At 51.0% G+C, this 57,671-nt stretch carries 47 protein-coding genes and 1 tRNA gene (2 of these 48 cut by a window edge); 28 read left to right on the top strand and 20 right to left on the bottom strand.

What is annotated here, in order from left to right; all coding sequences use genetic code 11:
• Together gyrA and rcsC are read left to right on the top strand one after the other, a co-directional pair.
• A protein-coding gene (gyrA, locus tag IP581_RS15435; RefSeq protein ID WP_020454500.1) for a DNA topoisomerase (ATP-hydrolyzing) subunit A crosses the window boundary here: on the top strand, positions 1 to 209 show its 3' end. The gene continues 2,434 nt to the left of window position 1, outside the view; 209 of the gene's 2,643 nt are visible here — the last part of the coding sequence; the start codon falls outside the window, past its left edge; the stop codon is at positions 207 to 209.
• 114 nt (positions 210 to 323) lie between these two features.
• Positions 324 to 3,170, top strand: a complete 2,847-nt coding sequence (rcsC, locus tag IP581_RS15430; RefSeq protein ID WP_086868104.1) for a two-component system sensor histidine kinase RcsC — start codon at positions 324 to 326, stop codon at positions 3,168 to 3,170.
• Positions 3,171 to 3,202: 32 nt separating this feature from the next.
• Here the strand turns inward: rcsC and rcsB are convergent, their stop codons facing one another.
• Both rcsB and rcsD read right to left on the bottom strand, forming a co-directional pair.
• Entirely contained in the window at positions 3,203 to 3,853 is a 651-nt protein-coding gene (rcsB, locus tag IP581_RS15425; protein WP_017458563.1) for a response regulator transcription factor RcsB, read from the bottom strand.
• Between the two features lie 16 nt (positions 3,854 to 3,869).
• Positions 3,870 to 6,539 (bottom strand): phosphotransferase RcsD, encoded by a 2,670-nt coding sequence (rcsD, locus tag IP581_RS15420; protein ID WP_193820792.1) that lies wholly within the window; start codon positions 6,537 to 6,539, stop codon positions 3,870 to 3,872.
• An 839-nt stretch (positions 6,540 to 7,378) separates the two neighbouring features.
• Between rcsD and IP581_RS15415 the strand changes: the two genes are divergently transcribed.
• The 6 genes from IP581_RS15415 (at position 7,379) to mgtE (ending at position 14,749) form a co-directional block, all read left to right on the top strand.
• A complete protein-coding gene (locus tag IP581_RS15415; RefSeq protein WP_193820791.1) occupies positions 7,379 to 8,521 on the top strand; it encodes a porin OmpC in 1,143 nt (380 codons plus the stop codon).
• A 115-nt stretch (positions 8,522 to 8,636) separates the two neighbouring features.
• The gene (gene apbE, locus IP581_RS15410; RefSeq protein WP_193820790.1) at positions 8,637 to 9,668 is read left to right on the top strand and encodes an FAD:protein FMN transferase ApbE; all 1,032 of its coding nucleotides are present in this window, start codon (positions 8,637 to 8,639) and stop codon (positions 9,666 to 9,668) included.
• Positions 9,669 to 9,740: 72 nt separating this feature from the next.
• Positions 9,741 to 10,802, top strand: a complete 1,062-nt coding sequence (gene ada, locus IP581_RS15405; protein WP_193820789.1) for a bifunctional DNA-binding transcriptional regulator/O6-methylguanine-DNA methyltransferase Ada — start codon at positions 9,741 to 9,743, stop codon at positions 10,800 to 10,802.
• On the top strand, positions 10,802 to 11,452 hold the full coding sequence (alkB, locus tag IP581_RS15400) for a DNA oxidative demethylase AlkB (RefSeq protein WP_193820788.1): 651 nt from the start codon (positions 10,802 to 10,804) through the stop codon (positions 11,450 to 11,452). Before ada ends, alkB begins: the two co-directional genes overlap by 1 nt.
• Before the next feature lie 73 nt (positions 11,453 to 11,525).
• Positions 11,526 to 13,169 (top strand): multidrug ABC transporter permease/ATP-binding protein, encoded by a 1,644-nt coding sequence (locus IP581_RS15395; protein ID WP_193820787.1) that lies wholly within the window; start codon positions 11,526 to 11,528, stop codon positions 13,167 to 13,169.
• Positions 13,170 to 13,312: 143 nt separating this feature from the next.
• Positions 13,313 to 14,749, top strand: coding sequence for a magnesium transporter (gene mgtE, locus IP581_RS15390; protein ID WP_193820786.1), 1,437 nt, complete (start codon positions 13,313 to 13,315; stop codon positions 14,747 to 14,749).
• Here the strand turns inward: mgtE and IP581_RS15385 are convergent.
• Positions 14,712 to 15,947 (bottom strand): SulP family inorganic anion transporter, encoded by a 1,236-nt coding sequence (locus tag IP581_RS15385; protein WP_193820785.1) that lies wholly within the window; start codon positions 15,945 to 15,947, stop codon positions 14,712 to 14,714. The genes mgtE and IP581_RS15385 overlap by 38 nt on opposite strands.
• A gap of 277 nt (positions 15,948 to 16,224) precedes the next feature.
• On the opposite strand from IP581_RS15385, the gene mqo reads away from it, so the two are divergent.
• Positions 16,225 to 17,880 carry a malate dehydrogenase (quinone) gene (mqo, locus tag IP581_RS15380; RefSeq protein WP_193820784.1) on the top strand — a complete coding sequence of 552 codons (1,656 nt, stop codon included), beginning with the start codon at positions 16,225 to 16,227 and terminating at the stop codon, positions 17,878 to 17,880.
• 239 nt (positions 17,881 to 18,119) lie between these two features.
• On the opposite strand, the gene IP581_RS15375 is transcribed toward mqo, so the two are convergent.
• Positions 18,120 to 18,503 (bottom strand): hypothetical protein, encoded by a 384-nt coding sequence (locus IP581_RS15375; RefSeq protein ID WP_193820783.1) that lies wholly within the window; start codon positions 18,501 to 18,503, stop codon positions 18,120 to 18,122.
• A gap of 434 nt (positions 18,504 to 18,937) precedes the next feature.
• Here IP581_RS15375 and IP581_RS15370 point away from each other — a divergent pair, with 434 nt between their 5' ends.
• The 10 genes from IP581_RS15370 to IP581_RS15325 all read left to right on the top strand — a co-directional run bounded on the left by IP581_RS15370 (position 18,938) and on the right by IP581_RS15325 (position 29,716).
• The gene (locus IP581_RS15370; protein ID WP_176519671.1) at positions 18,938 to 19,108 is read left to right on the top strand and encodes a hypothetical protein; all 171 of its coding nucleotides are present in this window, start codon (positions 18,938 to 18,940) and stop codon (positions 19,106 to 19,108) included.
• A 71-nt stretch (positions 19,109 to 19,179) separates the two neighbouring features.
• On the top strand, positions 19,180 to 20,325 hold the full coding sequence (locus IP581_RS15365) for an efflux RND transporter periplasmic adaptor subunit (protein WP_193820782.1): 1,146 nt from the start codon (positions 19,180 to 19,182) through the stop codon (positions 20,323 to 20,325).
• A complete protein-coding gene (locus IP581_RS15360; RefSeq protein ID WP_193820781.1) occupies positions 20,326 to 22,266 on the top strand; it encodes an ATP-binding cassette domain-containing protein in 1,941 nt (646 codons plus the stop codon).
• Positions 22,182 to 23,651, top strand: a complete 1,470-nt coding sequence (locus IP581_RS15355) for a TolC family protein (protein WP_322627856.1) — start codon at positions 22,182 to 22,184, stop codon at positions 23,649 to 23,651. Before IP581_RS15360 ends, IP581_RS15355 begins: the two co-directional genes overlap by 85 nt.
• 1 nt (position 23,652) lies before the next feature.
• Positions 23,653 to 24,894, top strand: coding sequence for a beta-ketoacyl-[acyl-carrier-protein] synthase family protein (locus IP581_RS15350; protein ID WP_193820779.1), 1,242 nt, complete (start codon positions 23,653 to 23,655; stop codon positions 24,892 to 24,894).
• Complete coding sequence (locus tag IP581_RS15345; protein ID WP_193820778.1) at positions 24,891 to 25,676, top strand: MaoC/PaaZ C-terminal domain-containing protein; 786 nt, start codon at positions 24,891 to 24,893, stop codon at positions 25,674 to 25,676. Before IP581_RS15350 ends, IP581_RS15345 begins: the two co-directional genes overlap by 4 nt.
• A 14-nt stretch (positions 25,677 to 25,690) precedes the next feature.
• A complete protein-coding gene (locus IP581_RS15340; RefSeq protein ID WP_407659110.1) occupies positions 25,691 to 25,927 on the top strand; it encodes an acyl carrier protein in 237 nt (78 codons plus the stop codon).
• 18 nt (positions 25,928 to 25,945) lie between these two features.
• Positions 25,946 to 26,671, top strand: a complete 726-nt coding sequence (locus tag IP581_RS15335) for an SDR family oxidoreductase (protein WP_193820777.1) — start codon at positions 25,946 to 25,948, stop codon at positions 26,669 to 26,671.
• A gap of 42 nt (positions 26,672 to 26,713) precedes the next feature.
• Entirely contained in the window at positions 26,714 to 27,655 is a 942-nt protein-coding gene (locus IP581_RS15330) for a hypothetical protein (protein ID WP_193820776.1), read from the top strand.
• Between the two features lie 15 nt (positions 27,656 to 27,670).
• Entirely contained in the window at positions 27,671 to 29,716 is a 2,046-nt protein-coding gene (locus IP581_RS15325) for a peptidase domain-containing ABC transporter (RefSeq protein ID WP_193820775.1), read from the top strand.
• Between the two features lie 650 nt (positions 29,717 to 30,366).
• On the opposite strand, the gene IP581_RS15320 is transcribed toward IP581_RS15325, so the two are convergent.
• The 3 genes from IP581_RS15320 to IP581_RS15310 all read right to left on the bottom strand — a co-directional run bounded on the left by IP581_RS15320 (position 30,367) and on the right by IP581_RS15310 (position 32,526).
• A tRNA-Pro gene (locus IP581_RS15320) sits at positions 30,367 to 30,443 on the bottom strand.
• A gap of 76 nt (positions 30,444 to 30,519) precedes the next feature.
• Positions 30,520 to 32,280, bottom strand: a complete 1,761-nt coding sequence (gene yejM / locus IP581_RS15315) for an LPS biosynthesis-modulating metalloenzyme YejM (RefSeq protein WP_193820774.1) — start codon at positions 32,278 to 32,280, stop codon at positions 30,520 to 30,522.
• Positions 32,281 to 32,298: 18 nt separating this feature from the next.
• Entirely contained in the window at positions 32,299 to 32,526 is a 228-nt protein-coding gene (locus IP581_RS15310; protein ID WP_086868140.1) for a YejL family protein, read from the bottom strand.
• A 133-nt stretch (positions 32,527 to 32,659) separates the two neighbouring features.
• Between IP581_RS15310 and yejK the strand changes: the two genes are divergently transcribed.
• Positions 32,660 to 33,667: a nucleoid-associated protein YejK gene (yejK, locus tag IP581_RS15305; RefSeq protein WP_193820773.1), complete on the top strand. Its 1,008-nt coding sequence runs from the start codon at positions 32,660 to 32,662 to the stop codon at positions 33,665 to 33,667.
• Positions 33,668 to 33,715: 48 nt separating this feature from the next.
• Here the strand turns inward: yejK and rplY are convergent, their stop codons facing one another.
• Positions 33,716 to 34,000 (bottom strand): 50S ribosomal protein L25, encoded by a 285-nt coding sequence (gene rplY, locus IP581_RS15300; protein ID WP_017458549.1) that lies wholly within the window; start codon positions 33,998 to 34,000, stop codon positions 33,716 to 33,718.
• A 123-nt stretch (positions 34,001 to 34,123) separates the two neighbouring features.
• Positions 34,124 to 35,884 carry a DEAD/DEAH box helicase gene (locus IP581_RS15295; RefSeq protein ID WP_193820772.1) on the bottom strand — a complete coding sequence of 587 codons (1,761 nt, stop codon included), beginning with the start codon at positions 35,882 to 35,884 and terminating at the stop codon, positions 34,124 to 34,126.
• Between the two features lie 149 nt (positions 35,885 to 36,033).
• On the opposite strand from IP581_RS15295, the gene rsuA reads away from it, so the two are divergent.
• The 3 genes from rsuA to IP581_RS15280 all read left to right on the top strand — a co-directional run bounded on the left by rsuA (position 36,034) and on the right by IP581_RS15280 (position 38,629).
• Complete coding sequence (gene rsuA, locus IP581_RS15290) at positions 36,034 to 36,741, top strand: 16S rRNA pseudouridine(516) synthase RsuA (RefSeq protein ID WP_086868147.1); 708 nt, start codon at positions 36,034 to 36,036, stop codon at positions 36,739 to 36,741.
• 14 nt (positions 36,742 to 36,755) lie between these two features.
• The gene (locus IP581_RS15285; RefSeq protein ID WP_097400420.1) at positions 36,756 to 37,949 is read left to right on the top strand and encodes a Bcr/CflA family multidrug efflux MFS transporter; all 1,194 of its coding nucleotides are present in this window, start codon (positions 36,756 to 36,758) and stop codon (positions 37,947 to 37,949) included.
• Positions 37,950 to 38,284: 335 nt separating this feature from the next.
• On the top strand, positions 38,285 to 38,629 hold the full coding sequence (locus IP581_RS15280; protein WP_086868153.1) for a YejG family protein: 345 nt from the start codon (positions 38,285 to 38,287) through the stop codon (positions 38,627 to 38,629).
• A gap of 1 nt (position 38,630) precedes the next feature.
• On the opposite strand, the gene yejF is transcribed toward IP581_RS15280, so the two are convergent.
• The 9 genes from yejF to IP581_RS15235 all read right to left on the bottom strand — a co-directional run bounded on the left by yejF (position 38,631) and on the right by IP581_RS15235 (position 50,271).
• Positions 38,631 to 40,220 (bottom strand): microcin C ABC transporter ATP-binding protein YejF, encoded by a 1,590-nt coding sequence (yejF, locus tag IP581_RS15275; RefSeq protein ID WP_193820771.1) that lies wholly within the window; start codon positions 40,218 to 40,220, stop codon positions 38,631 to 38,633.
• A gap of 1 nt (position 40,221) precedes the next feature.
• Positions 40,222 to 41,247: a microcin C ABC transporter permease gene (locus IP581_RS15270; RefSeq protein WP_193820770.1), complete on the bottom strand. Its 1,026-nt coding sequence runs from the start codon at positions 41,245 to 41,247 to the stop codon at positions 40,222 to 40,224.
• The gene (locus IP581_RS15265; RefSeq protein ID WP_097400424.1) at positions 41,247 to 42,347 is read right to left on the bottom strand and encodes a microcin C ABC transporter permease YejB; all 1,101 of its coding nucleotides are present in this window, start codon (positions 42,345 to 42,347) and stop codon (positions 41,247 to 41,249) included. Before IP581_RS15265 ends, IP581_RS15270 begins: the two co-directional genes overlap by 1 nt.
• A gap of 9 nt (positions 42,348 to 42,356) precedes the next feature.
• Positions 42,357 to 44,165 carry an extracellular solute-binding protein gene (locus tag IP581_RS15260; RefSeq protein WP_193820769.1) on the bottom strand — a complete coding sequence of 603 codons (1,809 nt, stop codon included), beginning with the start codon at positions 44,163 to 44,165 and terminating at the stop codon, positions 42,357 to 42,359.
• Positions 44,166 to 44,259: 94 nt separating this feature from the next.
• Positions 44,260 to 45,816, bottom strand: coding sequence for a cyclic di-GMP phosphodiesterase (locus IP581_RS15255; protein WP_193820768.1), 1,557 nt, complete (start codon positions 45,814 to 45,816; stop codon positions 44,260 to 44,262).
• A 158-nt stretch (positions 45,817 to 45,974) separates the two neighbouring features.
• Positions 45,975 to 46,538, bottom strand: a complete 564-nt coding sequence (gene mepS / locus IP581_RS15250; protein WP_017458539.1) for a bifunctional murein DD-endopeptidase/murein LD-carboxypeptidase — start codon at positions 46,536 to 46,538, stop codon at positions 45,975 to 45,977.
• A gap of 423 nt (positions 46,539 to 46,961) precedes the next feature.
• Positions 46,962 to 47,663, bottom strand: coding sequence for a phosphatase PAP2 family protein (locus tag IP581_RS15245; protein WP_193820767.1), 702 nt, complete (start codon positions 47,661 to 47,663; stop codon positions 46,962 to 46,964).
• Positions 47,664 to 47,703: 40 nt separating this feature from the next.
• Positions 47,704 to 48,684: a CobW family GTP-binding protein gene (locus IP581_RS15240; RefSeq protein ID WP_086868163.1), complete on the bottom strand. Its 981-nt coding sequence runs from the start codon at positions 48,682 to 48,684 to the stop codon at positions 47,704 to 47,706.
• 120 nt (positions 48,685 to 48,804) lie between these two features.
• Positions 48,805 to 50,271 carry a mannitol dehydrogenase family protein gene (locus IP581_RS15235; RefSeq protein WP_193820766.1) on the bottom strand — a complete coding sequence of 489 codons (1,467 nt, stop codon included), beginning with the start codon at positions 50,269 to 50,271 and terminating at the stop codon, positions 48,805 to 48,807.
• A gap of 206 nt (positions 50,272 to 50,477) precedes the next feature.
• Here IP581_RS15235 and uxuA point away from each other — a divergent pair, with 206 nt between their 5' ends.
• Positions 50,478 to 51,668, top strand: coding sequence for a mannonate dehydratase (gene uxuA, locus IP581_RS15230; RefSeq protein WP_193820765.1), 1,191 nt, complete (start codon positions 50,478 to 50,480; stop codon positions 51,666 to 51,668).
• Between the two features lie 66 nt (positions 51,669 to 51,734).
• On the opposite strand, the gene yeiP is transcribed toward uxuA, so the two are convergent.
• On the bottom strand, positions 51,735 to 52,307 hold the full coding sequence (gene yeiP, locus IP581_RS15225) for an elongation factor P-like protein YeiP (RefSeq protein ID WP_017458534.1): 573 nt from the start codon (positions 52,305 to 52,307) through the stop codon (positions 51,735 to 51,737).
• Positions 52,308 to 52,471: 164 nt separating this feature from the next.
• On the opposite strand from yeiP, the gene IP581_RS15220 reads away from it, so the two are divergent.
• Positions 52,472 to 52,726 carry a YkgJ family cysteine cluster protein gene (locus tag IP581_RS15220; RefSeq protein WP_017458533.1) on the top strand — a complete coding sequence of 85 codons (255 nt, stop codon included), beginning with the start codon at positions 52,472 to 52,474 and terminating at the stop codon, positions 52,724 to 52,726.
• On the opposite strand, the gene setB is transcribed toward IP581_RS15220, so the two are convergent.
• Positions 52,723 to 53,904 (bottom strand): sugar efflux transporter SetB, encoded by a 1,182-nt coding sequence (setB, locus tag IP581_RS15215; protein ID WP_193820764.1) that lies wholly within the window; start codon positions 53,902 to 53,904, stop codon positions 52,723 to 52,725. The genes IP581_RS15220 and setB overlap by 4 nt on opposite strands.
• Before the next feature lie 362 nt (positions 53,905 to 54,266).
• Between setB and fruB the strand changes: the two genes are divergently transcribed.
• The 3 genes in view from fruB to fruA are tightly spaced (at most 16 nt apart) and all read left to right on the top strand, a layout consistent with a single transcriptional unit that may run on beyond the window.
• Positions 54,267 to 55,397 (top strand): fused PTS fructose transporter subunit IIA/HPr protein, encoded by a 1,131-nt coding sequence (fruB, locus tag IP581_RS15210; RefSeq protein WP_097400444.1) that lies wholly within the window; start codon positions 54,267 to 54,269, stop codon positions 55,395 to 55,397.
• Complete coding sequence (gene fruK / locus IP581_RS15205; protein ID WP_086868169.1) at positions 55,398 to 56,336, top strand: 1-phosphofructokinase; 939 nt, start codon at positions 55,398 to 55,400, stop codon at positions 56,334 to 56,336.
• Between the two features lie 16 nt (positions 56,337 to 56,352).
• On the top strand, positions 56,353 to 57,671 hold the 5' portion of the coding sequence (fruA, locus tag IP581_RS15200; RefSeq protein ID WP_193820763.1) for a PTS fructose transporter subunit IIBC. 373 nt of this gene lie beyond the right edge of the window; only the first 1,319 of its 1,692 coding nucleotides appear in the window; it begins with the start codon at positions 56,353 to 56,355; its stop codon lies off the right edge, out of view.

The raw sequence follows: 57,671 nt of genomic DNA, 5'->3' as shown, positions 1-57,671 counted from the left end.
TCAGCGTGGTCGGGCGTAACACCCAGGGCGTTATTCTGATCCGCACCGCGGAAGATGAAAACGTAGTGGGTCTGCAGCGTGTTGCTGAGCCGGTAGATGATGAAGAGTTAGATTCCATCGACGGTAGCGTGGCGGAAGGCGATGATGATATCGCGCCGGAAGTTGATACCGATACCGACGACGACGCGGCGGACGACGACGCCGAGTAATGCGTTATAAGGGGCCGGTTTCCGGCCCTTTTTCATTGCCGTTGCGGCCTTTGCGATTTATCGCTACCTTAAACACACTCTTTTTTAACTTCCTTGTGGCGGAGTTTCCTCAGGTTGAAATACCTCGTCTCTTTTCGCAGTACCCTGAAAGTTTCCCGCTATCTCTTCAGGGCGCTGGCGCTATTGCTTTGGCTGTTGATTGCCTTTTTTTCTGTCTTTTATATTGTTAACGCCTTGCATGACAAAGAGTCGGAAATTCGTCAGGAATTTAACCTCAGTTCCGATCAGGCGCAGCGTTACATTCAGCGCACGTCTGACGTAATGAAAGAGCTGAAGTACATCGCCGAAAACCGCCTGACGGCGGAAAACGGTATTCTGACTTCGCGCAACCGCGACGACAAAACCGATGTCCCGACATTTTTACCGCTGTTCCCGGACTCTGACTGCTCCGCCATGGGCAACTCCTGGCGCGGCTCGCTGGAGTCGCTGGCGTGGTTTATGCGCTACTGGCGCGATAATTTCTCCGCCGCTTACGATCTCAACCGCGTGTTTTTGATCGGTAGCGACAATCTCTGTATGGCCGATTTTGGCCTGCGCGATCTCCCCGTTGAACGCGATGACACGCTGAAAAGTCTGCATGAACGCATCGTTAAATATCGCAATGCCCCGCAGGATGAGCGCAGCAACAATGTCTACTGGATGAGCCAGGGGCCGCGTCCGGGGATCGGTTACTTCTATGCGCTGACGCCGGTTTACCTCGGTAACCGCCTGCAAGCGCTGCTGGGTACAGAACAGTCCATTCGCATGGAAAACTTCTTTACGCCGGGCAGCTTGCCAATGGGTGTGACCATTCTGGACGACAACGGGCATGCGCTGATTTCACTTACCGGCCAGGATAGCGGCATTGTTGTCGATCCGCGCTGGATGCAAGAACGTTCGTGGTTTGGTTATACCTCGGGTTTTCGCGAACTGATCCTGAAAAAGAGCCTGCCGCCGTCATCGCTGAGCGTGGTCTACTCCGTACCGGTAGACATGGTGCTGGAACGCATTCGTATGCTGATCCTTAACGCGGTATTGCTGAATGTGCTGGTCGGTGTGGCGCTCTTTACCCTTGCGCGCATGTACGAGCGGCGGATTTTTATTCCGGCGGAAAATGATGCCCAGCGGCTGGAAGAACATGAGCAGTTCAACCGTAAAATTGTCGCCTCCGCACCGGTAGGGATCTGTATTTTGCGTACTCAGGACGGCACGAACATCCTGAGTAACGAGCTGGCGCACAACTATCTGAATATGCTGACGCATGAAGACAGGCAGCGGCTTACACAAATTATCTGTGGTCAGCAGGTCAATTTCGTTGATGTGCTGACCAGCAATAATACCAATTTGCAAATCAGCTTTGTTCATTCACGTTATCGCAATGAAAACGTGGCGATTTGCGTACTGGTGGATGTTTCCGCCCGCGTGAAGATGGAAGAGTCGTTGCAGGAGATGGCGCAAGCAGCGGAGCAGGCGAGCCAGTCGAAATCGATGTTTCTTGCGACAGTCAGCCATGAGCTGCGCACACCGCTGTACGGTATTATCGGCAACCTCGATCTGTTGCAAACGAAAGAGCTGCCGAAAGGGGTCGACAGGCTGGTCACCGCAATGAATAACTCGTCGAGCCTGCTGCTGAAAATTATCAGCGATATCCTTGATTTCTCGAAAATTGAATCGGAACAGTTGAAAATCGAGCCGCGCGAGTTCTCCCCGCGCGAAGTGATGAGCCATATCACCGCCAACTATTTACCGCTGGTGGTGCGTAAACAACTGGGGCTGTACTGCTTTATTGAACCGGATGTGCCGATGGCGCTCAACGGTGACCCGATGCGTTTACAGCAGGTGATTTCCAACCTGCTCAGCAACGCGATTAAGTTCACTGATATGGGTTGTATCGTGCTGCATGTGCATCGCGACGCCGATTATCTCAGCATCCGCGTACGTGATACCGGTGTGGGAATTCCGGGTAAAGAAGTGGTGCGTCTGTTCGATCCCTTCTTCCAGGTGGGAACGGGCGTGCAGCGTAACTTCCAGGGAACCGGACTGGGGCTGGCGATTTGCGAAAAATTGATCAGCATGATGGATGGCGATATTTCCGTTGATACCGAGCCGGGCATGGGTAGCCAGTTTACCATCCGTATTCCCCTGTACGGCGCCGTACCGCCGGTGCGCGCAGATGTGGATGGCCTGGCGGAAACCTGCTGTTGGCTGGCGGTGCGTAATGCCTGGCTGTCGGGTTATTTGCAGACATTACTGCAATGGAACGGTATTCAGGTTAAGCAGTACGACGGGCGCACGCTGGGCAACCAGGATACGTTGATCACCGATGATGAACTCTCCGCATCGTGGACCGGACGCGCGGCCATTATTTTCTGCCGCCGCCATATCGGTATTCCGGTCGAGCGCGCGCCGGGCGAATGGTTGCACAGCGTTGCGTCACCACACGATCTGCTGGCGCTGCTGGGGCGCATTTACCGGGTTCAGGTTATCGAGCCGCAGGCGAGCAATGCGCTACCGGCTGAGACCCGGGAAGCGGCGCGTAACGATGACATGATGATCCTGGTGGTGGACGATCATCCGATTAACCGCCGCCTGCTGGCCGATCAGCTGGGATCGCTGGGATATCAGTGTAAAACGGCTAATGACGGCGTGGATGCGCTGAATGTTCTGAGTAAAAACTCTATCGATATTGTGCTTAGCGACGTCAACATGCCGAATATGGACGGTTATCGCCTGACACAACGTATTCGTCAGTTAGGGCTAACGCTGCCGGTGATTGGTGTGACGGCTAACGCGCTGGCGGAAGAGAAGCAACGCTGTCTGGAATCGGGTATGGATAGCTGCCTGTCGAAGCCGGTAACGCTGGATATTCTCAAGCAAACGCTGGCGGCGTATGCCGCGCGGGTACGAAACAGCAGGGTATAAAAAGAACCCCGGCGAGTGCCGGGGTTACAGGATTACTCTTTTTCTGTCTGCGTCAGGGTGACGGAGGAGAGATAGTTCAGCAGCGCGATATCGTTATCGACACCCAGTTTCATCATTGCTGATTTCTTCTGGCTACTGATGGTTTTGATACTGCGGTTCAGCTTCTTGGCGATTTCCGTTACCAGAAAACCTTCGGCAAACAGACGCAGCACTTCGCTCTCTTTCGGTGACAGACGCTTGTCGCCGTAACCGCCAGCGCTGATTTTTTCCAGCAGGCGGGAGACGCTTTCCGGGGTGAATTTCTTCCCTTTTTGCAATGCCGCCAGCGCTTTTGGCAGGTCTGTCGGCGCGCCCTGTTTCAGCACGATACCTTCAATATCCAGATCCAGCACTGCGCTCAGGATTGCCGGGTTATTGTTCATGGTAAGCACAATAATCGACAGCGTCGGGAAGTGACGTTTAATGTATTTGATAAGCGTGATGCCATCGCCGTATTTATCGCCCGGCATTGACAGGTCGGTTATCAATACGTTTGCCTCAAGTTTCGGCAGGTTGTTAATCAGCGCTGTAGAGTCTTCAAATTCACCGACAACGTTTACCCATTCGATTTGTTCGAGTGACTTGCGAATACCGAACAGTACAATCGGATGGTCATCGGCAATAATTACGTTCATATTGTTCATGTATTAGGCTACCTTGCTACAGCAAGCTCTTGACGTAAGCGTCAATGTCGCTGATGTAATTTTCTATGCCTGGAACATCGCTCTCGCGAATTAATTGCTCCAGCGTTTCGCACAACTGCTTACCAGGTACCAGATTAAGCATGGCAAACACGCCTTTCAGGCGGTGTGCCGTCTGCGCCAGCGCCGCGAAATCGCGCAACGCCGACTCAGTATACAACCTCTTAACATCATCGGGTACTGTGTCAACAAACAGCGCGTAATAGCCGCTGGCGTGGAGCTCGGCGTTTTCGTCACCCCCCAAAGGCGACTCCGGTACATCCTCCTGCGCCAGTTGCTCTTCAATGAGTTGCAATATTGCTCCCTGCATTGCATTGCTCATATTAAAGTTCACGCGCAATTGGCCAGGGCCAATTTTCCGCACGCCTGCCTCATCATCGCTTAAAAGCAAGCCTGAGGCAGTAAGATTAGACGGATTATCTGTCAAAAATAGATCATATTCTTGACTTGATAACCGCTCATCCGGGGAAATACAACTCGCCCCCCAGTTTTCCAACTGGCGAACCACAATATTACGGATTTCGTTAGAGGTAATATCAATCATCGCCACAACGTCATCGAGTAATTTTTCTTCGCTCTCTGCCTGTTGCGGACGGGCCGCCATTTTCACATGCAGTGAGTAGCGGGTGCCCAGATCCTCACGCGCTTTAATATTCAGATGTCCGCCAAGTTTACGTGCCAGCTGATCGCACAGCCAGAAGGTGAGGGCGTTCGCTTTCCCGTACTGGTCACCCTGCGTATCGTTAAGGAACGGGAAATGCAGATTATCGATTTCACTGGCGTTCACACCCACGCCGGTGTCGAGGATCCGGAAAGTCAGGCGATCCTCAGCCGATTCGTCCACATTCACTTCAAGCGTGATTTTCCCCATCTGCGTGGTCGTGACCGCGTACTGGATCAATAGCAGCAGGATCCGACGCAGCGCGTCGCGATCGCCGTGACGCTCTTCATTGGCCGGAAGCGGGTTATTAATTAAGAGTTGTAGACCCTTACGTTTGATAACCGGCAGGACTTCCGGCACCACTTCGTCAATCAAATCCTGAATCGAGAACAGTGTCGGGGAGCCTTTCCAGCTGTCGCTCTCCAGCATATGCGCCAACTGGATTTCATCGACCAGTTGAACCAGTCTGTCGGCGTGATCCGCGACAAGATTGCCTTCCTGAGTCTGCAAGGCGGCCGCTTCGCCAGCCAGCGCTTTCACCGGCTGTTTGAGCGACTCGGCAAGGTTACTCATAAAGCTGGCGCGGCCCTGCTGGTTTTTCTCATAAAGTCGTTGCGCCTGCTTCAGCTTTTTATTGACCAGCACTTCTCTGTCCTGGTCGCGAATAATAAAGATCTGCGTACGCGACGCGACCTGGCTGCGAAACTGACGGATTTCGTACAGTTCGTTATTGATGGTGGCCTGAATCACGCCCTGATGCTGATCGGCCATGGCCGTAATATTCTGCAGATTCAGATGCGGCAGTAAGTGATCGGCGATTTTATTGCTCAGAACGGTGCGGTTCGCTTCCTGATCGTGCACCAGCAGCCCCAGCGGCAGCAGTGAAACAATCTCTTCATTAAAGGCGCGCAGCACACGCAGTTCGTTACTCGCCCCCGGCGTTGCCAGACCGTCGGTTTTACGTCCTGGCATCTGGCGAAAGGTGGTGTAACCGAACAACGCCAGCGCCAGCAGGCCGATATTCAGCAGTAACGGCAACAGAATGTTTTGCAGCGTATCCAGCAGCAGTGTTCCGAATGGCACCTGCCAGACCAGACGCAGCCCGGTACCATTCAACGCCGAGGAGATCTCGATGCGCGAACTATTAAAGTTGACGGCAACGCTGTCGGTGGTTTCCTTATCCTGCCCGCGCGAGCTGGTCTGCGTGGTATCCGGATCGAGACGGAAGCTATCCAGCGTCATGCCGGGTGGGATCAGATCATTAATTGGCAAATCGAATGCGACCACCGTGGCCAGGTGGCCCGGCTGGTTGAATGTCGTACGCAGCGTGAAGTAATGGCCGTTTTGCCAGGCCAGATGGCGCAGAGATGAAAAACTCTCGCGTTCATCAAGGGCATTCGCCTGCTGCAGCATTTCCGCACGGCGGGAATCGACAATATTACTGATCGTGGTGTCTTTGAAACCGGAAGAAAGATCTTTTAGCGGTAACGTCGATACCAGGATCATGCTGTTATCCTGGCCGTTAAGATAGTACATCGACCAGGGCACGGTTTCCGCGCCCCAGAGCGTATCGAGGTAAGTGGAGATCCGCTGCGTCATCTCCAGCGTTGAGCTGTCATGAGAACCAAAAATCAACGCTTCTGTTTTACGCCGCGGTTTTTCCAGATAGTAAACATCTTGCTTTAAGCGCGTTTCTTGCAGGCCTTCACCAGACGTAGCGGCAGGCGCAGCTGCAATGTTGTCGTAGATTTGCCAGGTAGCGTAGCGCCAGGTGTCGATACGCTTATGAATAGCGTGGGTGATATCGACAATCTGATAACTTTTATCTTTTAACCAGGCGTTGACCGCACTTTGGATCATCACGCCCATTGTTACCAACAGGACGATAATCAACAAAAGAAAGTAACGGGTGATGTTGCCCGGTATCAGGGAAAATTTGCCAGGGATCATTGTGTCCGATCGACTCATTCTTGTGTGGAACCCGTTATGACAACACTGCTGTTAACACTCAGCGCTCGCTGAGACAATGTTGCTGCCATGCCGTAATAGCCGCCTATAACACGCGGCGAACGTATAGATGTTGTGTTGCAGAGCAGTGTACAGCAGGCAGTATATCGGTTAATGAGTGAATTTCCAGACTCACTTTCCCGTTTCAGTCTCGAAAACATGGAGATAGACATATTGACTACATATTGTGGCAAATATGTACAGCCAGGAAAATTTGTACATATATTTACCGTTTGGTTGCAAAAAGAACGCGATAAATAACAAGCTATTAATTTCATGAATACGGCAATCAGAAATATCTGGCATGACAATTGATTAATTAATAGTCGTTACAAATCGTTATTATATCTAAATAATTATTCAACTTGCGTAAAGAAGGGTAAAAAAAAACCGAATGCGACGCATCCGGTTATTAAGAGGGGTAAACAGACATTCAGATTCGAATGACGGTAATAAATAAAGTTAATGATGATAGCGTTAGATATTTTAGTTGCGATTGAAGGTTATGGTTTTGCATTCAGTGCTATGATTTTTATTTAGTTTAATTCATTGTTTTTAAATGAATTTTTATTTGTTTTTGATTAATTGTGCTCATTTGTTTAGCTATTTGTGCGGAAAAAAGTTCCCTGATATTTACAAAGTGAAACATCTATCATTATGTATGAAACATCTTCAAAGTTTTCGTATCATATTCTCGTTGGATTATTTTTCTTTTTTAAGCACAATGACTTTGCCAGCCGGTTAGAGGGTTAATCGGCAAGCAGTGGCAATAAAAATGCATATAACAGAGGGTTAATAAAATGAAAGTTAAAGTTCTGTCCCTCCTGGTACCGGCTCTGCTGGTGGCAGGCGCAGCAAATGCGGCTGAAGTTTACAATAAAGATGGCAACAAATTAGATCTGTACGGCAAAGTAGACGGTCTGCACTATTTTTCTGACGACAACGGTTCTGATGGCGATAAGAGCTATGTCCGTTTTGGCTTCAAAGGCGAAACGCAGGTTAACGATCAGGTAACCGGCTACGGCCAGTGGGAATACAACGTACAGGCGAACAGTGAAGAAGGCGCAAGCGATCAAGCATGGACTCGTTTGGCCTTTGCTGGTATCCGCGTTGCTGATGCAGGTTCTTTCGACTACGGTCGTAACTATGGCGTTATCTACGACGTCACTTCCTGGACCGACGTTCTGCCGGAATTCGGCGGCGATACCTACGGTGCAGATAACTTCATGCAGTCCCGTGCTAACGGCGTTGCAACCTATCGTAACACTGACTTCTTCGGTCTGGTTGATGGTCTGAACTTTGCTCTGCAATACCAGGGTAAAAACGGTAGCGTAAGCGGTGAGAACACCGACGGTCGCAGCCTGCTTAACCAGAATGGTGATGGTTATGGCGCGTCTCTGACTTACGATCTGGGCGCAGGCTTCAGCGTGGGCGGCGCGATGTCCTCTTCTAAACGTACTGCTGACCAGAACGCGACCAACAATGATGCGCTGTTCGGTGAAGGCGATCACGCAGAAGTGTACAGCGGCGGTCTGAAATACGACGCTAACAACATCTACCTGGCGGCACAGTACTCTCAGACTTATAACGCTACCCGTTTTGGTACTTCTAATGGTTCTTCCCCGACCACTGCATTCGGTTTTGCCAACAAAGCGCAGAACTTTGAAGTGGTTGCCCAGTACCAGTTCGACTTCGGTCTGCGTCCGTCCATCGCTTACCTGCAATCTAAAGGTAAGGACATTAGCAACAACACCGGTACTGTTAACTTCGGTGACCAGGATATCCTGAAATACATCGATGTTGGCGCGACCTACTACTTCAACAAAAACATGTCCACCTATGTTGATTACAAAATCAACCTGCTGGACGACAACGACTTCACCAAAGCCGCTGGTATTTCCACCGACAACGTTGTTGCGCTGGGCCTGGTTTACCAGTTCTAAGTTAACAACCGTGATGATTAAGGGGCCGAAAGGCCCCTTTTTTATGGCTCGCGTCGGTTAAAACGCACGTTTTAGTGTAGGCTTGCCGCGGGTTAACAAATAACGAGAGACAGAGATGATTTTTCTTCGTGCCGGGGTTGTCGCGGCGTTGTTATTACTGGCCGGGTGCGACACCGGTAGCAAGGCGCAGCCCATCGTGCTGGAAGGCAAAACCATGGGCACTTTCTGGCGCGTGAGTGTGGTGGATATCAGCCCACAACAGGCGCAGAACCTGCAACAAAAAATTCAGACGCAACTGGATGCTGACGATCATCTGATGTCGACCTGGAAGGACGACTCCGCGCTGATGCGCTTTAACCATTCGACCAGCACGGCTCCGTGGCCTGTCAACGCCGCGATGGCTGACATTGTCACCACTGCGTTGCGTGTCGGCGAAAAAACAGATGGCGCGATGGATATCACCATCGGGCCGCTGGTTAATTTGTGGGGGTTTGGCCCGGATAAACAGCCGGTAAAAACGCCAGGCCAGGCACAAATCGATGCGGCGAAAGCGCGTACCGGTTTAGCGCATTTAACCGTGATCAACCGCGCCGGGGAGCAATTTCTGCAAAAAGATCTGCCGGATCTGTTTGTTGACCTTTCGACGGTAGGCGAGGGATACGCGGCGGATCACCTTGCAAGGTTAATGGAACAGGAAGGGATCGCGCGTTATCTGGTTTCTGTTGGCGGCGCGTTAGCCAGCCGGGGTATGAACGCGCAAGGCCAGCCGTGGCGCGTAGCAATTCAGAAACCGACCGATCGTGAGAATGTTGCCCAGGCGGTTGTCGATATTAATGGGCATGGCATTAGCACCTCCGGCAGCTACCGTAATTATTACGAACTGGACGGCAAACGTATTTCACACATCATCGATCCGCGCAACGGACGACCAATCCAGCATGCGCTGGTGTCGGTTACGGTTATCGCGCCCACAGCGCTGGAAGCCGATGCGTGGGACACCGGTTTAATGGTGCTCGGCACCGAACAGGCAAAAGAGGTGGTGAAGCGGGAAGGGCTGGCGGTCTTTATGATTATCAAAGACGGCGATGGTTTTCGCACCTGGATGTCGCCGCAGTTTTCCGCGTTTCTGCTAAGCGAAAAAAATTAAACCGCAAGATTGCGGGTGTCTGGATCTGCGCATACGGGCACAGTAAGGCTAAGCTTACATGAGGAGCCTGACATGAACGACACCACATTATCAGATGAACAGCGCTGGCAAGCGGTGCTGGCCCGTAACGCGCAGGTTGATGGTCAGTTTGTCTTTGCCGTGCTGACAACCGGCATTTTTTGCCGTCCCTCTTGCACGGCGCGTCACGCCCTGCGCCAGAATGTCCGTTTCTATCCCGATGCGCAGAGCGCCCAGGCCGCCGGATTTCGCCCCTGTAAGCGCTGCCAGCCGGATAAAACCCATCCGCAGCAACAGCGGCTGGATAAAGTGGCTAAAGCCTGCCGTTTACTGGAGCAGGATACGCCCATTACGCTGGAGCAACTGGCCGCCGAAGTGGCGCTTAGCCCTTATCATTTTCACCGTTTATTTAAATCCGTTACCGGCATGACGCCAAAAGCCTGGCAACTGGCTTTTCGCGCTCGTCGCTTGCGCACTACCCTTGCCGTGAGCGAAACCGTTACCGACGCCGTACTGGCCGCGGGCTTCCCGGATAGCAGCAGTTATTACCGCCAGGCCGATGCATCGCTCGGGATGACGGCACAGCAGTTTCGCCGCGGTGGCGATGCAACGGATGTCTGGTACACCTTCAGCGACTGCGCGCTGGGCCGCTGCCTGGTGGCAGAGAGCGAGCGTGGAATTTGCGCCATTTTACTGGCCGACAGTGACGAACAGCTTCTTGCTCAGTTGCAGGCGATCTTCCCCCGCGCCCAGCGTGCGCAGGCGAATGACGCGTTCAGCTCACGGGTGGAGGAGGTTATCAAGCGGCTCGACAACGCCAATGCCCCCTTTACATTGCCGCTGGATCTGCGCGGCACCGCGTTCCAGTTACAGGTATGGCAAGCATTGCGCGACATCCCTGCAGGTGAGACGGTAAGTTACCAGGCTCTGGCGCAAAAACTGGGTAAACCGCAAGCGGTGCGGGCGGTAGCCAGCGCCTGCGGTGCGAACAAACTGGCGATTGTGATCCCGTGTCATCGGGTGGTGCGTAGCGATGGTGCGCTTTCTGGTTATCGCTGGGGAGTGGCGCGTAAAGCCCAATTACTTCAGCGAGAACGTAACAAAGAGGAGACGTGATGCTCGATCTGTTTTCCGGAGAACAACCCTGGCAGGAGCCGCTGGCATCGGGCGCTGTCGTGCTGCGGCGCCTTGCATTAGCATCAGCCGACCAACTATTACGCGGTATTGCGCAAGTGGTCAGCCAGTCGCCGCTGCGCCATATGGTCACGCCTGGCGGTTATACCATGTCAGTGGCAATGACCAACTGTGGCAAACTTGGCTGGACCACCGACAAGCGTGGTTATCTTTACGCGCCAGTCGATCCGTTAACTCAACAGCCGTGGCCGCCGTTGCCTGCGGCGTTTTCCGCGTTGTGCCAGCAGGCGAGCGAGGCGGCAGGTTACCCGGATTTTCGCCCTGATGCCTGTCTTATCAACCGTTATGTACCCGGTGCGAAATTGTCTTTGCATCAGGATAAAGATGAACCCGATCTGCGTGCGCCGATTGTGTCGGTGTCGCTCGGATTACCGGCTGTTTTCCAGTTTGGCGGCCTTAAACGTAGCGATCCGCTACAACGGTTAATGCTTGAACACGGCGATGTTGTCGTCTGGGGCGGCGAGTCGCGGCTCTTTTACCACGGCATTGCGCCGCTGAAAGGCGGTTATCATCCGGCTACCGGCGAGTGTCGCTACAACCTGACATTTCGCCAGGCAGGCAATGGCGAATAAAAATAAGAATTATTCTTGATGTAACCCGGTAGCCGTTTAAACTGCTGGCTGATTTTGTTGACCGGGTTTTGTTATGGAACTTCTCCTTCTTGTCTGGCGTCAGTACCGCTGGCCTTTTGTCGGTGTGCTCGCGCTTACCCTCGTGAGCGCCGCGTTTGGTATCGGCCTGATTGCTTTTATTAACCAGCGGCTGATTGAAACAGTGGATATGTCGCTGACTGTATTACCGGAGTTTCTCGGTTTACTGCTGCTATTGATGGCGGTGACGCTGGGGTCGCAACTGGCGCTGACCACCCTCGGTCACCATTTTGTCTTCCGTCTGCGCAGTGAATTTATCAAACGTATTCTCGATACTCCGGTCGAACGCATTGAACAACTCGGTAGCGCCACACTGTTGGCCGGTCTGACCAGCGACGTGCGTAATATCACCATCGCCTTTGTGCGCCTGCCGGAACTGGTGCAGGGCATAATCCTGACCGTCGGTTCCTGTCTCTATCTGGCGATGCTCTCCGGCAAGATGCTGCTGATCACCATGCTGTGGATGGCGCTGACCATCTGGGGCGGGTTTGTGCTGGTGTCGCGTGTGTACAAACATATGGCGAGGCTGCGTGAAACAGAAGACAAGCTGTACAACGATTTCCAGACTGTACTGGAAGGGCGCAAAGAGCTGAACCTCAACCGCGAGCGCGCGGAACACATTTTCAACCAGATGTATCTGCCGGATGCGCGTGAATATCGCCATCATATTATTCGCGCCGATACGTTCCATTTAAGCGCGGTGAACTGGTCGAACATTATGATGCTGGGGGCTATCGGCCTGGTGTTCTGGATGGCAAACAGCCTCGGCTGGGCGGATACCAATGTCGCCGCAACCTATTCCCTGACGCTGCTGTTTTTGCGCACGCCGCTGCTGTCAGCGGTGGGGGCCTTGCCCACGCTGCTTAGTGCGCAGGTGGCCTTTAAAAAGCTAAAACAATTTGCGCTGACGCCCTATAAAGCCGGGTTTCCTCGCCCGCAGGCTTTCCCGAACTGGCAAACGCTGGAACTGCGCGATGTTACCTTTAAATATCAGGACAACGACTTCGCGATTGGCCCCGTCAATATGACGCTGAATCGCGGCGAGCTAGTGTTTTTGATTGGGGGCAACGGCAGCGGTAAGTCGACGCTGGCGATGCTGTTAACCGGGCTGTATCAGCCGGTTTCTGGCGAGATCCTGCTGGATGGTAAACCGATGGCGCAGGATAAACCGGAAGATTACCGCAAATTATTCTCGGCGGTCTTTACCGACGTCTGGCTGTTTGACGATCTGCTGGGGCCGGAAGGCAAGCAGGCGGATCCGGCGCTGGTGGAAAAGTGGCTTGAGCAACTGAAAATGTCGCATAAGCTGGAACTGAGCAACGGCAAAATCCTCAATCTGAAGCTGTCGAAAGGGCAGAAAAAACGCGTCGCGTTGCTGCTGGCGCTGGCGGAAGAGCGCGATATCCTGCTGCTGGATGAATGGGCGGCCGATCAGGACCCGCATTTCCGCCGCGATTTTTACCAGGTATTACTCCCGTTAATGCAGCAGATGGGCAAAACCATTTTTGCCATCAGCCATGACGATCATTACTTCGTGCATGCCGATCGCCTGCTTGAAATGCGTAACGGACAGCTCACCGAGTTGGTAGGTGAAGAGCGTGCGCACGCTTCCCGCGACGCAGTGGCGCGTACCGCCTGACAGAAGCGCCCCTTTTTCCGGGGGCGTTTGCTGGTTTTTTATCCAAACGCCTGCGCGGTTTATTATTTTTTACAAAACCTGCCGCTATGCTTAAGGCTACTCCGCTCTGCCTTCGGAGCGCTTTGCCACTCAGGGACCGGCCAATGTCAGTTATCAAAAAAAACAGCGTCAAACTGCGTGACGAAGAGCGTGCGCGGTTGATTTGGCTGCTCACCACCCATAAACCGCTCACCGCCGCGCTGCTTGGCGAAATCACGCTGGTCGAGCAGGTTGATAGTGCCGAGCTTGAGCACGATCTCGCCGAAGTAAAGGTGCTGGTTTCGCACCTTCCGCCACCGGATTTGGCGGACGCCCTTGAAGCGCTGCCGGTGGTTGAACGCCACGCGTTATGGCGGCTCATCGATGATGATAAGCGCGGAAAAGTGCTGCTTGAAGCGTCCGAAAACGTCTGGGATGACCTGATCGATGAGATGAGCGACCGTGCGCTGCTCGATGCGCTTGAGACGCTGGATATCGATGAGCAAATCTGGCTGGTGCAGCATCTGCCGCGTAACCTCACCGGACGGCTGATGGCGACGTTGCCACCGACAGATCGCGCCCGTATGCGGCAGGTTATGCGCTATGGCAAAAATTGCGTTGGCGCAATTATGGCGTTTGACGTCATCACCGTTCGCTCAGAGGTGACGCTGGCGGCCGTTCAGCGCTATCTTCGCCGTCTCGGTAAAATGCCGGAGAACACCGACAAACTGTTTGTTATCGGGCGTGATAACCGACTGATGGGGGAGCTTGGGCTGCAAACTATCCTGCTTAACGCCGCCGGACGGCGGGTGAGTGAGGTAATGGATGCCGATCCGGTCACCTTCTCACCCGAAGATGAAGCGGAAAAAGTGGCGCGCACCTTTGAGCGCGACAACTTGCTGAGCGCGGCGGTGGTGGATGAAAACGGCATGCTGATGGGGCGTTTGACCATCGATGAAATCGTTGATGTGGTGTACGAAGAGACCGACAACGACATGCGTCAGATGGGCGGGCTAAGTACCGAGGAAGATGTTTTCGCGCCGGTAGGTAAAGCGGTGAAAAACCGCTGGGTGTGGCTGGCAACTAACCTGTGTACCGCCTTTATCGCATCACGCGTGATTGATGGGTTTGAACACACCATCTCGCAACTGGTGGCGCTGGCGTCGCTGATGCCAATTGTCGCCGGTATCGGCGGCAATACCGGTAATCAAACCATTACCATGATTGTTCGCGCACTGGCTTTACAGAACATTCAGCCGGGGAACTTTACCTTTCTTATTTTGCGTGAAATGGGCGTGGCGCTGATTAATGGTCTGGTGTGGGGCGGGATTATGGGCGGCGTCACCTGGTGGCTGTATGACGATGCGTCGCTGGGCGGCGTGATGACGCTGGCAATGGTGCTGAACCTGCTGATGGCGGCGCTAATGGGGGTATTAATCCCGATGGTGATGACCCGGCTGGGGCGCGACCCGGCGGTCGGCTCCAGCGTGATGATCACCGCCATTACCGATACCGGCGGTTTCTTTATTTTTCTTGGGCTGGCGACGATTTTTTTGCTGTAAACAGGCGCTTTTTTCGCAGCGCCGATGGCGTAATCGCCAGCGTAACCAGCCCGGCAACAACGCCGATTGCCAGATTACCGGTGCTGACGGTGGCAACCACGGTGACCAGCATCACCAGCGTTTCGACAACGGGCGCACGTGTCAGCGTGGTGGGTTGCAAACTGCCCCAGTTAAACGTTTTGAACGCGACAATCGCCATGATTCCGGCCAGTACCACCATCGGGATTTTCGCCATCACCTCACTCAATGCCGTTACCAGCAGCAACAGCACCAGCGCAGCAGCAACGGTTGAGAGACGCGTGCGGCCTTTGCCCATCTCCACGTTAACAATCGTCTGACCGATCATGGCGCACCCGGCAATCCCGCCGTAGAAGCCCGCCAGAATGTTCGCGATCCCAAGCCCGGTGCTTTCCCGGCTTTTATTCGATGGCGTATGTGTCAGATCGTCCACCAATTTTGCGGTCAGCAGAGACTCCATCAACCCGACAAACGCGATACTCAGCGCGCACGGCCAGACAATGCTCAGCGTATGCAAATTCAATGGCACCAGCCATTGCGTCAGGCCAGGCAAACCGCCCTGCATCGAACCTTCATCCCCCACGGTGGGCAGCAACTGACCGGTAAAAACGGTGAATGCGGTGAGCAGCACAATCGCTACCAGCGGCGCGGGAATGCTTTTTACCCAGCGCGGAAGCCAAAGCACAATCAGAATGGTCAGGGCGAACAGCGCCAGAATCAGGGGATTGCTATGCCAGAAATGCGGCACCTGAGCGAAGAAAATCAATATCCCCAGTGCATTAACAAAACCGGTCATCACAGCGTGCGGGATAAAGCGCATCAGCCGGGACATTCCGCTCAGCCCGAAAACTATCTGGATCACACCCGCGAGTAAAACTGCCGGCAAGATGTATTCCACCCCGTTTTGATGAACCATCGGACCAATAACCAACGCGACTGACCCCGCCGCCGCTGTGACCATTGCCGGACGCCCGCCGAGCAACGACATGCTAAAACACAGCACTACTGAGGCTATCAGGCTCACTTTCGGGTCTACGCCTGCGATAACAGAAAATGAGATAACTTCCGGGATCAGTGCCAGTGCGGTGATAACGCCTGCCAGCACTTCTCGGGTGAAAAGCTGCGGTGAGCGCAGAAGGTGGCTTACGCGGAGTGCAGAATGCGTTGATTTTTCAGTCATAAAGAATCGCAGGTGAGAGTTGCCAGAAAAACAGTGACACAACGGTATCCCTGCGTTCGGCAAAGCGGGGGATGATAGCAGATTTCCAGCCGAAGTGACCAGCAATAAGTGTTAAATATAATGCAAAAAATCAACTTATTAGTAACATTAATACAATGAATATTTAATGTTTAAACATTATTTAAATCTCACTTTTTAAGTGCTACGTTAGGGGTGCTAACTACTTTACCCTCAATAAATGCGAATAAAGCAGCACTAAAAGTAAGGCAATATCATCATGAAAAAAATGACTGCCAGGCTGTTTTCGATGGCTGTCGGGCTTAATGCTGTCTCAAAAGCAGCAAAAACGTCCGCATCGAAAGAGCAGGAAACAGATGTGCTTTTAATCGGTGGTGGGATCATGAGCGCCACGTTGGGAACCTGGTTGCAGGATCTCGAACCCACCTGGTCGATTACCATGGTGGAACGGCTGGATGCCCTGGCACAGGAAAGTTCAAACGGCTGGAATAATGCCGGTACCGGGCATGCCGCCTTAATGGAACTGAATTACACCCCACGCAGCGCGGACGGCTCTGTCAGTATTAAAAAAGCGATTGAAATCAACGAAGCATTTCGTATTTCTCGCCAGTTCTGGGCGCATCAGGTGAAAACCGGCGTATTGCGCGAACCTCGTTCATTTATTAATACCGTGCCGCATATGAGCCTCGTCTGGGGCGACGATAACGTGAACTTCCTGCGTGCGCGCTACAAAGCGTTGCAGCAGTGCTCCTTGTTCCGCGGTATGCGTTATTCCGAAGATGCCGAACAGATCAAACAGTGGGCGCCGCTGGTGATGGAAGGGCGTGATGCCGGGCAAAAAATTGCCGCCACGCGTACCGAAATCGGCACCGATGTGAACTTTGGTGAACTGACGCGCCAGATGATTGGTTCATTACAGAAAAAAGAGAACTTCGCTTTGCAACTGGGCACGGAAGTCCGTGGCCTCAAACGCAATGCCGACAACAGCTGGAATGTGACGCTGCATAACCTGCAAAGCGGCGCGGAGCAGATTATCAAGGCGAAGTTTATTTTTATTGGTGCCGGTGGCGCAGCGCTGAAATTGCTGCAGGCATCCGGTATTCCGGAAGCGGCAGACTATGCGGGTTTCCCGGTTGGCGGGCAATTCCTCGTGGCGGAAAACCCGGCGGTGGTCAATCACCATCTGGCGAAAGTTTACGGCCAGGCAACCGTGGGCGCGCCGCCCATGTCAGTACCGCATATTGATACGCGCATTATTGATGGCAAACGCGTGCTGCTGTTTGGGCCGTTCGCCACGTTTTCGACGCGGTTTCTGAAAAACGGTTCGCTGTGGGATCTGCTGCGCTCGACTAACTCGTCGAACATTCTGCCGATGCTGACCGTGGGGATGACCAATTTCAGCCTGGTGAAATACCTGGTTAACCAGGTACTGCAAAATGAGGATGACCGCTTTGACGCGCTGCGTGAATACTATCCGCTGGCGCAGAAAGAAGACTGGCGTTTGTGGCAGGCGGGTCAGCGCGTGCAGATTATCAAGCGCGAAACGGGCAAGGGCGGCGTGTTGCGCCTGGGAACCGAAGTCGTCAGCGATAAAGAGGGCACCATTGCCGCGTTGCTTGGCGCGTCACCGGGAGCCTCGACCGCAGCGCCAATCATGCTGGAGTTGATGGAGAGAGTCTTCGCGGAGCGTTTCGCTTCTGCTGCCTGGCAGGCAAAACTGAAAGAGATCATTCCCTCTTTTGGCACCGAGCTGAATGGCAATATTGAAGCCGCCGACCAGGAGTTGCGCTACACCAGTGAGATCCTCGGCCTGAAATGCGACGAGTCGCTGGTCGCAGATATCACGCCACCGGTGCAAAAACCGACAACGCAGCCGCATAACGACGGCGAACAGATTGCGGATATCGCGTTGTAACCCTTTTTACTGCAACATAAAAACCGTGACGAATACGTCACGGTTTTTATAACTCTCCCCCGCTGATGGATTAATGAATTTTTCGTTGGACGCAGTATTACCAGCGATGGGGGAGGGTATTTATCTTGGTTTGCTCGTTCTCATTCACATAGCGCAGACCTAAAAAAATCAACCGCAATGGATTGGTTTCTTTGGGAGTATTGGGGCGGCACGAGGGGAGTCAATAAATTATCATAACGTTATGATTTATATGATTTCATTAAAGCTGTGAGCCTCAACATTTCCAGACGCTTTACTGGAAACCCCTTTATTACCACAGTTTTCATCACGGATACCGCATCCGGTAAATCATTTATACAGACGTAATCTCGTTTGAATGTCTTAACGAACGATTCTGCTATACCGTGACTTCCCGGCGGCGTACAGGCGTTGTTCACACTATTAACCCCCAGTGAACTGGCGAATGTGCGTGTTGCATCGGCTATGTAGCAACTACCCTTATCGGTCAGCCATTCAATATGATGCAGTGTCTTCAGCGCGTTACCGTACCTCTTCCCCGGATTTTCTGCATTGATGACGTGCCCGATTTTAAATGGCGGCTGCGGCAAAACCTTTATCGTCATCGTCTGCACCTCATTATCTGCTGCCTCGCATCGTTGCTACAGTTAAAATGACGGGCAAATAGCTGTTTAAAAACGCACTTATATCTTTCAAAAACGCTTTAAAATTTTCAAGAAGCGCTTTAAAACCTTCAAAGGTGCCTTAAAGCTTTCGAAAGCGCTTTTAAAAGTTCAAATAAACGCATTAAAACGTCAGGGAAGGCTTTAAAAAGTTCAAATAAATGCATTAAAACTTCAAGAAGCGCTTTAAAAAGTTCAAATAAATACATTAAACCTCAAGAAACGCTTTAGAAAAGTTCAAAAAAACCTAAAAGCCTCAAAAAAGCGATTTAATATTTTATTGATTAAAAGTTCTTTTGGTGATGCGATATATTTCTTCCCGTTCTGAAAGGAACAATTGGTAATTAACTGAAGTACTATTACACAAGGGAATTAAAATGTTTAAAGCTACAGTATTAGAGTCCAAAGAAAGTAAAGCAGTTGTTGGTGGAATGATGGGGCCATACGGCGAATGTTATTTCGTTGATAACCGTGCTAATGGCGTATATGGCTGGTTCCGTGACGAATCAGATAAAAACGGCATGGCAAAACGTTGTGACGAGAAGTAATTCACAACATTAAGTAAGCAGTAAAATTAAAACAAAGGCCAGTTTCTGGCCTTTTTATAATGGTCATGCACGTGAGAATAAAACCTTTTTTTCTGAGTTTATTAGTAGCTATAGTGCCTGCTGTATATGCAGTTAATAGCGTATTTCTTTCTGAAGGTGACGTTACTGAAAATACGAAGAAAGAAAGTTCTCACGTCACCTACTCTGATATTGACCGACTGATTACCACTACCGGTGTTCTAAAACCTAACGAGCAAGTTAGTGTCGGAGCGCAGGTTAATGGACGACTTAATAAGCTGCATGTGAAGGAAGGTGACACAGTCAAAAAAGGCCAGTTGCTGGCTGAGATCGATCCTACGCTTGCACAAAACGATGTCGATAGCGCTAAATCTGAACTGGATAATGCGTTAGTGCAAAAAAAGATCACCTCACTGTCGCTTAAACAGTCGAAGCGGGATTATAACCGACAACAGAAAATGTCGAAGGATGACGCCACAACGCTGAGCGACCTCGAGGCGGCGAAAACGAAATATGAAAGTGATAAAGAACAGCTGGATATAAATGAAATTCAAATTGCACAGGCCAGAGTTAAGTTAAACACTGCCCTGGCAAACTTAGAATACACGCGCATTACCTCACCCATAGATGGCGTCGTCCTGGGTATATTAACTCAGGAAGGGCAGACAATTGTTTCATCACAGAGTGCGCCGACAATTCTGGTTGTGGCCAATCTGGATATCATGACTGTAAATATCAAAATATCAGAAATGGATATTTTGAAAACCAGGACTGGCATGCCTTTATGGTTTACTGTCACGGCTTCTCCTGAAACCCGTTATAAAGGGATGTTAAAAAGCATACAACAAATACCAGAAGAAATGCTTTACGATATGAAAAGCAGCTCAGGTGACTCTGCCGCGAGTAAGAAAACGGCTACCTATTACAATGGAAGCTTTGACGTAATAAATGATCAGCATGTTTTAAAACCTGCCATGTCGGTACAGGTTTATTTAGTGGTTGAAGAGAAAAAAAACGTTAAAACTATTCCGACAAACTTCCTGGGCGAAATGATTAGCAAAGACCATTATATCGTCAACGTACTTCATAACGATAAAATAGAAAAAAGAGAGGTACAAACAGGGATTAAGAACGCAAAAAATACTGAGGTTGTGAAAGGATTAGAAATAGGTGATGTGATAACAAAGGGTAGCGACTAAATGAGCCGCACCGATGAATACATAACCTTATCCGATGTTTATAAACGGTATGAGAGTGGCGGCGAAATTGTTTCTGCACTGAAAGGTATATCTTTAACCATAAAAAAAGGTGAGTTCATCGCAATTGTCGGACCATCAGGCTCCGGTAAAACCACGCTGATGAATACCATTGGTTGTTTAGATAATATCAGCTCGGGGCAGATGTCTTTCTACGGCATTGACGTATCGGTATTAAACGAAGATGACGTTGCGGAGTTACGAAACAAATATATTGGTTTTGTGTTTCAGAAGTACAATCTTTTGCCTTACTTAACCGCGAAAGAGAATGTCGCTTTACCCGCGCAGTACACCGCAAAAAACTATAAAAATAGAAATGAACGTGCGGAAAAAATACTTGAATCGGTCGGCTTAAGCGATCGCGTTGATTTTAACCCAAACCAACTTTCTGGCGGGCAGCAGCAGCGCGTCAGTATTGCCAGAGCGCTAATGAATGATGCCGACATCATTTTGGCAGATGAACCCACGGGGGCTCTGGATAGCGTTACGGGTAGCCAGGTTATGAGCCTTTTCAAGGCGCTTAATCGAAAAGGTAAAACAATTATCCTTGTCACGCATGATAACAGTATTGCGTCACAGGCTGACCGAATCATATCCATGAATGATGGTCGGATCGCTAAAGACGAAAGCAGCGTATCAAGCAGTGGCTTCCAGGCAGCACGCACCAGGGCATTTGAAAAGGATCCGCTTGGTATGATGTTTGGGGTAGTCGAAGCATTCAGAACCGCATTTAGAGCACTGAACGGCCACAGGATACGAGCGTTTCTGTCAATGCTGGGTGTCATTATTGGGGTTTTTGCAGTCCTTATGTCTATTGCCATAAGCGAAGGCGCACACCATCGTATTATGAAAGAAATGAATTTATTAGACACCAACACCATTGAAATCAGGCCTGGCACCAGCTGGAAGTCAATGCCAGATCCCAGCAATAAGCTTCTTGAAAAAGATGATGTTGATATGCTTACCGAGCTATTACCAGAAAGTAAAATTTCACCGGTGATGACATCAACGGCGACGGTAAATAGCGGTGATGGTGATATTGACGCTGCGCTTTCAGGTATCAGTAAGGAGTACTTCAATACGGATAAAGTGTTAGCCGGTCATTTGTTTGAAACCGACAATATAAACGCCAGTGATGCCGTTGTCGTTATTGACTCAAGGCTTGCCGAAACCGCATTCGGTTCATCGAATGAAGCGGTAGGAAAATATTTGCAGATTTCCGGCTACCCATTTGAGGTGATCGGCGTGATCAAAGATATCTCGACGACATCTGAAAAGACGACATTAAAAGCCTGGATACCCTGGACCTCGTACATAAACAGGATTACGGGTCTGATACCCTTTGAAGCCATCCAGGTGCGGGCCAAAGATCAGGCGCAAGTTGAGCTTATAAGAGAGAAAATAGAGCAAGCGCTCATCTTTTCACACGGTAAAAAGGATTTTTTTACGGTCACGAATGAGTCAATGGCTGAAATGATTGTGAACGTCTCTACTTCAATGAAACTACTCACGGTAGCTATTTCGACAATCTCGCTGTTGGTGGGTGGCGTGGGCGTAATGAACATTATGTTTGTTTCAGTGACGGAACGCATTCATGAAATTGGCATTCGTCTTTCTGTAGGGGCGAGTCCCGCTGATATTAAAAGGCAGTTCTTAATCGAGTCTGTATTTATTTGTTTATTAGGAGGAGTCGTTGGCGTGGCTTTAACGAGCTTAGCCTGCGTTATATTCCCTCTTCTGACAAACCAATTTGATATGGTGTTGACAATAACACCGGTTGTTATTGCCTGTGCATTTTCATGTTTCATTGGCATCGTATTCGGTTACGTTCCAGCGAAGAAAGCATCATCTTATACGCCCGCGAAAGCATTAGGTTACAAATGAAGTTCAAACAACCATCATTATTATTGCTTTGCTTATTATGCACCGGGTGCGGCAGCATGTTGAAAACGGAATATCATACGCCAGAGATAAAATTCCCAACGTCGGAGAAAAGCGATAAAACGGGTTATAAAAATGCTATCACCAATGAAGCCTGGTGGAGTGTATTCAATGATCCTCTGTTATCATCGATCATCAATGATACGCTGAAGAATAACAACGATTTGCACGCAGCCGCGTTGAATGTGTTAAAAAGCAAGCTGGATTCAGGTGAAATAAATACGAATCTTTTCCCGGATTTTAATCTCTCCTGGAGTGCAAGTAATAACCGCACTATATCGCAGGCTGCACCTTCGACAGAGAGTTACAGCTCTTCTTTATCTATGAGCTATGAACTCGATTTATGGGGTAAGTTAGCGAGGACGAGAGAGCAGGGTAAATGGAACGTTGAGGCCAGTGAACAAGATTTGCAAAACACTGTGTTGGTTATCATTGATTCAATTGCAAAAAGTTACTGGAATATTGCTAAATTCAATGAACAAATTGAGTGTTATAAGCAACGACTTGAGATCGCCAGGTCTACATATCTGCTCGTTAATGCTAAATATGAAAGCGGAGCAGGCACGAGATCTGATGTTTTATTAGCAAAGCAAGCCATTTATTCAAGCGAGTTACAACTGCGGAATGTTATTAGCCAAAGGGAAAATGAGCGTAACGCCATGTCCATTGTCTATAACAAAGACAGCATTGACCGTCCGCGAGAAAAAAAGGGGCTTGGTGAATATCAGGATATCAAACTCCCTTTGTTTAAACCTGTGGAGATAATATCGCTGCGCCCGGATATACGAGCCGCAGAATCCAGAATAAAAATAGCGATTACGGGCTATGATCTGGCGAAGATTAACTTCTTTCCCTCTATCTCACTGGGTGCGACGATCGGAGCGGGGAGCACTATTTTTACACAATGGTTTAGCGAGCAAACCTTATTACAGTCTATCTCGACCACTTTCCCACCGCTTCAATGGAGAAAGTTGAATTTCGAATTACAAAAAGAAAAGATTGCTGTCGCGTTATCAGTTAATAACTTCAGAAAGGTCGTGCTCAATGCATTATCTGAAGTGGACAACGCGTTAGATGCAAGAAATAAAGCAGAATATGATCTTGAGATGCAAAAAAAAACATTCTCAATTTCTCAGGAACTGATGCGAATAAACACAGTTAAGTACCGGTCTGGTTATATATCGTTTCAGACCTTATTGGACTCTCAGGACAATGTTCTTAATCAGAAGATCTCATATGCCGATTGTCAGTACGATTATCTAACTTCTACGATGAAGTTTTTATTATCAATTGGTGGTGGTGAATCTAATAGCAAGGTAAAAAGTTAAAATGGAACATAAACGCGTTGTTATCACCGGCTACGGTGCTGTTACGCCGCTTGGAAGCTCAGCGGAAGAGAGCTGGAAATCTATTATGGATTACCAAATGGGCTATCAGTACGTTGATAAAACGGATGCGAGTATTAACTCGAAATTTTATGGCCTGATTGCGCATGAACCTAAGTTAAAGGGGGTTCCTGCTTCTATTCGACGAAAATTACCTCGTTTTGCACGTTTTGCTCTTGCGGCTGCGCAGGAAGCTGTTGCAATGGCATTTGACCAGTCTCAGCCTGCCGATATCTACGACCCTCTGAAATGCGGCACGATTGTCGGCACCGGTTGGGGGGGAATTGATGATGGCTACCATAATTATGATGATTATAAACACGTTGGTGTTGGCTCACCGTTTAGCTGCTTTCATATCATGCCAAGCGTCGCAACGGCCGCTTGCAGCATCATGTGGGGATTAAGAGGTTATCAAAATACCCCGATAGCAGCATGTGCCACGGGTAGCATGGCTATTGGTGAGGCTTATGAATTAATTAAAAATGGCCAAATGACCATGATGCTTGCCGGTGGAAGTGAATCGCTGACATCAAATACATCGGTGTGGATGATTGATGTGCTTCAGGCGTTAACGCATGAACAGCATGATATCGAAAAAGCCTCTTGCCCGTTCAGTCTTGACCGCTCGGGGTTCGTTTTATCTGAAGGCGCGGCTATCTTGTGTCTGGAGGAGCGCGAATCAGCCCTGGCAAGAGGGGCAACCCTACTCGGTGAAATTAAAGGTTACGGGAATTTCTCCGATGGATTTGATTTTACCGCGCCTGCACAGGATAAGCTTTCACGTGTTTCTACTATCAAGAAAGCATTAGCTGATTCGGGATTAAGCGTGGATGAAATTGGCTATATCAATGCGCATGGAACATCAACCATGCTCAACGATCTCAATGAAACACAATCTATTAAAGATGTTTTTGGGCAGTATGCCTATGAGATCCCAGTTTCGAGCACAAAATCCTACAGTGGGCATCTGATTGCTGCAGCAGGCAGCTTCGAAAGCATTGTCTGTCTGAAGGTGCTGGAAAACAATATCCTCCCGGCAACACGTAATTTGAACCGCCCCGATCCAGAATGTGATCTTGATTTCATTCCAAACCAGCATCGTCAGGCTGTTGTAGATAATGTTCTGAATCTCAGTTTTGGGTTCGGGGGGACAAATGCTGCTCTGGTAATAGGTCGCTCGTTATGACAGATTTTGCATATGATAGCTTTCACGCAAAGCTTTGGGCCAGTTTTTCCGGTGATTACAACCCGATACACTTTGATCTACTCGCTGTCGCTAAGCTGAATCAAACAGTATTGATTGCGCATGGCATGCGTGTACTGGCGGATGTACAAAACGAGCTGATTTATCATGTCGGTATTTTTAGCCCAACATATTCTGCCCCGATAAAATTTTCAGCAAAATTTGAAAAGCCGATATTGTGTGGCACGAAGTACTCATTAAGCCATAATGGTGGAGAACCAAAGACAATCTTCAAATTGATTGATTCCTCGTTAGGTATTACACATATTCGCGGCACTATTGCTCCGGCAAACTACCCGACGATCAACAATGTTATTGCCGAAAGGATATTGTCAAAGGAATATCAGGATGAGGTTGTTGCTCTGTGGCCTGCTGACATTGAAAAAAATCATGCCGTTTTTTTGTCCTCAGTAATGTTCAGAGAACTATTCAGGACTGAGGAATTGTTTCCTGCCGATTTTTTTAAAGAATGCACTCCTGTGCATTCGCTATCAGCATTGTTGTCGCAGGAAAAAGTGCTCCAGACACATTACGATTTCTATTGCCACTCTTCCTTGTTTAACAGGGACGGACAAAAAATTGAAGGCTTGTGTCTCTCTATTGAAAGACCATTGATAACCGGTGATGCAAATTATGGCTGGTTAATTCAAGTTCAGGTTGCGGCAAAAGAAAATGAAAACACACTCATGCAAATTTCGGCAACGCTGAAAGTTGCCATTAACTAACAGGTGAAATGAATATGTACACAGAGCTTTATAACGCTATTGCTACCACTATTGCTGATGCAAAAGATCTTCCTTTAGAAGAAATAAACGAGCAAACCACTATCTCTGAATTAGAATTAGATAGCCTTGACTATGTAGAGTTAATGGTATTGGTTAAAAAGGAATTTAATATAACGATAAATTTCGAATCCACAATGAAATCAACGGACATGACTCTGAAAGAGTTTTGTGCATCCATTTTATCAGCTTAGTATTTTAGGTACTTAATAATGAGTGACTCATGGATCCTTGTTACAGGTGGAAACCGCGGGATTGGTTCAGCTATTGTAAATGAATTGCGTAGTGACAATAATATTATATTCACTTCGCGGTCGACAAAATCCGGCCTGGATGAAAATAATCAGCCCCGTAATACTTTCATTGAGCATGTGGTTTGCGATAACTGTGATGTTGTGCAGGTAGAAACGGTCGCGAAGGATTTGTTAAATCGATATGGGCCGCCTAAGGCCATCATACATAATGCCGGGGTCACTCAGGATGAACTGCATATTCGTCAATCGATTGATCAATGGCGGAATGTGATTGATACAAATCTAAACGCCATTTTTTACTGGAATAAGTACCTGCTTCCTGAAATGATGGCGAATGGCGATGGTGCCATTTTGCTGGTCAGTTCAGTAACGGGAATAAAAGGTAATATTGGTCAAACGGCTTACGGTGCAAGTAAAGCGGCTCATTTTGGGCTGGCCCGATCATTGGCTCTTGAAGTTGCTCGATTCGGTATTCGCGTTAACTGCCTGGTTCCGGGTGTCATCGAGAGTGATATGACGCGAAACTTATCACCAGATGCCTTGAAAAAATTACGCTCACAAATCCCGCTGCGCCGGATTGGTTCTGTGGAAGAGGTGGCAAAGGTTGCACGATTTATGATTAGTGAAACTTGTCAATATATGACAGGCCAAACAATTGTGCTTGATGGCGGAATGACCGCTTAGTATTTAAGTATAATTCATAAATACAGACCAGTAGAGAACGTGATGCCAGGCTTTGAATTTCTTAGTTTGTTATTGTCAGGTTATGTTCGTGTTTATTACAAGAAAATAACCATTTTTAGAATAATAAAAAGCAAGCTGGTAGCTTTACTTTTTAAATATATAGATTATAGATTTTTACTCTATATTGCGAAAAAATATTGTTTTCTGTTTGGCAAGGATTATGGCCTGAATAGTAGCTTCAGGCAAACCCATTACAACGTTCTTGGGATCCAAAGCGGCACAACCCATTTTTTTTGTGTTATGCGACAGAAAATATTAAAGAATGCCCTTATTCATGAGAATAAACAACTGCTGGAACAGTTGGAAGCCTGTGCGGAAAAAATAAGAAGTTATATTGATGAAAAAAAAATCTCTTCTCATCTTATATTTGCGCCATTGCATACCGTCTCGGATATTTTACAGACGGTGATTGCCGCGCGGGTTATGAGAAAGCCGGTGGTCGTAGTCTCTGTGCACAACTCAATGCAAAGTCTCCATGAAAAGCAAAACAATAACTCGCAGGGTATCTCTGTCGAACAATTCAACCCTGAAGCGATGGAAGGTAACGAAGGCAATAGTTTCCAGGATATTATTGTTTCCCTGGTAGAGAATCAAAAGAGCCTTGTTATCTTTCCAGATGCAATTCCGGAATGTACAACCAGGCTTACAAAGAAAAAAATGAAAACGTATCCAGTCAGGTTGCTGGGACGAAGCTGTGAGTTGCACTCTGGCATTCCGGTTTTCAGTCGCCTGCTAAAACAATCGACGTTATTTTACTGTCTCCAGATGGATAATAAAAACAATTTAAATGTAGATATTTTAGATTGCGTTGATCATCGTAAGGTCGAAAAACAAATGCCAGAGTTAGTTGAGCAGGGAATCTGCAGATATAACGATGAATGGACTTTGTGGCATTACACGTCTTTCTTTAGTTATAATTTTTAGGTTTTATTCCATATTATGAAAAAGAAATATTATTCATCTCCTGAAATGGTTTATCAAGGAGAAATATCCGAGTGTGGGCTTGCATGTGTTTGCATGATGCTTAATACCTTGGGTGAAAATATTACATTAACTGACTTACGTGATAAATGGGGGGGAGGTGATGGTACCTCCCTGGATTTATTAGTCAGAATACTAAAATCATACGGCTATGAGGCCTTGCCGGTAAAATTTGATGTTAGCAGCATTCAATATTTACCCGTCCCATGTATATTGCATTATGGTGGAAATCATTATGTTTATGTATATAGCCATCACGGTGCCTTCTTTCAGGTTTTAAACCCTGCTACTGGCAGGTTAATGATCTCGGCTGAAGAACTTGAGCTATCGGCAACCGGGTTTGGCTTGATTCTCGATGAATCATTATATAATGATAAAAAAAGCTCGGGTAAAATTAAAAGTGAAAGCGGGTGGCTAGAAAAACTCTCTTTTCCGGGGATAATGAAAAGATGTTTACTGGCAATATTTTTGTCACTCTTTTCTTTGATCACGCCGATGCTATTCTCATTTATATCTAAAGACCAACATTTCTTTGCAGATGAACAGGTCAATATAATGTTTATGGGAATGATTATACTTTTTTGTTTTATATCAGTCCTGCAATATATTAGCAATAAATATGGTTTGAATGCTGCGATAAATGCAGCGACAAAATATAAGCCTTCTTTATTTAAGAGATTGTTAAAGAAAGATATATCTTACTTTGAAAGGCGATCTTCAGCTGATATTAATCAGCGGATCAACGCCATTGGTATGGCTGTTCTCAACAGGGAAAAAATACTTAATGATAAATATAAGGCACTGACTATAACTGTTGTTACGCTATGCATAATGTTATGGCTAAACATTGTTCTGTCGGTCCTCTCAATCGGAACCATGGCAATCTTTGGTTGCATTAGTTATTACTTTGCAGGTCTCAAAAAGTCATTTTCAAAAAGCCTTGAGGAAAGTGTTTCGGATATTGAAACATTTAACCTTGAAACAATAAATGGGATCCAGGCAATTAGGTCTGGTGAGCTAAGTACCGGCATCCTTGGCAGGTATAATAATTTACTTGAAGTGTTGTTTCATCGATACAAAAAGGTAAACACGACTGATATTAGACAGAGTGCAATATTTTCATTTTTGAGTAATATTGATTCGATGTTGTTTTTATGGATCTCATTCTATAGCATAAGTGAATTACATATCTCTTACGGAAATGTAATTGCCTTTTGGTTTTTCAGAAGGATTGCGATGGATAGCATCAATCAATTTTATCAGTGTTGCGTTGCGCAGAAGCTGCAAAATGTCTCTGATGAGCGATTAAAAGATATGTTATCTTACAAAGAAATCGACATTACTCGTGAGCATTCTAAAATTAAAGAATCAATTTGTGTTCAGAATCTACAATTTGGTTATGGACCTGATAGTTCAATTATTAAAAATTTAACTATTGAAATACCGTTGCATTCCAGAACGGCTGTAATAGGAACGTCTGGCACTGGTAAAAGTACATTATTGAAATTATTGGCTGGATTATATATGCCAGGAAACGGTGATTTTATTATAGATGGCCATGAAATTAATAAGGATGAACTGCATCTATTTTATTCCAATGTCTATTATCTTCCACAAGGCTCTATCGTCTTTAACGGCACGATTTATGATAATATCGTCTGGTATAGTGGTGGAGAGGCTAGTGAACATGATTGCCGTGAGATGTTGAGAAAATTTGGATTATTGGAGGTGATTACATCTTTGCCTGCAGGATTGTACACAAAAATATCGCCAAGTAATCCCGTTCTTTCTTCCGGTCAATTACAGCGATTAATGCTTTGCAGGGCATTACTTTCATCTAAATCTATTATTTTGCTCGATGAGCCGACCGCTAATCTCGATGAAAAAAGTGCTATGCTGGCATTAGATTGTTTAATGACCAGTGATAAAACGATTATATTATCTACACATGATGTTAAAACGTTATCCCTGTTTGATAATGTCATTGACCTGGATAATCATTGATCATTTTACATGCGGTAACTCTCTGAAAAGAAGCTGGTTTATGGCCAGCTTCTTTTTAACTTTTTAGTATTTCAAAATGGTAACGCGTTTCATGACATATTATTGGTAAGGAATTAGACCATAGGCCAGAGTCAATTGCGGGCACAATAAACGCAAGGTTTATGCCATATGGGCTCTTGGTGTAAGTACCCGGCATAAACACCCCATTCCCTTTCAGAGATCCACCTGCATGCTCATTTTGCCAATAGGGCGCTCGCTATACGTAAAGCCCTTTTTTTGGGCATCAGATCATCACTGTGATCAAGTCGGTTGAAGCTGACGAACAGTGCAAGATGTCTGCCATGAGGCCGGTATCTTTGAAACCAGGTACGGCAATACATTGCAATATCGTGGATGTATAACGAAACGAATAACTAAAATACCTGGTTTTAAATGTATCGACTGAACTGACCTGCTCCCGGGTGCTTAAGACACCTCCGTGTCAGTCATGCGGTTGTGGAAGTTCCGAACTTATGCTCCGCGCTCATAGCGGACGCGCTCTTCCTGTCATGCACGCACTGAACGGACAGAGGTTTTACCTTCTTTTTACCTTGAGCAAATTGCCGACATAAAAAAACCAACCGCAATGGGTTGGTTTTCTTGGGATTTTTTGGTCGGCACGAGAGGATTTGAACCTCCGACCCCTGACACCCCATGACAGTGCGCTACCAGGCTGCGCTACGTGCCGACATGTGGCGCTAATAGTACCCTTTTCATCGCTGATTGCAAGCTAAGGGCAGGCTGAGTGATTCATAATTAATCAATCAGTTAGCGATAAAACGTTTTTCATCCGTCAGCACCTGCAGCAGTAAGCTGAGCTGCGGTTTCTGATCGCGAATTTTCTCACCCTGCGCATTCCAGGTCTGGTAATTCCCATTCTGGTTCAGCACCAGCGTTAATTCCGGCGTGGTAATCGCCAGTACGTCGCTATCCGCAGCGGTTACCCAGATATGACGGCGCGTGGCGGTAAACAGATCCTGACCTTGTGAATACTCGCTTGCCGGCGTGCTGACATGCAGCAGACGCTGCATCAGCGTAGTCATAATGTCTTTATGATCCGTTAATTTGCTAATGCGTTGCGCCGGTGTCCCCGGCCAGTGCACAACCAGCGGCACCTGCAACCGGCTGCGTGACCAGTCAAAATGGTTATCTTCTTTGCTTTCCGGAATGCCATGTCCGGCGGTAATGATCACTACCGTGTCATCAAGCTTACCTGAGGTGCGCAGAGCATCCAGCACGCGGGCGATTTGCTCGTCGACACCAGCCGCTGCTCGGCCATATTTACGGGCAAAGCCAGGCTGTGACATATCAACAGACGCTGTGCCGTTTAGCGAAATCCACGAGAACCAGCGGTTATCTTCCTGCGCATAATGACCCAGCCAGCTAATCCACTGATCGGCAGTTTGTTCATCGCTTTGCGCTTTTGCTGGGGGCAGAGAAAAATCAGATAGCAACGCCTGGCGATAGAGTGGGCTACTAAAACCGTCGGAAGAGAACAGCCCCAGTTGATAACCCTGCTGGTTAAAGGCGGTAATCAGCGCCGCCGGAATACGCGCCGACAGCACGCCATCCATGTAACTTGGCGATATGCCATAAAACAGACCGAAATAGCCGCCATCAGCGTTATTGCCAGAACTCATATGCTGCGTAAACGTGACGTTTTGCTGGGCGAAGCTCGCCAGTTGCGGCATCTGTTTCTCATAACGTGAATAGTTGAGACCGTCGACGGTAATCAGCAATACGTTCTGGCCGGAACCCATATCCTGGTAACGCAAATCACTGAGCGGATACTGCACCGATACTGCTTCCGGATTACCTTGCTCCACCAGGCGGCGCTGGTAATCCTGCGCATCCAGTAGCCCGTGTTTTTCCAGAAAACGACGTGCGGTCATTGGATAGGAGAGCGGCAGATTCGCCCGCTGCATAGTAATGGGGCGATAGAAATTGGCGTCGGCCCAAATATACATCACGTGGGTGGAAATAAAGGCGACGAAGAAAAAAGCGGCCAACGGTTTGGCAAAGTGGCGACGCCGGGTGAGACTGCGCAGTTTCTGCCAGCTCCAGGTCGCAACCAACATCTCAATCAGCAGGATCACTGGCACGCTGATAAACATTAATTGCCAGTCACGCGCGGTTTCGTTCTGGTCCGGGTTAATGACCAGTTCCCAGACGATGGGGTTGAGATGCAGGTGAAAACGGGTAAAGACTTCGCTGTCAATCAACAACAGCGTCATGCCGGCGGTCGCCAGCAGCGCGGACAACACGCGCATCAGCCGCTGGGACATCACAATAAATGTCAGCGGAAACAGCACCAGCAGATAGGTGGCGAAAACCAAAAAACTAAAATGTCCGACCACGCTCAGGTAGGAATAAATCCGCCCGGAGAGGGTGGTCGGCCAGTCGGCAACAAACAGATAACGGCTACCGAGCACGATGGACAACAGAATGTTGAACAACGCGAACCAGTGTCCCCAGCTAACCATCTGGGAGACTTTTTCTCGGTAGCGCTGACGATTGGTCACCATAAACTGTCGATATTTCCCTTAATGCGCCTGGTCGTCGCCGATGGACGATTGTAACGCCTGCGCGAAAGAGTTCGCGATAGCCTGACGCTGTGCGGGGGCGACGCTGGTATTAATCAGGTTTGTCACCATATTACCCAACACCATCAGGGACAGATCGGTCGGTGCTTTGTGTTTTTCCAGTACGTTAGCCAGCTCACTCAGAAGCTTTTCAACGTGTTCATCACTGTAGCGGGAGATTTGTGGCATAAATCGAAATCAGTCTGTTCATGAAAGGGCAACATATTACCGTAGCAACAGCTTTTTTTCTGCTTTTTTATCAGCAGTTGCACAGTCGCGTTGGTGGTGGTTGAATACCGCCGGTCTAAAAGGAGAGTTTATCATGAGTCTGGACATCAACCAGATTGCCCTGCACCAGCTTATCAAACGTGATGAGCAAACCCTTGAACTGGTGCTGCGCGATTCTTTGCTGGAACCCACCGCGCCTGTCGAAGAGATGGTTGCTGAGTTGCACCGGGTTTACAGTGCGAAAAATAAAGCCTATGGCCTGTTTAACGACGAGAGCGAACTGGCGCAAGCGCTGCGTCTTCAGCGCCAGGGCGAAGAAGCGTTTCTGGCCTTCAGCCGTGCGGCAACCGGGCGCTTACGTGATGAACTGGCAAAATATCCGTTCGCTGATGGCGGTATTGTGCTTTTTTGCCACTACCGTTACCTGGCGGTAGAGTATCTGCTGATCGCGGTGCTGAACAACTTAAGCAGCATGCGCGTTAATGAACATCTGGATATCAGCGCCACACACTATCTGGATATTAACCATGCGGATATCGTCGCGCGTATCGATCTCACGGAGTGGGAAACCAATCCGGAGTCGACCCGCTATCTGACATTCCTTAAGGGCCGGGTAGGGCGAAAAGTCGCCGACTTCTTTATGGATTTCCTCGGCGCCAGCGAAGGGCTGAACGCCAAAGCGCAAAACCGCGGGTTGTTGCAAGCGGTGGACGATTTTACCGCCCAGGCGGAGCTGGACAAATCAGAACGGCAGACGGTACGCCAGCAGGTTTACACCTACTGTAATGAGCAGTTGCAGGCGGGCGAAGAGATTGAACTGGCTTCGCTCTCCAAAGAACTGGCAGGCGTGAGCGAAGTCAGTTTCGAAGAGTTCACCGCAGGTCAAGGCTACGAGCTGGAAGAGAGCTTCCCGGCGGATCGCAGCACGCTGCGTCAGCTGACCAAATATGCCGGTAGCGGCGGCGGCCTGACCATCAATTTCGATGCTTTACTGCTCGGCGAGCGCATTTTCTGGGATCCGGCGACCGATACGCTGACCATTAAAGGTACGCCGCCGAATCTGCGCGACCAGCTGCAACGACGCCTGACCGGCGGAAAATAAGCCATAAAAAAACCCCGCCGGAGCGGGGTTTCTTCAACTTGTCGGCGATTAAGCGCGAACGAAGTCGATGTGAGTCAGTTTGGCTTTGTACGGGTGACGCTGTACAGCCTGAACTTTCACTTTTACTTCTTTGCCATCAACAGCGATGGTCAGAACTTCGCTATAGAACTCAGCTTTCGCCTGCATGTTCCACAGTTTGTCGTGATCCAGTTCGATAGCGATTGGCGCTTCAGTTCCACCGTAAACGATAGCCGGGAACTTGTTCGCTGTGCGCAGGCGGCGGCTCGCACCCTTACCCTGCTCTTTACGTACTTCTGCGTTAATAGTAAACATTTGAATCTCTCTTAAATAATCCTGTTACAGGCGACCCAGCAACAGGCAGATGATCGGCTTTGCGGATGCAAAAGCGGGCGGTATTCTATCCCTGAATGTTCGATACATCAATCAAAAGCGCGTTTATCCCCGTAATTCATGTGCCCGCCGGAAACGGCCTTCATAATCGAACACTTTTTCCCGCACTTGCCAGTACTGGCCTTTCATCCGCGCGACGACGAAATCAGGGTGGCGTAATAATGCCTGCTGCGCCACGATATCTGCTGCGACAATCCAGCGCAGCGGCACGCCAGGCGTGCGAGTGTGTGGGCGAATAAAGAGTTGCTCAAAGGCGGTGCGTTGCGCGGCGGTTTGCAGGCGGAAGCGCTCACTCACATCCGCGCCATCTTCATCGTAATAGGTGATTTTCAGCCATTCGCCTTTTTCATCCGCCCCCTGTTGCAACGTCATGCCACTACAGCGCAGCACCAGCGCATCCTTCAGTTTCAGCGCCGCTTTTAGCATATCGTCCGGGTCAACCAGCACCGTATCGCAGGTGCGACAGCGACGGGCGGCGATATCATTTTCTGCATTGCACTGCGGGCAGTTTTTAAAGCGAAAACGGAAATCGCACTGTTCACGGTGGCCTTCATCATCTTCCAGCCAGCCCTGGCAGCGGCGGCCGAAATGTTCAATCAGTGTGCCGTCGGCGGTGGTTTTTCCCCAAAAGGTATTGGCAAAACCGCACGCCGGGCAGAACACCTGCACCGGCACATTATCGCTTTTACCTTTTGGCGCCCCGATTTCCGGGGCATAGAGATCGTGCGGGTTGCCGGCGTAATCAAGGATCAGGCAGTCGGTTTTTCCTGGCGCGAGTCGCAGGCCGCGACCAACAATTTGCTGATACAGGCTGACGGATTCTGTCGGGCGCAAAATGGCTATCAAATCCACATGCGGCGCATCAAAGCCCGTGGTCAGCACCGCGACGTTTACCAGAAAGCGAAATTGCTGACTTTTGAAGGCTTCGATTAAGGCATCACGCTGCGGACCGGGGGTTTCTCCGGTAATTAGCGCCGCGTCATCGGCAGGTAACAAGCCCGTTATCTCGCGCGCGTGTTCGACGGTGGCGGCAAAAATCATCACCCCTTTGCGCGTCTGCGCAAATTCGACAATCTGGCTAACAATGTGCGGCGTAATGCGCTGCTGCTTTTTCAGCTCACGGTTCAAATCAGCTTCGCTAAAAAGACCGTTACTTTGCGCCTGCAAACGGCTGAAATCATACTGCACTACCGGCATATCCAGCCGTTCCGGCGGTGTGAGATAACCGTGTTTAATCATGTAGCGCAGCGGCAATTCATAAATGCAGTCGCGAAACAGCGCCTTTTCATCGCCGCGCACCATACCGTGGTAATGAAAGCGATAAATCCAGCCTTTACCGAGGCGAAAAGGTGTCGCCGTCAGGCCGAGCAAACGCAGGTGAGGGTTCACTTCGCGCAAATGGCTGAGGATTTGCTGGTACTGGCTGTCATCGTCGTCGCCAATGCGGTGACACTCATCGACCACCAGCAGGGAAAATTGCTCCTGAAACTGCGCCAGATTACGCGCAACGGACTGGACGCTGCCAAACACCACTTTGCCGTGGCTCTGTTTGCTGTTAAGCCCGGCGGCGAAAATATCGGCCTCCAGCCCAAGCGCGACATACTTCGCGTGGTTTTGCGCCACCAGCTCTTTAACGTGCGCCAGCACCAATACGCGCCCGCGCGCGAGCCGCGCCAGTTCGGCGATAACCAGGCTCTTTCCTGCACCGGTGGGCAGCACAATGACCGCAGGTTCGGCATGTTGACGGAAGTGGGCGAGGGTGGCGTCCACGGCTTCGCGTTGATAGGGGCGTAAGGTAAAAGTCATTATCTCGCAGGGGTTACACATTCACACTGCACAGTATGCCACGAATCTTTCCTTTGAGCGGTCTGTGATGCTCGTTATACTGTCCGGGTACTCATTTCTGTTTTCGGGCGCATTGCCCGCACCCAGCACCATACAGGCAAAAAAATTTCATGCGACTTGATAAGTTTATCGCTCAGCAACTCGGCGTCAGCCGCGCTATTGCCGGGCGTGAAATCCGCGGCCAGCGCGTTACGGTCAATGGTGAGATCGTCAGAGATACCGCCTTTAAACTGCAACCCGAGCACGAGGTTGAATACGACGGCAATACCCTCGTTCAGCAAAATGGCCCGCGCTACTTTATGCTCAACAAGCCAGAAGGTTACGTCTGCTCGACGGACGATCCGGATCACCCGACGGTACTCTATTTTCTTGATGAGCCGGTGGCGCATAAGCTGCATGCGGCGGGGCGCCTGGATATTGATACCACCGGTCTGGTATTGATGACCGACGATGGTCAATGGTCGCACCGCATTACTTCGCCGCGCCATCACTGCGAAAAAACTTATCTGGTGACGCTGGAATCGCCGGTCGCAGATGACACCGCTGAGCAGTTTGCCCGTGGCGTACAGTTGCATAATGAAAAAGATCTCACCAGGCCTGCAATGCTGGAAGTTATCACGCCGACACAAGTGCGTCTGACCATCAGCGAAGGGCGTTATCACCAGGTCAAACGGATGTTCGCCGCCGTCGGCAACCATGTCGTGGGTCTGCACCGCGAGCGCATCGGTGCGATTGCGCTTGATGCAGATCTCGAACCGGGCGAATACCGGCCATTAACTGAAGATGAAATTGCCAGCGTTGGCATGCCACCCCGCTAATTCAGGAGATTTACGTGACCCGCAGGCCACATTCATCATTGAGCATTGTATTTATTCTTGGCCTGCTGGCCATGCTGATGCCGTTATCCATCGATATGTATCTGCCTGCGCTACCGGTGATTGCCGAACAGTTTGGCGTACCGGCGGGCAGCGCGCAAATGACGCTGAGTACCTATATTCTGGGTTTTGCGGTCGGCCAGTTGTTATACGGTCCGATGGCCGATAGCATCGGGCGTAAGCCGGTTATTCTCGGCGGCACGCTGGTTTTTGCCGCCGCTGCCGTTGCCTGTGCCCTGGCACAGAGCATTGAGCAGTTGATTACCATGCGCTTTTTTCATGGTCTTGCGGCGGCTGCGGCAAGCGTGGTGATTAACGCGCTGATGCGTGATATTTACCCGCGTGAGGAGTTCTCCCGCATGATGTCATTTGTCATGCTGGTGACCACCATTGCGCCGCTACTCGCACCGATGATTGGTGGCGCAGTATTGGTCTGGTTCAACTGGCACGCCATTTTCTGGATCCTGGCAATTGCCGCATTGCTGGTCTCAGCAATGATTGTCTTTTTTATCCGCGAAACGCTGCCGGTAGAAAAACGGCATAAATTCCATTTCCGCACCACGCTTGGAAACTTCGCGTCGCTGTTTCGCCATAAACGCGTGCTGAGCTATATGCTGGCGAGCGGTTTTAGCTTTGCCGGCATGTTCTCTTTTCTCAGCGCCGGGCCGTTTGTCTATATCGAAATTAACCATATCTCGCCGCAGGACTTTGGTTACTACTTTGCGCTGAACATTGTGTTCCTGTTTGTGACGACAATAATTAATGGGCGTATCGTGCGCCGTGTCGGTGCCTTAAACATGTTCCGCAGTGGGCTGTGGGTGCAATTTGCCATGGCGTTATGGATGGTAGTGACGGCGCTGCTGGATGTCGGTTTCTGGTCGCTGGTGCTGGGCGTTGCGGCGTTTGTTGGCTGCGTTTCGCTGGTGGCGTCAAACGCGATGGCGGTGATCCTCGATGAGTTTCCGCATATGGCGGGCACGGCGTCATCACTGGCGGGGACGTTCCGTTTTGGCATTGGTGCCATTGTGGGTGCGCTGCTGTCGATGGCGACCTTTAACACCGCCTGGCCGATGATTTGGTCAATTACCTTCTGCGCTACCTGCTCAATTCTCTTCTATCTCTACGCCAGCCGGGCGAAAAAACCGGCGTAACCTGCCTGAGCAGGGAGCAAAAACGCTCCCTTTTTTGATACATGTCAACCAGAAACAACTTACCTTTACACGCATTTGTTTATTTTATGTAAAATCTATTAGTGTAAAAAGTCACATCATTGTAGTGAAAAAGGTTGAGTTAGATCGCAGAAACGGGTACATATACCCCGAAACCGGGCCTGTCGCTTACCCATAAAATCCTGATAAATGAGTGACTCCCCCACATGCCACGCGGGATGTGTTCATTTCTACGTGGTTGACAGGATGAATTGTCAATAGTGTGTTAATATAAGTGTGAAATATTTGTGAAGTAAAAGTACTTCCGGGGAAAGAACGTGAATACATTACAGCTCTCCATCATCCACCGTCTGCCCCAGTGCTATCGCTGGTTAGATGGTTTTGCAGGTGCCAAAGTTGAACCGATTCCGCAAAATGGTCAGTCAGCGGACGACACGCTTGTTGCCTTAAAACTGTTGAGCCCGGATGGCGACAACGCATGGCCTGTCATGCACAAACTCAGCCAGGCGCTGAGCGATATCGAAGTGAATTGCTCCGTGCTTGAGTGCGAAGGGGAACCGTGCCTGTTCGTCAACTGCGAGGATGAGTTTGCCGCGACGTGCCGCCTGAAAAATTTCGGCGTTGCCATCGCGGAACCCTTCTCAGGACAAAATCCGTTCTGATTTAGCGTAATGCCAGAAGCTGGCGTGTATACGCCTGAGCAGGCGCATCAAACACACGTCGGCACTCTCCTTGCTCCACCACTTCCCCCTCTTTCAGCACAATCACTTGATGGCACAATGTGCGCACAACCTGCAGGTCGTGGCTGATAAAGATGTACGCCAGCCGGTGGGTTTCCTGTAATGATTTCAGCAGCGCGAGGATTTGCGCCTGCACAGTGCGATCCAGCGACGATGTCGGCTCATCGAGAATAATCAGTTCAGGCTTAAGGATCAGCGCACGGGCGATAGCGATGCGCTGGCGCTGGCCGCCGGAAAACTCACCGGGGAAGCGGTGCCGCGTTTCGGCATCCAGCCCGACTTCACCCATCACCTCGATCACACGCTGTTCGCGCTGTTCACGCGATAGCTCCGGGTGATGCACCCGCAGCCCCTCTTCGATAATTTGCTGCACGTTTAGCCTTGGGTTCAGGGCCGAGTTTGGATCCTGAAAGACCACCTGAATACGATGGCGCACCGGCAGCATCTGCTTACGGTTCCATTGATGTAGCGGTTTGTTATCAAACAGAATTGTCCCGCGCGAGGCCACCAGGCGCAGCAACGCTAACCCGGTGGTGCTTTTCCCCGAACCGGATTCCCCCACCAGGCCAAGCGTTTCACCGGGGCGCAGAGTAAAGCTGATGTCCTTCACCACCGTGTTGTTATCCACTACGCGCTTAAAGATCCCTTTGCGAACCGGGAAGCTAACGGCGAGGTTTTCGACCTGTAACAAGGGCTGGGCATCGGAAGGAAGGGCGACGGGCTCGCCGCTGGGCTCACTATTGAGCAGCTTTTGCGTATAAGGATGCGCCGGTGCGCTGAACAAGGTCTGCGCACTGTTTTGCTCGACACAGCGGCCGTTTTGCATCACCGCCACCGTGTCCGCCAGCTTACGCACAATGCTTAAATCATGGGTGATAAACAGCAATCCCATGTTCAGCTCATCGCGCAGCTCACGCAATAACGTCAGGATTTGTGCCTGTACGGAGACGTCAAGTGCGGTCGTCGGCTCATCGGCAATCAGCAGTTCGGGGCGCGTGAGCAGCGCCATCGCGATCATCACGCGCTGGCGCTCACCACCGGAAAGCTGATGCGGGAAATCGCCTAATCGCGCGCGCGCGTTGCGGATCCCCACGCGATCCAGACAATCAAGAATTTCTGCCCGCGCCGCTTCACGTCGCATACCGCGATGCAACGAGAGCACTTCATACAGCTGTTTTTCCAGCGTATGCAGCGGGTTCAGGGAGACCATCGGCTCCTGGAAAATCATGGCGATTTTATTGCCGCGCACGCCGCGCAAGGTTCTTTCGCTGGCATGCAACAACGACTCGCCATGAAACAGGATATCGCCGGAGGGGTATACCACCGGCGGTGAGGGGAGCAGGCGCAGGATCGATAACGCGCTAACGCTTTTACCGGAACCGGATTCGCCCACCAGCGCCAGCGTTTCGCCCGCCTCAATCCGTAAGGAGAGGTCATTGACGACAAGATGCTGCGTATCACGCTGGCGAAAGGCAATACTCAGAGTATCGACAGAGAGCAGGGGAGTTGCCATATTACACCGCCTTATTGGGGTCAAACGCGTCGCGCACGGCTTCGCCAATAAAAATCAGCAACGAAAGCAGCAGAGCGGTAGAGACAAAAGCGGCGATACCCAGCCACGGTGCCTGTAAATTGTTTTTGCCCTGCAATAACAATTCGCCGAGCGACGGTGAACCGAGCGGCAGACCAAAGCCGAGGAAATCGAGTGAGGTAAGTGTGCCGATCGAGCCGCAAAGAATAAACGGCAGGAAGGTCAGCGTCGCGACCATCGCGTTCGGCAGCATATGACGCAAGATTATGGCGCGATCGCCCACGCCCATAGCTTGCGCGGCTCGGATATAGTCGAAATTACGCGTACGCAAAAATTCGGCGCGCACGACGCTCACCAGCGTCATCCAGCCGAACACCACCGTGATGCCGAGAAGCCACCAGAAACCCGGCTGGATCACACTCGAAAGCAAGATGATTAAAAACAGTGTGGGTAATCCTGACCAGACTTCAATAAAGCGCTGGCCGAGCAGATCGATTTTGCCGCCGTAATAACCCTGTACGGCACCGGCCAGAATACCGATAACGCTGGAAAAGAGGGTCAGCATTAAACCAAACAGTAACGAGATGCGCGTGCCGTAAAGGAGCCGCGCCAGCACGTCTCCGCCGTTCGCATCGGTCCCCAGCCAGTTTTGCGCCGACGGTGGGGAAGGGAAGGGCTGCGTGGTGGCGTAATTGATGCTGCGCGCACCAAAACGTACCGGTGCCCAGAGTACCCATCCGTGCTCTTCAAGCTGCTTTTGCAGCCACGGATCCTGGTAATCAGCTGGCGTCGCGAACGGGCCGCCAAAATCGCTTTCGCTGTAATCTCTCACCACGGGCGCGAACCACTGTCCCTGATAGCGCACCAGCAGGGGTTTATCATTAGCCACCAGCTCGGCGCACAGGCTCAGAATAAAAATCACCAGGAAAATCCACAGCGACCAGTAGCCGCGGCGGTTATGGCGAAAACGCGCCCAGCGCGCCCGGTTGATGTAGCTTAATTGAATCATCAGCGCCCCTCGAAATCGATGCGCGGATCCACCAGCGTATAGGTGATATCACTGAGGATATTCAGCAGCAGGCCGATCAAAGAGAAAATATAGAGTGTGCCAAACATCACCGGATAATCCCGCGAGACGGTGGCTTCATAACCCAACAACCCCAGCCCGTTAAGGGAAAAAATCACCTCAATCAGCAACGAACTGGTAAAGAACATGCTGATAAACGTCGCCGGGAACCCGGCAATCACCAGCAGCATGGCGTTACGAAACACATGTTTGCGCATAATATTGCGCTCGCTGACACCTTTGGCGCGCGCGGTTACCACATACTGCTTACGGATCTCATCAAGGAAGGCGTTTTTGGTCAGCATGGTCAGCGCGGCGAAACCACCAATCACTGTTGCCAGCACCGGTAGCGCGATGTGCCACAAGTAGTCGGTGATTTGCTTATACCACGGCAACGTGTCGAAATTGGTCGACACCAGCCCGCGCAGCGGGAAGAAGTCGTAATAGCTGCCGCCCGCGAAGAAAATAATCAACAAGATGGCAAACAGAAAAGGGGGAATGGCGTAGCCGACGATAATCAGCGCACTGCTCCAGCTGTCAAAGCGGCTACCGTTATAGACTGCCTTGCGAATACCAAGGGGAATCGACACCAGATAGATAATGAGTGTGCCCCACAGACCAATGGTCACCGAAACCGGCAGGCTGTCTTTAATCAGCTGTAACACCGACGCGCTGCGAAACAGGCTGTCGCCAAAGTCGAAACGCGCATAATCCCACAGCATTTTGAAATAGCGCTGGTACATTGGCTTATCAAAACCGTAGCGCTTTTTGATCTCTTCAATGACTTGCGGATCAAGGCCGCGACCACCGCGATAGTGGCTGTTATTGCTCAACGCATCGCCGACGCCGGTGCGCGCATGTGTGGCACCCATTCCGCCACCGCCGCTACCGGGGAGGTTGCTTTGATCGCCATACTCAATCGCCGCGATAGCCTGATCGACCGGGCCGCCGGGGGCGATCTGCACAATAAAAAAGTTGATGGTGATAATTGCCCAAATCGTAGGAATGATCAGCAATAACCGGCGAATGAGATACGCGCCCATCTCTTCTCCTTAACGTCTGGCAGCGGGCAGTTTCGCCGCCTTGTTTACGTCATACCACCAGGTGTCGAAGCCAAGGGAGTAGACGGGGCGAATGCCGGGCATGGAAAACTTATCCCAATAGGCGACGCGATCGGCTGCCATGTACCACATGGGCAGCATGTAATAGTTCCAGGTCAGCACGCGATCAAGCGCCCGTCCAAGCGGAAGTAATTTCTCTTTGTTTCCCTGCCAGCGGTTGATCTGCTCAATTAGATTATCGACCGCCGGGTTTTTGACGCCCGCAGCATTATACGAAGAGTTGATATATTGCGAGCTCCAGGAGATTTGCAAATCGCCGCTCGGCCACGGTTGCGCGCGCCACAGACTCGGCATCATGTCATAGTCGCGGCTGCGCAGGCGATTGGTGGCCTGCGAGTTATCGACCTGGCGCACATCCATGGTGATGCCAAGCCGAGCAAGGTTGTGCTGAAACGGCAAAACCCACTGCGTATTGCCGCCGGAGGGCAGCAGCAGTTCAAAGGTGAAGGGCTGGCCGGTTTTGGCATTAACACGCTGCTGATTTTTCAGTATCCAGCCAGATTCAGTGAGCAGTTTATCGGCTTTCAGCAGGTTTTCGCGGTCATAGCCATCCGCGTTTGATTTCGCAGGCGAATAAATAGAGGTAAACACTTCCGGCGGCACTTGTGCTTTTAGCGGTGCCAGAAGCGTCAGCTCATCGGCATCAGGATAGTTACGCGCCGCATATTCCGTGTTCTGGAAATAGCTGTTGGCGCGGCTGTATGCCCCGTAGAACAGCGCTTTGTTCATCCATTCAAAATCAAAGGCCAGCGATACCGCTTCGCGTACGCGGCGATCGCTAAAGACCGGACGCGTGGTGTTAAACGCAAGCCAGCGCGTGTCCTGCGCGGAGGTGTTGGGCTGCTCATCTTTAACGATATACCCCCGGCTGAAATTGCTGCCGATATAGCGTGTCGCCCAGTTTTTCGCATCGCCTTCGCTACGCAGGTCGTAAGCACCCGCTTTGAATGCCTCGAACGCCACGTTGTCATCGAGGTAGTAGTCATAACGAATATTGTCGAAATTCCAGCGCCCCCGATTCACCGGCAAATTCGCCGCCCAGTAATCGCGAACGCGGGTGTAGGCAATGTATTGCCCCATGCGCCAGGTGCTGATGCGATAAGGCCCACTGCCCAGCGGCGGACGGGCAAGCGGATCGCTCAGCTTATGATCTTTCCAGAATTTCTCCGGCATTATGGGCAGCGTTAACAGGCTGAGCATGTCCTCTTTACCCGGTTTCGCCAGCACAATGCGCACGGTAAGCGGCGAAATGGCTTTTACCGTCGTGCCTTTGTAGACCAGGCGGAACTGCGGCACGCCTTCGGTCATAAATTTCTGAAAGGTAAACGCAACGTCGCTGGCGCGGATCGGTGAACCGTCATGAAATATCGCCCGCGGATTGATGCTGATCTCCATCCACGAATAATCATCGGCGTAGCGCGCCATTTCAGCGACCAGCGGGTAATAGCTGCCTGGTTCATCGTCCGAGGTGGTAAACAGGGCGTCATAGAGCGATTCGGTGCGCACCGCCGCGTTCCCGCGTAATGCGTAGCGGTTGAAATTATCGAATGTGCCAATCACGGACAGCGTGACGTTGCCGCCTTTGGGCGCGGCGGGATTCACGTAATCGAAATGGGAAAAACTAATCGCGTATTTTGGCTCGCCAATAACGGCAAATGAGTAGCTTTCTTTTATGGTTTGCGCCTGACATGTCAGGCCGACAAAAGCCAGCAATAAAGCTGAAATGCGCACAAACTTCATCCGGTGTGTTCCTTTGACCTGCAACGCGACAGGCTCGCTGACTACTTATCGTTGAATAATAAGGGAGGCCTGGTCTGATGTGAAATGATTCACGCTAAAGCATGGTGGTGAACTCTGGCGGATGCCATGCGACAAATTGTTCCAGCGTCAGCGGTCGGCTGAAAAAATAGCCCTGCATATAATGAATGCCGTGTTCGCGTAGCCACCTGGCTTGTTCTGGCGTTTCTACACCTTCGGCAACCGTGAGCATATTTAACCGCTTCGCCAGCGTCAGAACGGCATCGAGCACCGGCGATGTCACGGTTTCTGTGCCGATGGCGTTAACGAAACCCCGGTCGATTTTCAGATAATCAAGCGTAAAGCGCTCCAGATAGATCAATGCACTGTGCCCGGTACCAAAATCGTCAATAGCGATTTCATAACCTTCGTCGCGCAGTGACTCAAACAGTTTGGTCACTTCCGTATAGCGCAGCATATCCCGCTCGGTAATTTCCAGCACAATACTGAAATGGTGTGGGGGCAGGGAGTGGGCGAAGTCGCGGATATCGTCAAGGAAATTGGCGGCATGCAAATGGCCTGGCGCGATATTAACGCCCATTTTTGCGCCCGGCGGGAGCAGTGTTTGTAATACGTGCGCATCTCGAGCAATCAGGTCAAACAGATGCAATGTCAGCGGCACAATAAGCTGCTGCGCTTCGGCAAAGTGAATAAAAGCGTCAGGCGATATTTCTCCTGCGGTGGGATGCCGCCAGCGCATCAGTACTTCGATACCCGTCACTTTCAGATCTTTCGCGCCGATAACAGGCTGATAAACGACATAAAACTGGTCGCGCTTAATGGCCGTCAGGATCTCTCTGCCGGGGCGTAATTGCGTGTTAAGGATGAAAGCGCTCAGCAATGCTACCAGCATGCCAAAGGTGGCGCCCAGCAGCGCGGCAAATTGTATATCTTCCGGACGCCACTTTTCGGCGTAGAGATAAAGCGTAATTGGCGAATCTTCAATCCGGGTGGTCAGAAAAGGGGGCTGAGGCATATTACTCAGGTTAAGAAGCCCGCTGGAAAACGTGGAGACAGCCCGATCGCCAATACCCAGGGCGATGCCGGTTAAATCCGGTTGCTGCGAGGTGTAAAGCCTGTAGGGGGTCAGATTGATGTTCAGCGTAGCGAATACGCCCCGATGATCCAGTAATGGGCTGCGAAACCAGAGCGCGATGGCGGGTTTATCCGGCATCATTGGCGTCCCGGGTAAAAACACCATATCGCTGGTTTTATCGAGATCGATTTCCGGTACCAGATCTTTCATCGCAAGGCTCATCTCACCGGTGGCTGAGGAGCAAAAGGCGAGGCGATCTTTCACCAGTAAAAAAGCGCGCACATTCATGCTGAATGCGGCGCGGGAAGTGAGCTCGCTGGCGACGGCGTGGCAATCATTCAGCGTGAGTGGCTGGAGTGATTCGGCAGTGGCGCGGATGTCGTTGAGATAGTCCGTAAGCCAGGACTGCATATTCGTGAGCAGCGTATCGTATCTGGCTTCCCGACGCTGTTGTTCGAACCAAAACTGACAGCCACTCGCGATTAATGCTGAAAACAGACCGATAAGCAGGCTGGTCAGCAAAATTTTTCGATTAACGGAAAAATGGCGGGTGAACATAGCGTTGGGCCCATTGTAAGTGCTCGGGGCGGCGTAGTGACAGAGTCGGACTATAACCTGAAAAGGTTCGTATAGCATAATGCAGGCATAAAAAAACACTGCCGGAGCAGTGTTTTTTTATACTTAACGCCAGCCAAGGGAAAACCGGCCTTAAGCAATTAGCTGCGTGTCAGGATGCGTCGCGCTTCGTTATAGCGCTTCTTCCAGTACGGCTCATCCATGCTTGAAATCATGACGCCGTTGCTGGTGGAGGCATGAACAAACTGGTTATTACCAATATAAATGCCAACGTGTCGGCCGGTAGAACCCGCACGGAACAGAACTAAATCGCCTGTGCGCAAACTGGTGCGCGAAATAGACTTGCCTGTTTCCTGCTGTTCCCAGGTAGAACGCGGCAGTTCTAAACCAAACTGTTCACGGAAAGTGCGCTGCACAAAGCCGGAACAATCGATGCCTTTTTTGGTGTCGCCGCCCAAACGGTAGCGTACGCCTTTCCAGTCAGCATATTGATCCATAATGCGGCCTTTTACGTCCAGATTACGAACCATATTTTCAAATTCATCCTGAGAGGCTTGCAGTGAAGAGTTGTCTTCGCCCACAGCAAGCGTCTCAGAATGCACGTTCTTTGCGGTATTTGTCGAACAAGCTGAAAGCAGAACCGCTACTGCAATCGCGGGTATCGCCCGCACGATATATCTCAAAATCGGCTGAGATTTGACCATGTTGCTTATTTTCCCTTGAAGTCCTTAACGATAAATATCGTTATAAAAAATGCCAACGCAGCGAGATTAATTATCTGAATGCATCGAGACAAACGCTCTGACGTAATTTTGTGGAAGAACGCACAAATTTACGCGCAATGAGAATAAGAGCACTCTTTGCGACAAGACGAACCGAGGTTACCTGAACATCTTCGGCATGGCGAGCGGTTTTCTTTAATTTTTTATAAGAAATTATGATACAGAAAGTGAATTCTCAGAATTGAATAAAAAATAACCAATTTAGCTTAAATGGCGTGCAAATCGCTCTTTTATAGGCAGATTGCCGTGACGAGAAAATGACAAAATTAGGCAAAAGCCGGGATTAGGCATCAGAGATCGAAAACGATCTCTGATGAATGCGCGTTATTGATAATCGGAAGTTGTTTAAATTTTGTTATTTCCGGGCAGGAAATGATCAAAGGCAGAAATAATTTTGTCGCTAAGTGGTGTTAGTAAACACCACGGCAAACCGATCAAAACAGCCGAGAGAGAACCGACAGCAATATCGGTAAACCAGTGTGCGCCAATCATCACGCGCGGGAAGGCGAAAACCACAAAAATAATCAGGGCAACACCCAACGCTTTTCGGCCGAAATATCGCCACATTACGCCAGCAAAAATAAGCAGCATCATGCCGTGATCGCCAGGGAAACTGTCTTTCGAGGCGTCTTTGGTGGGGAAGTTGAGCAAATCACTAACCCGGTGAATATCGGTAAAGAACAGCGACGGGCTGGCACGTTTGACGGGCATCAGATTCTGCGCCAGTTGGTTGATCACCACGGCTATCAGCAGCATCGCCAGGCCAATCATCAGAATACGGCGTCGTCCGCTCGCATCTTCTTTTAACCAGAAAGCGAGCATTAAACAGCCCATTGCTACCAGCGAGCAGGCGTCAAAGGCGCGGTTATTGGTAAGCGCTACCAGCCACAAATAAGCGCGGTTTTCCACCAGACCCTGGTTGAAAAAGTGGAATATCGCGGCGTCCAGCGGAAACCAGAAACCGTGGTTAGCAGGGAGGAACCAGGAAATAAATAGCGCCAGCCCTGCGGCGTTCAACAGTAAAATTAGCGGTAAACGAGTTTTCATTACGAGTCTATTTTCAATTAACACGGCGGCAACGTTAGTGTTATTGACTTAAACGAAGCTTCAACAAAGCGGACTGAAGTGTGTTCCAGTCGGCCTCCGAGGCGGTGATCAACTCGATACGGCTGTCCGGCGGCGCAACGTTTTGCGTTTCGATATGCAGATCCTGCCCCTGGCGGTTAACGCGTAGCAATCCTTCCGGAATGCGCATCACCCCTTTCACCCGCTCGACCGGCGCAAGCCGCGCCCACTCCAGCAAACCGATGGTGTCGAACACCGTTTCTTCATCAAAAATCCAGCCGCAGGCGTGATGGCCCTGGCCGCTGTTAAGACTGCGACGCCAGCGCTGGTGTGCCGGCAAGCTTAATGCCGCGAGCCCCTTCTTCTCATCGTGAGCATGGTTATGCGCGGCACTTGAAGGCAGCGCACGCAGGTTACGGCGAGGAAGATCAAGCAGAGCGCCGTCAATAGCGCCCTGGGTCGCGCTGACCTGTAAGCGCTCGCCACCAAACTCGGCCCACCACGCCTCCAGCGCTTGCTGGCTCTGCGGTGTGGCGCGATCTTGTTTATTGGCGACAACAATATCCGCCGCCGCTAACTGGTCGCGAAAGTTTTCGTTGTGAAGTGCTTTTTCATCCAGTAACTGGCGGGGATCGAGCAAGCAGAGTGTTGCGCGCAGGTCAATCCACGGCTCATACACCGGCGCGGTGAGCATATCGAGGATCTGTTTTGGGTGGCCCAGCCCGGTCGGTTCTATCAGCAGGCGGTCAGGTTTCCCCTGGCGCAGCAGCGTATTGAGACCCACCTGCATCGGCAGGCCATTCACACAGCACATACATCCGCCCGGGATCTCTTTTAGCAGCGCACCGCTGTCAGCCAGTAGCGCGCCATCAATGCCGACTTCACCAAATTCATTCACCAGCACGGCCCATTTTTCCTGCGGGTCTTTATTGGCCAGCAAATGCAAAATCGACGTGGTTTTACCGCTTCCGAGAAAGCCGGTGATGAGGTTGGTTTTGGTCACAAGAGCTCCAGGCGTCAACAAAATTTAAACATGACTGACGATCCTGGCGAAAAAAGTGCGAAAAGAGAAGGGCGCGGACGGCGTAAAAGCACTAACCGTCCGCTTTAGTAGCAGAAATTGTTAATTACCGAGTGCGCGTTTCACCGCGGCATGCGCACCTTCGGTGATGAGCATCTGCCATGCGTCATTAATGGCATTAACAAACGTCGGGTTGAGCGGCAGGTCGCTACCGAAAATCTCTTTGAGCGTCAGCAGTGCCATTACGCGTTCATCAACGCTGCTGGTTTCAACAATCGCGTGAATTTTATCCGCCAGCGGATCGCGAATATCAATACTGTTACCGGCGTCATCCACGCCGCTGACGTAGCGCATCCAGCCCGCAATGCCCAGCGCTAACAGCGGCCACTGCGTTTCTCGTTGCAAATGTACCCGAACACCGTCCAGCATACGCTGCGGTAGCTTCTGGCTGCCGTCCATGGCGATTTGCCAGGTACGGTGCTTCAGCGCCGGGTTAGCAAAACGGTCGATCAGGCTATCGGCATAGGCGGTAAGATCAACGCCGGTAATACGCAGCGTCGGGGCTTGTTCCTGGAGCATCAGGCGGCGCACCGCCGTGCGGAAGACATCATCCTGCATGCAGTCATTAATATGCGCGAAGCCTGCCAGGTAACCGAGATAGGCCAGAAAAGAGTGGCTGCCATTGAGCATACGTAACTTCATCTGCTCCCACGGCTGCACATCCTGCACCAGTTGTACGCCAGCTACTTCCCATTCGGGACGTCCGGCAACGAAATTATCTTCAATTACCCACTGAATGAACGGCTCGCAACTGATGGCGCACGGATCAAATACCCCCAGTGCTTCGCCAATTTCCGCCAGTGATTCATCTGTTGCCGCCGGAACAATGCGGTCCACCATGGTGGCCGGGAAACTTACATGTTCCTCTATCCACTGCGCCAGTTCCGGTGAGCGGGTTTGCGCCATTCCGAGTACGGCATTTTTAACAATATGTCCATTATCGGGAATATTATCGCAGGAGAGTACCGTAAAGGGCGGCAGCCCGCGTTCACGGCGACGGGAGAGCGCTTCAACCAGAATCCCTGGCGCTGAGTGCGGTTCGCCTGGGTGCTGGAGATCGTGTTCGATGCGCGGCTGATGCAGATCCAGTTTGCCGCTGGCAGGATCGATGCAATAGCCTTTCTCGGTGATGGTCAGGGAAACAATCGCCACTTGCGGTTCGCAAAATTTTTCAATAATGGCGGGCAGCGAGTCGAGTTTCGCGTTCAGGCATTCGTTCACCACGCCAATGATTATCGGTTGGTTTCCCTCCGCCCCTTTTTCCAGCACGGTGTATAAATGATTCTGCTCGCGTAACTGGGACATCAGCACATCGCCGCTGAACAGGCTGATTTCACAGATCCCCCAGTCACCGCCTTGCGCGTTAAGCACCCGGTTGGTCAGCAGTGCCTGATGCGCGCGATGAAATGCGCCAAAACCAAAGTGCACAATTCGCGAGCGCAGTTGTGTGCGGTCATACTGGGGTTGCTGTACGCTGGCGGGCAGCGTTACGGAGGCGATTGTCTTCATCTATATACACCTGATTAACCAATAATTAACAATGCGCAGTGTAAAGTTATATGACAGCAAAAAGAATTGGTATGCCGTAATTATCCGGGGAATGTGAGCTGGATCAATCATTGCTGTGGGAAGATTTGACCGCTGCAATTAAGCATGTATGGTAGTCGTCATATGTTTGTGTGTATTGGTATAACAACTTTGTAGAGGGTAAGGCAATGGAACAAACCTGGCGTTGGTATGGACCGAACGATCCGGTGTCGCTTGATGATGTGCGTCAGGCAGGCGCGACGGGCGTCGTGACCGCACTGCACCATATCCCGAACGGCCAGGTCTGGCCGGTTGACGAGATCAAAGCGCGTCAGGCGCTGCTGGCGGAAAAAGGGCTGGTCTGGTCGGTGGTCGAAAGTATTCCGGTGCATGAAGATATTAAAACCCATACCGGGCAGTACGATACCTGGATTGCCAACTACCAGCAGAGTATTCGCAATCTGGCAGCCTGCGGTATTGACACCGTGTGCTACAACTTTATGCCGATCCTCGACTGGACGCGTACCGATCTGGAATATGAACTGCCGGACGGCTCCAGAGCGCTGCGTTTTGACCAGATTGCTTTTGCCGCGTTTGAGTTGCATATCCTGAAGCGCAAAGGCGCAGAAGCTGACTACAGCGAAGAAGAGCAGCGCCAGGCGCAGGCTTACTTCAACGCCATGACTAAAGCGGAAGTCGAAAAGCTGACGCGCAATATCATCGCTGGTCTGCCTGGCGCGGAAGAGGGTTATACCCTTGAGCAGTTCCATGCGCGCCTTGCGGAATACGACGGGATCGACAAAGCGCAACTGCGTGAAAACATGGCCTATTTCCTGCGCGCTATTGTGCCGGTTGCGCAGGAAGTGGGCGTGCGTATGGCGGTTCACCCGGACGATCCGCCGCGCCCGATCCTCGGCCTGCCGCGTATCGTTTCTACTCTTGAAGATATGCAGTGGCTGAAAGAAGCGGTAGACAGCATCAATAACGGTTTCACGATGTGCACAGGTTCATACGGTGTGCGTGCAGATAACGACTTAGTGCGGATGATCGAGACGTTTGGCGATCGCATTCACTTCACGCACCTGCGTTCAACCTGTCGCGAAGATAACCCGAAAACGTTCCATGAAGCCGCGCATTTGCAGGGCGATGTGGATATGGTGTCGGTGGTTGCCGCCATTCTGACCGAAGAGCAGCGCCGCAAGAAAGCCGGCGATTTGCGTCCGATCCCGTTCCGCCCGGATCATGGTCACCAGATGCTGGACGATCTGCGTAAGAAAACCAACCCAGGTTACTCGGCGATTGGTCGCCTGAAAGGGATGGCGGAAGTGCGCGGCGTTGAGCTGGCGCTGAAGAAAACGCTGTTCCGCGATCTGCTGTAAGCCGGTTTACCGTCGGAAAATAAAAAGCCACTTCAATGAAGTGGCTTTTTTACTGCATCCCGCTTATCAGTCGGCGCGGCCCATATAGCGGCGCTCTTCGATATGAATACGGATTTTCTCGCCAGTGGTCAGGTATTCCGGCACCTGGACAACCAGACCGGTGGTCAGGGTGGCTGGTTTGGTGCGCGAGCTGGCGGAAGCGCCTTTGATACCTGGTGCGGTTTCCACAATTTCCAGATCCACTGTCTGCGGCAGTTCGAGCGCCAGCAACTGGCCGTCCCACAGCAGAACCTGCATATCCGGCATGCCGCCTTCCGGAATAAACAGCAGTTCTTCTTCAATCTGCTCTTTATTGAAGGTGTACGGCGTATAATCTTCTTTATCCATAAACACGTATTCGTTGCCGTCAACATAAGAGAAGTCGACAAAACGACGGTTCAGGGTCACGGTATCAAGGATATCGTCGCCTTTAAAACGCTCTTCCACTTTCAGTCCGGTACGGACATCGGAAAAACGCATTTTGTAGAGCGTTGCCGCGCCACGGGCGCTCGGTGACTGAATATCAATATCTTTCACAATCAGCAGTTTGCCGTTGTAATTCAGCACCATACCTTTTTTAATTTCGTTCGCTCTTGGCATTGCAAGGGTCCTGTAAATTGAAAATAACGAAAATATCGCGACAAACTACTCGCGAGGAACTTTTCAGGCAAGTGGAATCGGAGAGTTTTGCGTTCAGAGGGCAAAAGATGATAGCTTGCGCCCTGCACGCGCAGCCCCGCGCGCCTGATAAATAGAGAACGTTTATGGAATGCCGCCCGGACTGCGGAGCCTGCTGTACCGCCCCGTCCATCAGTAGCCCGATACCCGGTATGCCTGACGGCAAGCCCGCGAATACGCCCTGCGTTCAGCTCGACGCGCAAAAGCGCTGCAAAATATTCGGCTCGCCGCTGCGCCCAAAAGTCTGCGCCGGGCTGCAACCGAGCCGCGACATGTGCGGCGCAAACCGCGAGCAGGCGATGGTTTATCTGCTCGATCTTGAACAACAAACCGCGCCTTAAATATCTTTTATCCGGCTCAGGCAAACCTGCGTAACCAGCGTCATCGCCAGCGCAATCCAGAACACCGCGTGATAACTCCAGATCTCTGCCACCACGCCAGCCAGCGAACCGGCGATAATCCAGCCGACACGCGTGGTATTAGTATAAAGGGTGGTGGCTGAACCCGCCTGGCCAGGCATCAAATCCTGAAAATAGAGCATGCCAATCCCGGCAAGAATGCCGATATAAATCGCGTTCAGCAGTTGCAAAGCAAGCAATACGACGGGGGTGTGCACCGTCAGCATTCCGGCATAAAAGAAGATGCCCGCCACGGCGCTAACGCGCATCAGAAAGCGTTTGCCGAAGCGCTTTGCGTAATACCCGGCAATCAGCATGGTGGGGATTTCCAGCCCGGCTGCCGTACCCATCATCACACCAGCCAGTTTCTCCGGCAGATGCAGTTCATCAATAATGAACAGCGGCATATTAATAATATAAAGGCTGTTGGTGCCCCACATCAGCGTACAAATCACGAACAACAGCAGTGCATCACGGCGGTGAGTGCGTGGCGCTTCCATCACCGCTGATTTCAGCTTCGGCTCTTTACGCATGGTTGGCAGGAACAGCCACACCATTGCGCCGCAGACAATAAAAGCTGCCGCCGCGCACAAATACATGGTGGAAAAACCAAAACCCATCGCCAGCGCGTAGGCCAGCGGTGGGCCAATCACCCACGCCAGTGATACTTGCGCGCGCAGTATTGAGCTGAACATCACGGCTTCACGTCCGGTGCGATCTGCATGCTCACGCGCAAGGGCAAACATTTGCGGGTTCGCTGTTGAGCCGAAACTGCTGAGGAAAACCCCGACAAACAACAAAACAAAGTAGTTACGGTTCCAGGCGAACAACACACAGGCCAGTACGCCGAGCAGGCAACAGAACAAAATCAGCGTCTTGCGATCGCCTTTACGATCCGAGCGTCCGGCAAGAAACTGGCTCACCAGAATGCCAATCACCGCGCTGCCGGTAAAAAAGAAGCCCACCATTGCCGGGCGAACGTGCACTTCGTTGGTTAAAAACAGGCTCAGCGTCGGCGTTTGCAACGCACCGGCAATCCCCGTTAAAAAGGCGACAATCAGGAATGCCGTCGAGGTGAAACCAAAAGCGCCGGGACGGGCAGCGGCGGGAGAATTTTGCATATTAAATGAGATCCAAAAGCGAGACGCGGAGTGTACGCCGCTGCATGAAAAAAACACAGCCTGCTAAGCAATATTTGCGACAAAAAATCCAAATCCTTTTCCCGGAATTCATTCAGGCTGACGAAAGCTGAAAGTGGATTGCTGAACGGAAAGGTCACTTCAGCAAATTTCCCTTACGCGCGGGCGAAATGTGCTGAACCTCAAAATTCTGCAACGCAAAATGAGAGAATTCTTGCTTACGGACGAAAAAAAGTGAATGCTCCTTGAAACGTTTCAGCGTCATCGCGTTATGTCTGAACAACGGCGGTGACGCACTCTTTCTCAATGTAGCTGAAACGATTCAATTCAGCGAGCGAGGTCACATGTTCCAGTTATCTGTTCAGGACATCCATCCAGGCCAGCAGGCCAGCAATAAAGAAGATGCCATCCGCCAGATTGCGGCGGCGCTGGCAGCAGCCGGCAACGTCGCCGACGGTTACGTCGATGGCATGCTGGCGCGCGAAGGGCAAACTTCCACCTATCTTGGCAATGGCATTGCCATTCCTCACGGCACTACCGACACGCGCGATCAAGTGCTGAAAACCGGTGTGAAAGTTTTCCAGTTCCCGCAGGGCATCCTCTGGAGCGAAGGGCAGGTGGCGTATGTCGCCATCGGTATCGCTGCCAGCTCCGACGAACATCTTGGGCTGCTGCGTCAGCTGACGCATGTGCTGAGCGATGATTCCGTGGCCGCACAGTTGCAGTCCGCTACCTCCGCTGAAGAGTTGCGTGCATTGCTGATGGGTGAAAAGCAGAGCGCATCACTCAAGCTGGATAATGAAACCTTAACGCTTGATGTTGCCGCCAGCGATCTGACGACGCTGCAAGCGCTGAACGCCGCGCGCCTGAAAGAGGCGGGTGCGGTTGACGCGGCGTATGTTACCCGCGCCATTAACGAGAAACCGCTGAACCTGGGTCAGGGCATTTGGCTGAACGACAGTGCTGAAGGCAACCTGCTGAGCGCAATTGCGGTGAGTCGTGCAGCCACCCCGTTTGAGGTGGAAGGTGAACATGCCGCGCTGCTGGTCAGTGTCGCCATGGCCGACGAACAGCCAGTTGCGGTACTTAAGCGTCTTAGCGATCTGCTGCTCAACAATAAAACCAATCTGCTGCTGAACGCCGATGCCGCTACGCTGCTGGCGCTGCTGACCAGCGACGATGCGGTGGCTGAAGACCTGCTGAGCGAGGAGTTTGTCGTGCGTAACGAACACGGCTTGCACGCACGTCCGGGCACCGTGCTGGTTAACACTATCAAGCAATTTAACAGTGAAATCACCGTCACCAACCTTGACGGTACTGGCAAACCCGCAAATGGACGGAGTCTGATGAAAGTTGTTGCACTTGGCGTGAAGAAAGGACACCGCCTGCGTTTCACCGCGCAGGGTGATGATGCTGAACAGGCGCTGAAAGCGATTGGCGAAGCCATCGCGGCTGGTCTGGGAGAGGGCGCATAAATGAGCAGACGTGTAGCTACGATTACCCTGAATCCGGCCTATGACCTGGTGGGTTTCACCCCGGAAATTGAACGCGGCGAAGTTAACCTTGTGCGCACCACTGGCCTGCATGCCGCGGGTAAAGGGATCAACGTCGCAAAGGTGCTGAAAGACCTTGGCATTGATGTCACCGTGGGTGGCTTCCTCGGTAAAGATAACCAGGACGGCTTTCAGCAACTGTTCAGCGAGCTGGGCATTGCCAACCGTTTCCAGGTAGTGCAGGGGCGTACCCGCATCAACGTGAAGCTGACGGAAAAAGATGGCGAAGTGACGGACTTTAACTTCTCCGGCTTTGAAGTTACCCCGGCTGACTGGGAGCGCTTTGTTAACGATTCACTGACCTGGCTTGGTCAGTTCGACATGGTTTGCGTGAGCGGCAGCCTGCCGTCTGGTGTCACTCCGGAAGCCTTTACCGACTGGATGACGCGCCTGCGTAGTCAGTGCCCGTGCATTATCTTTGACAGCAGCCGCGATGCGCTGGTAGCCGGCCTGAAAGCCGCGCCGTGGCTGGTGAAACCAAACCGCCGTGAGCTGGAAATCTGGGCGGGCCGTAAATTGCCAGAATTGAAGGACGTTATTGAAGCCGCTCATGCGCTTCGCGAACAGGGGATCGCCCATGTGGTGATTTCATTGGGCGCAGAAGGCGCGCTGTGGGTTAACGCTTCGGGCGAATGGATCGCCAAACCGCCGTCAATGGAAGTGGTAAGCACCGTTGGCGCAGGGGATTCAATGGTTGGTGGGCTGATTTACGGTCTGCTGATGCGTGAATCCAGTGAACATACATTACGCCTGGCCACCGCTGTTGCTGCACTGGCGGTAAGTCAGAGTAACGTAGGTATTACCGATCGTACCCAGTTAGCCGCGATGATGGCGCGAGTTGACTTAAAACCCTTCAACTAACAGCAGGAGAGGCATAATGAAAACGCTGCTGATAATCGACTCCGAACTCGGGCAGGCCCGCGCCTATATGGCGAAGACCTTGCTGGGCGCGGCGGCGCAGAAAGCAAATCTGCAATTTATTGATAACCCAGGCGAAGCGGAACTGGCTATCGTGCTGGATAGCAAGCTGCCAGGCGACAGTGCGCTGGACGGGAAAAAGGTCTGGCTGGGCGATATCAATCGCGCAGTCGCCCACCCGGAACTGTTCCTGAGCGAAGCGAAAAACCACGCATCGGCGTATGTCGCACCTGCTGCAACGGCGGCTGCCGTTACCAGTAGTGGCCCGAAACGCATTGTTGCGGTCACCGCCTGCCCGACAGGTGTGGCACACACGTTTATGGCGGCGGAGGCTATCGAAACCGAAGCGAAAAAACGCGGCTGGTGGGTGAAAGTGGAAACCCGTGGCTCCGTGGGTGCGGGCAACGCCATCACTCCGGAAGAGGTTGCGCAGGCGGATCTGGTGGTGGTTGCCGCTGACATCGAAGTAGACCTGGCAAAATTTGCCGGTAAGCCGATGTATCGTACAACAACGGGCCTGGCGCTGAAGAAAACCGCGCAAGAGCTGGATAAAGCCGTCGCGGAAGCGAAGCCTTATCAGCCGTCGGGTAAACCTTCTGCTGATGCTGCTGAAGGTAAGAAAGAGAGCGCGGGTGCCTACCGTCACCTGCTGACGGGCGTTTCCTACATGCTGCCGATGGTGGTAGCGGGTGGTCTGTTAATTGCACTCTCCTTCGCATTCGGTATTACCGCGTTTAAAGAAGAAGGCACACTGGCAGCCGCGCTGATGAAAATTGGCGGTGGTTCAGCCTTTGCCCTGATGGTGCCAGTGCTGGCGGGCTTTATCGCATTCTCCATCGCTGACCGTCCGGGTCTGACCCCGGGTTTAATCGGCGGTATGCTGGCGGTAAGTACCGGTTCGGGTTTTATCGGCGGTATCATTGCCGGTTTCCTCGCGGGCTATCTGGCGAAAGGCATCAGTAAAGGCCTGAAGCTGCCGCCGAGTATGGAAGCGCTGAAACCGATTCTTATCATTCCGCTGGTTTCCAGCCTGATTGTCGGTCTGGCGATGATTTACCTGATCGGTACGCCGGTGGCGAAAATCCTCGCGGGTCTGACCTCCTGGCTGCAAACCATGGGCACGGCTAACGCCGTCCTGTTGGGTGCTATCCTCGGTGGCATGATGTGTACCGACATGGGTGGCCCGGTCAACAAAGCGGCATACGCCTTTGGTGTGGGTCTGCTGAGTACGCAAACTTACGCACCGATGGCGGCGATTATGGCTGCCGGTATGGTGCC

The organism is Kosakonia pseudosacchari, assembly GCF_015167415.1.
Classification (GTDB): Bacteria; Pseudomonadota; Gammaproteobacteria; order Enterobacterales; family Enterobacteriaceae; genus Kosakonia; species Kosakonia pseudosacchari.
Note: the sequence above shows the minus strand (reverse complement) of the source record. Positions and strands in the feature narration are given on the sequence as shown.

What these genes read in the sequence shown, in the direction of transcription:
- rcsB (WP_017458563.1), bottom strand. Translation starts at nt 3,853, where the DNA reads ATGAACAATATGAACGTAATTATTGCCGATGACCATCCGATTGTACTG.
- rcsD (WP_193820792.1), bottom strand. Translation starts at nt 6,539, where the DNA reads ATGAGTCGATCGGACACAATGATCCCTGGCAAATTTTCCCTGATACCG.
- IP581_RS15415 (WP_193820791.1), top strand. Translation starts at nt 7,379, where the DNA reads ATGAAAGTTAAAGTTCTGTCCCTCCTGGTACCGGCTCTGCTGGTGGCA.
- apbE (WP_193820790.1), top strand. Translation starts at nt 8,637, where the DNA reads ATGATTTTTCTTCGTGCCGGGGTTGTCGCGGCGTTGTTATTACTGGCC.
- ada (WP_193820789.1), top strand. Translation starts at nt 9,741, where the DNA reads ATGAACGACACCACATTATCAGATGAACAGCGCTGGCAAGCGGTGCTG.
- alkB (WP_193820788.1), top strand. Translation starts at nt 10,802, where the DNA reads ATGCTCGATCTGTTTTCCGGAGAACAACCCTGGCAGGAGCCGCTGGCA.
- IP581_RS15395 (WP_193820787.1), top strand. Translation starts at nt 11,526, where the DNA reads ATGGAACTTCTCCTTCTTGTCTGGCGTCAGTACCGCTGGCCTTTTGTC.
- mgtE (WP_193820786.1), top strand. Translation starts at nt 13,313, where the DNA reads ATGTCAGTTATCAAAAAAAACAGCGTCAAACTGCGTGACGAAGAGCGT.
- IP581_RS15385 (WP_193820785.1), bottom strand. Translation starts at nt 15,947, where the DNA reads ATGACTGAAAAATCAACGCATTCTGCACTCCGCGTAAGCCACCTTCTG.
- mqo (WP_193820784.1), top strand. Translation starts at nt 16,225, where the DNA reads ATGAAAAAAATGACTGCCAGGCTGTTTTCGATGGCTGTCGGGCTTAAT.
- IP581_RS15375 (WP_193820783.1), bottom strand. Translation starts at nt 18,503, where the DNA reads ATGACGATAAAGGTTTTGCCGCAGCCGCCATTTAAAATCGGGCACGTC.
- IP581_RS15370 (WP_176519671.1), top strand. Translation starts at nt 18,938, where the DNA reads ATGTTTAAAGCTACAGTATTAGAGTCCAAAGAAAGTAAAGCAGTTGTT.
- IP581_RS15360 (WP_193820781.1), top strand. Translation starts at nt 20,326, where the DNA reads ATGAGCCGCACCGATGAATACATAACCTTATCCGATGTTTATAAACGG.
- IP581_RS15355 (WP_322627856.1), top strand. Translation starts at nt 22,182, where the DNA reads ATGTTTCATTGGCATCGTATTCGGTTACGTTCCAGCGAAGAAAGCATC.
- IP581_RS15350 (WP_193820779.1), top strand. Translation starts at nt 23,653, where the DNA reads ATGGAACATAAACGCGTTGTTATCACCGGCTACGGTGCTGTTACGCCG.
- IP581_RS15345 (WP_193820778.1), top strand. Translation starts at nt 24,891, where the DNA reads ATGACAGATTTTGCATATGATAGCTTTCACGCAAAGCTTTGGGCCAGT.
- IP581_RS15340 (WP_407659110.1), top strand. Translation starts at nt 25,691, where the DNA reads ATGTACACAGAGCTTTATAACGCTATTGCTACCACTATTGCTGATGCA.
- IP581_RS15335 (WP_193820777.1), top strand. Translation starts at nt 25,946, where the DNA reads ATGAGTGACTCATGGATCCTTGTTACAGGTGGAAACCGCGGGATTGGT.
- IP581_RS15330 (WP_193820776.1), top strand. Translation starts at nt 26,714, where the DNA reads ATGCCAGGCTTTGAATTTCTTAGTTTGTTATTGTCAGGTTATGTTCGT.
- IP581_RS15325 (WP_193820775.1), top strand. Translation starts at nt 27,671, where the DNA reads ATGAAAAAGAAATATTATTCATCTCCTGAAATGGTTTATCAAGGAGAA.
- yejM (WP_193820774.1), bottom strand. Translation starts at nt 32,280, where the DNA reads ATGGTGACCAATCGTCAGCGCTACCGAGAAAAAGTCTCCCAGATGGTT.
- IP581_RS15310 (WP_086868140.1), bottom strand. Translation starts at nt 32,526, where the DNA reads ATGCCACAAATCTCCCGCTACAGTGATGAACACGTTGAAAAGCTTCTG.
- yejK (WP_193820773.1), top strand. Translation starts at nt 32,660, where the DNA reads ATGAGTCTGGACATCAACCAGATTGCCCTGCACCAGCTTATCAAACGT.
- rplY (WP_017458549.1), bottom strand. Translation starts at nt 34,000, where the DNA reads ATGTTTACTATTAACGCAGAAGTACGTAAAGAGCAGGGTAAGGGTGCG.
- IP581_RS15295 (WP_193820772.1), bottom strand. Translation starts at nt 35,884, where the DNA reads ATGACTTTTACCTTACGCCCCTATCAACGCGAAGCCGTGGACGCCACC.
- rsuA (WP_086868147.1), top strand. Translation starts at nt 36,034, where the DNA reads ATGCGACTTGATAAGTTTATCGCTCAGCAACTCGGCGTCAGCCGCGCT.
- yejF (WP_193820771.1), bottom strand. Translation starts at nt 40,220, where the DNA reads ATGGCAACTCCCCTGCTCTCTGTCGATACTCTGAGTATTGCCTTTCGC.
- IP581_RS15270 (WP_193820770.1), bottom strand. Translation starts at nt 41,247, where the DNA reads ATGATTCAATTAAGCTACATCAACCGGGCGCGCTGGGCGCGTTTTCGC.
- IP581_RS15265 (WP_097400424.1), bottom strand. Translation starts at nt 42,347, where the DNA reads ATGGGCGCGTATCTCATTCGCCGGTTATTGCTGATCATTCCTACGATT.
- IP581_RS15260 (WP_193820769.1), bottom strand. Translation starts at nt 44,165, where the DNA reads ATGAAGTTTGTGCGCATTTCAGCTTTATTGCTGGCTTTTGTCGGCCTG.
- IP581_RS15255 (WP_193820768.1), bottom strand. Translation starts at nt 45,816, where the DNA reads ATGTTCACCCGCCATTTTTCCGTTAATCGAAAAATTTTGCTGACCAGC.
- mepS (WP_017458539.1), bottom strand. Translation starts at nt 46,538, where the DNA reads ATGGTCAAATCTCAGCCGATTTTGAGATATATCGTGCGGGCGATACCC.
- IP581_RS15245 (WP_193820767.1), bottom strand. Translation starts at nt 47,663, where the DNA reads ATGAAAACTCGTTTACCGCTAATTTTACTGTTGAACGCCGCAGGGCTG.
- IP581_RS15235 (WP_193820766.1), bottom strand. Translation starts at nt 50,271, where the DNA reads ATGAAGACAATCGCCTCCGTAACGCTGCCCGCCAGCGTACAGCAACCC.
- uxuA (WP_193820765.1), top strand. Translation starts at nt 50,478, where the DNA reads ATGGAACAAACCTGGCGTTGGTATGGACCGAACGATCCGGTGTCGCTT.
- yeiP (WP_017458534.1), bottom strand. Translation starts at nt 52,307, where the DNA reads ATGCCAAGAGCGAACGAAATTAAAAAAGGTATGGTGCTGAATTACAAC.
- IP581_RS15220 (WP_017458533.1), top strand. Translation starts at nt 52,472, where the DNA reads ATGGAATGCCGCCCGGACTGCGGAGCCTGCTGTACCGCCCCGTCCATC.
- setB (WP_193820764.1), bottom strand. Translation starts at nt 53,904, where the DNA reads ATGCAAAATTCTCCCGCCGCTGCCCGTCCCGGCGCTTTTGGTTTCACC.
- fruB (WP_097400444.1), top strand. Translation starts at nt 54,267, where the DNA reads ATGTTCCAGTTATCTGTTCAGGACATCCATCCAGGCCAGCAGGCCAGC.
- fruK (WP_086868169.1), top strand. Translation starts at nt 55,398, where the DNA reads ATGAGCAGACGTGTAGCTACGATTACCCTGAATCCGGCCTATGACCTG.